The organism is Spirillospora sp. NPDC000708 (genome assembly GCF_040299565.1).
Taxonomy (GTDB): Bacteria; Actinomycetota; Actinomycetes; order Streptosporangiales; family Streptosporangiaceae; genus Spirillospora.
Window position 1 is genome coordinate 1 of sequence record NZ_JBEPCJ010000056.1, and the last position, 57,176, is coordinate 57,176.

47 protein-coding genes and 3 tRNA genes (1 of these 50 running past the window's edge) are annotated in these 57,176 nt (G+C 74.0%); 26 read left to right on the plus strand and 24 right to left on the minus strand.

Annotated elements, in window-relative coordinates:
* On the minus strand, positions 1-2,048 hold a 2,048-nt coding region (locus ABT299_RS32405), incomplete at its 3' end, for a sensor histidine kinase (protein WP_500253054.1).
* Between the two features lie 292 nt (positions 2,049-2,340).
* Here ABT299_RS32405 and ABT299_RS32410 point away from each other — a divergent pair.
* Entirely contained in the window at positions 2,341-3,852 is a 1,512-nt protein-coding gene (locus ABT299_RS32410; RefSeq protein ID WP_500253055.1) for a M20/M25/M40 family metallo-hydrolase, read from the plus strand.
* Positions 3,853-3,931: 79 nt separating this feature from the next.
* Here ABT299_RS32410 and ABT299_RS32415 read toward each other — a convergent pair whose 3' ends face one another.
* Entirely contained in the window at positions 3,932-4,738 is an 807-nt protein-coding gene (locus ABT299_RS32415) for an SAM-dependent methyltransferase (protein ID WP_500253056.1), read from the minus strand.
* 37 nt (positions 4,739-4,775) lie between these two features.
* Positions 4,776-6,062, minus strand: a complete 1,287-nt coding sequence (locus tag ABT299_RS32420) for a PP2C family protein-serine/threonine phosphatase (protein WP_500253057.1) — start codon at positions 6,060-6,062, stop codon at positions 4,776-4,778.
* Positions 6,063-6,237: 175 nt separating this feature from the next.
* On the opposite strand from ABT299_RS32420, the gene polA reads away from it, so the two are divergent.
* Positions 6,238-8,868 carry a DNA polymerase I gene (gene polA / locus ABT299_RS32425; protein ID WP_500253058.1) on the plus strand — a complete coding sequence of 877 codons (2,631 nt, stop codon included), beginning with the start codon at positions 6,238-6,240 and terminating at the stop codon, positions 8,866-8,868.
* 22 nt (positions 8,869-8,890) lie between these two features.
* Here polA and ABT299_RS32430 read toward each other — a convergent pair whose 3' ends face one another.
* Positions 8,891-10,078 carry an acyl-CoA dehydrogenase family protein gene (locus tag ABT299_RS32430; protein ID WP_500253059.1) on the minus strand — a complete coding sequence of 396 codons (1,188 nt, stop codon included), beginning with the start codon at positions 10,076-10,078 and terminating at the stop codon, positions 8,891-8,893.
* Between the two features lie 65 nt (positions 10,079-10,143).
* On the opposite strand from ABT299_RS32430, the gene ABT299_RS32435 reads away from it, so the two are divergent.
* Positions 10,144-10,827, plus strand: a complete 684-nt coding sequence (locus ABT299_RS32435) for a GntR family transcriptional regulator (RefSeq protein ID WP_500253060.1) — start codon at positions 10,144-10,146, stop codon at positions 10,825-10,827.
* Between the two features lie 27 nt (positions 10,828-10,854).
* Here the strand turns inward: ABT299_RS32435 and ABT299_RS32440 are convergent, their stop codons facing one another.
* Both ABT299_RS32440 and ABT299_RS32445 read right to left on the minus strand, forming a co-directional pair.
* Positions 10,855-11,976, minus strand: coding sequence for a 5-methyltetrahydropteroyltriglutamate--homocysteine S-methyltransferase (locus tag ABT299_RS32440; protein ID WP_500253061.1), 1,122 nt, complete (start codon positions 11,974-11,976; stop codon positions 10,855-10,857).
* A 172-nt stretch (positions 11,977-12,148) separates the two neighbouring features.
* The gene (locus ABT299_RS32445; RefSeq protein WP_347257106.1) at positions 12,149-12,826 is read right to left on the minus strand and encodes a GntR family transcriptional regulator; all 678 of its coding nucleotides are present in this window, start codon (positions 12,824-12,826) and stop codon (positions 12,149-12,151) included.
* A gap of 99 nt (positions 12,827-12,925) precedes the next feature.
* Between ABT299_RS32445 and ABT299_RS32450 the strand changes: the two genes are divergently transcribed.
* A complete protein-coding gene (locus tag ABT299_RS32450; RefSeq protein WP_500253062.1) occupies positions 12,926-13,705 on the plus strand; it encodes a DUF1932 domain-containing protein in 780 nt (259 codons plus the stop codon).
* Positions 13,706-13,729: 24 nt separating this feature from the next.
* Here ABT299_RS32450 and ABT299_RS32455 read toward each other — a convergent pair whose 3' ends face one another.
* From ABT299_RS32455 to ABT299_RS32485, 7 genes are all read right to left on the minus strand, one after another.
* The gene (locus ABT299_RS32455; protein WP_500253063.1) at positions 13,730-14,671 is read right to left on the minus strand and encodes a catechol 2,3-dioxygenase; all 942 of its coding nucleotides are present in this window, start codon (positions 14,669-14,671) and stop codon (positions 13,730-13,732) included.
* Entirely contained in the window at positions 14,668-15,720 is a 1,053-nt protein-coding gene (locus ABT299_RS32460) for a 4-oxalomesaconate tautomerase (protein ID WP_500253064.1), read from the minus strand. Before ABT299_RS32460 ends, ABT299_RS32455 begins: the two co-directional genes overlap by 4 nt.
* A complete protein-coding gene (locus tag ABT299_RS32465) occupies positions 15,717-16,415 on the minus strand; it encodes a 4-carboxy-4-hydroxy-2-oxoadipate aldolase/oxaloacetate decarboxylase (protein WP_190867489.1) in 699 nt (232 codons plus the stop codon). The genes ABT299_RS32460 and ABT299_RS32465 overlap by 4 nt, the downstream gene beginning before the upstream one ends.
* Entirely contained in the window at positions 16,412-17,149 is a 738-nt protein-coding gene (locus ABT299_RS32470; RefSeq protein ID WP_387027018.1) for a PIG-L deacetylase family protein, read from the minus strand. Before ABT299_RS32470 ends, ABT299_RS32465 begins: the two co-directional genes overlap by 4 nt.
* Before the next feature lie 133 nt (positions 17,150-17,282).
* Positions 17,283-19,064 (minus strand): ABC transporter ATP-binding protein, encoded by a 1,782-nt coding sequence (locus ABT299_RS32475; RefSeq protein ID WP_500253065.1) that lies wholly within the window; start codon positions 19,062-19,064, stop codon positions 17,283-17,285.
* Between the two features lie 346 nt (positions 19,065-19,410).
* Positions 19,411-20,382 carry an ornithine cyclodeaminase family protein gene (locus ABT299_RS32480; protein ID WP_500253066.1) on the minus strand — a complete coding sequence of 324 codons (972 nt, stop codon included), beginning with the start codon at positions 20,380-20,382 and terminating at the stop codon, positions 19,411-19,413.
* The gene (locus ABT299_RS32485) at positions 20,375-21,139 is read right to left on the minus strand and encodes an IclR family transcriptional regulator (protein ID WP_500253067.1); all 765 of its coding nucleotides are present in this window, start codon (positions 21,137-21,139) and stop codon (positions 20,375-20,377) included. Before ABT299_RS32485 ends, ABT299_RS32480 begins: the two co-directional genes overlap by 8 nt.
* Before the next feature lie 155 nt (positions 21,140-21,294).
* Here ABT299_RS32485 and ABT299_RS32490 point away from each other — a divergent pair, with 155 nt between their 5' ends.
* Both ABT299_RS32490 and ABT299_RS32495 read left to right on the plus strand, forming a co-directional pair.
* Complete coding sequence (locus tag ABT299_RS32490) at positions 21,295-22,710, plus strand: amidohydrolase family protein (protein ID WP_500253068.1); 1,416 nt, start codon at positions 21,295-21,297, stop codon at positions 22,708-22,710.
* Complete coding sequence (locus tag ABT299_RS32495) at positions 22,700-23,776, plus strand: dipeptidase (protein WP_500253069.1); 1,077 nt, start codon at positions 22,700-22,702, stop codon at positions 23,774-23,776. Before ABT299_RS32490 ends, ABT299_RS32495 begins: the two co-directional genes overlap by 11 nt.
* A gap of 31 nt (positions 23,777-23,807) precedes the next feature.
* Here the strand turns inward: ABT299_RS32495 and ABT299_RS32500 are convergent, their stop codons facing one another.
* Entirely contained in the window at positions 23,808-24,425 is a 618-nt protein-coding gene (locus ABT299_RS32500) for a TetR/AcrR family transcriptional regulator (RefSeq protein WP_500253070.1), read from the minus strand.
* A gap of 95 nt (positions 24,426-24,520) precedes the next feature.
* Between ABT299_RS32500 and ABT299_RS32505 the strand changes: the two genes are divergently transcribed.
* Positions 24,521-25,525 (plus strand): oxygenase MpaB family protein, encoded by a 1,005-nt coding sequence (locus tag ABT299_RS32505; RefSeq protein ID WP_500253071.1) that lies wholly within the window; start codon positions 24,521-24,523, stop codon positions 25,523-25,525.
* A 30-nt stretch (positions 25,526-25,555) separates the two neighbouring features.
* On the opposite strand, the gene ABT299_RS32510 is transcribed toward ABT299_RS32505, so the two are convergent.
* The gene (locus tag ABT299_RS32510; RefSeq protein WP_500253072.1) at positions 25,556-27,025 is read right to left on the minus strand and encodes an MFS transporter; all 1,470 of its coding nucleotides are present in this window, start codon (positions 27,023-27,025) and stop codon (positions 25,556-25,558) included.
* 135 nt (positions 27,026-27,160) lie between these two features.
* Here ABT299_RS32510 and ABT299_RS32515 point away from each other — a divergent pair, with 135 nt between their 5' ends.
* From ABT299_RS32515 to ABT299_RS32525, 3 genes are read left to right on the plus strand one after another with little or no spacing between them, the layout of a single operon-like run.
* The gene (locus ABT299_RS32515) at positions 27,161-27,847 is read left to right on the plus strand and encodes a TetR/AcrR family transcriptional regulator (protein ID WP_500253073.1); all 687 of its coding nucleotides are present in this window, start codon (positions 27,161-27,163) and stop codon (positions 27,845-27,847) included.
* Positions 27,844-28,050, plus strand: a complete 207-nt coding sequence (locus ABT299_RS32520) for a ferredoxin (RefSeq protein WP_190867476.1) — start codon at positions 27,844-27,846, stop codon at positions 28,048-28,050. The genes ABT299_RS32515 and ABT299_RS32520 overlap by 4 nt, the downstream gene beginning before the upstream one ends.
* Entirely contained in the window at positions 28,047-29,390 is a 1,344-nt protein-coding gene (locus tag ABT299_RS32525; RefSeq protein WP_206700335.1) for a cytochrome P450, read from the plus strand. Before ABT299_RS32520 ends, ABT299_RS32525 begins: the two co-directional genes overlap by 4 nt.
* A gap of 84 nt (positions 29,391-29,474) precedes the next feature.
* Here ABT299_RS32525 and ABT299_RS32530 read toward each other — a convergent pair whose 3' ends face one another.
* The 4 genes from ABT299_RS32530 to ABT299_RS32545 all read right to left on the minus strand — a co-directional run bounded on the left by ABT299_RS32530 (position 29,475) and on the right by ABT299_RS32545 (position 34,371).
* Complete coding sequence (locus ABT299_RS32530) at positions 29,475-29,834, minus strand: STAS domain-containing protein (protein WP_190867474.1); 360 nt, start codon at positions 29,832-29,834, stop codon at positions 29,475-29,477.
* A gap of 40 nt (positions 29,835-29,874) precedes the next feature.
* On the minus strand, positions 29,875-30,903 hold the full coding sequence (locus tag ABT299_RS32535) for an SDR family oxidoreductase (RefSeq protein ID WP_190867472.1): 1,029 nt from the start codon (positions 30,901-30,903) through the stop codon (positions 29,875-29,877).
* A 133-nt stretch (positions 30,904-31,036) separates the two neighbouring features.
* Entirely contained in the window at positions 31,037-32,245 is a 1,209-nt protein-coding gene (locus ABT299_RS32540) for a PAS domain-containing sensor histidine kinase (protein ID WP_500253074.1), read from the minus strand.
* A 68-nt stretch (positions 32,246-32,313) separates the two neighbouring features.
* Positions 32,314-34,371 (minus strand): phosphatase PAP2 family protein, encoded by a 2,058-nt coding sequence (locus tag ABT299_RS32545; RefSeq protein ID WP_206700334.1) that lies wholly within the window; start codon positions 34,369-34,371, stop codon positions 32,314-32,316.
* Between the two features lie 141 nt (positions 34,372-34,512).
* Between ABT299_RS32545 and hpnC the strand changes: the two genes are divergently transcribed.
* Genes hpnC through hpnH form a run of 7 tightly spaced genes read left to right on the plus strand, consistent with a single transcriptional unit; the run spans position 34,513 to position 42,964 of the window.
* On the plus strand, positions 34,513-35,370 hold the full coding sequence (hpnC, locus tag ABT299_RS32550) for a squalene synthase HpnC (protein WP_500253075.1): 858 nt from the start codon (positions 34,513-34,515) through the stop codon (positions 35,368-35,370).
* A 1-nt stretch (position 35,371) separates the two neighbouring features.
* The gene (gene hpnD, locus ABT299_RS32555) at positions 35,372-36,232 is read left to right on the plus strand and encodes a presqualene diphosphate synthase HpnD (RefSeq protein WP_500253076.1); all 861 of its coding nucleotides are present in this window, start codon (positions 35,372-35,374) and stop codon (positions 36,230-36,232) included.
* A complete protein-coding gene (hpnE, locus tag ABT299_RS32560; protein WP_500253077.1) occupies positions 36,229-37,560 on the plus strand; it encodes a hydroxysqualene dehydroxylase HpnE in 1,332 nt (443 codons plus the stop codon). Before hpnD ends, hpnE begins: the two co-directional genes overlap by 4 nt.
* Positions 37,557-38,567: a polyprenyl synthetase family protein gene (locus ABT299_RS32565; RefSeq protein WP_500253078.1), complete on the plus strand. Its 1,011-nt coding sequence runs from the start codon at positions 37,557-37,559 to the stop codon at positions 38,565-38,567. The genes hpnE and ABT299_RS32565 overlap by 4 nt, the downstream gene beginning before the upstream one ends.
* 52 nt (positions 38,568-38,619) lie before the next feature.
* Complete coding sequence (gene shc / locus ABT299_RS32570) at positions 38,620-40,485, plus strand: squalene--hopene cyclase (protein ID WP_500253079.1); 1,866 nt, start codon at positions 38,620-38,622, stop codon at positions 40,483-40,485.
* Positions 40,482-41,960 carry a 4-hydroxy-3-methylbut-2-enyl diphosphate reductase gene (ispH, locus tag ABT299_RS32575; protein ID WP_500253080.1) on the plus strand — a complete coding sequence of 493 codons (1,479 nt, stop codon included), beginning with the start codon at positions 40,482-40,484 and terminating at the stop codon, positions 41,958-41,960. Before shc ends, ispH begins: the two co-directional genes overlap by 4 nt.
* A gap of 5 nt (positions 41,961-41,965) precedes the next feature.
* The gene (gene hpnH / locus ABT299_RS32580) at positions 41,966-42,964 is read left to right on the plus strand and encodes an adenosyl-hopene transferase HpnH (protein ID WP_241756055.1); all 999 of its coding nucleotides are present in this window, start codon (positions 41,966-41,968) and stop codon (positions 42,962-42,964) included.
* Positions 42,965-43,045: 81 nt separating this feature from the next.
* Here hpnH and ABT299_RS32585 read toward each other — a convergent pair whose 3' ends face one another.
* Positions 43,046-44,449, minus strand: a complete 1,404-nt coding sequence (locus tag ABT299_RS32585) for an MFS transporter (RefSeq protein ID WP_500253081.1) — start codon at positions 44,447-44,449, stop codon at positions 43,046-43,048.
* A gap of 115 nt (positions 44,450-44,564) precedes the next feature.
* On the opposite strand from ABT299_RS32585, the gene ABT299_RS32590 reads away from it, so the two are divergent.
* Entirely contained in the window at positions 44,565-45,194 is a 630-nt protein-coding gene (locus tag ABT299_RS32590; protein ID WP_194737300.1) for a TetR/AcrR family transcriptional regulator, read from the plus strand.
* A gap of 56 nt (positions 45,195-45,250) precedes the next feature.
* Here ABT299_RS32590 and ABT299_RS32595 read toward each other — a convergent pair whose 3' ends face one another.
* From ABT299_RS32595 to ABT299_RS32610, 4 genes are all read right to left on the minus strand, one after another.
* Complete coding sequence (locus tag ABT299_RS32595) at positions 45,251-47,809, minus strand: glycosyl hydrolase family 18 protein (protein WP_500253082.1); 2,559 nt, start codon at positions 47,807-47,809, stop codon at positions 45,251-45,253.
* 691 nt (positions 47,810-48,500) lie between these two features.
* Positions 48,501-48,572 (minus strand) — tRNA-Val (locus ABT299_RS32600).
* A 35-nt stretch (positions 48,573-48,607) separates the two neighbouring features.
* Positions 48,608-48,678: transfer RNA gene (locus ABT299_RS32605), tRNA-Cys, on the minus strand.
* A gap of 40 nt (positions 48,679-48,718) precedes the next feature.
* Positions 48,719-48,790, minus strand: a tRNA-Gly gene (locus tag ABT299_RS32610).
* Between the two features lie 146 nt (positions 48,791-48,936).
* Between ABT299_RS32610 and ABT299_RS32615 the strand changes: the two genes are divergently transcribed.
* From ABT299_RS32615 to ABT299_RS32650, 8 genes are all read left to right on the plus strand, one after another.
* Complete coding sequence (locus tag ABT299_RS32615; protein ID WP_500253083.1) at positions 48,937-49,638, plus strand: ArsR/SmtB family transcription factor; 702 nt, start codon at positions 48,937-48,939, stop codon at positions 49,636-49,638.
* Between the two features lie 385 nt (positions 49,639-50,023).
* Positions 50,024-50,824, plus strand: a complete 801-nt coding sequence (locus ABT299_RS32620) for an aminotransferase class IV (RefSeq protein ID WP_500253092.1) — start codon at positions 50,024-50,026, stop codon at positions 50,822-50,824.
* An 80-nt stretch (positions 50,825-50,904) separates the two neighbouring features.
* Positions 50,905-52,332 carry an extracellular solute-binding protein gene (locus tag ABT299_RS32625; protein ID WP_500253084.1) on the plus strand — a complete coding sequence of 476 codons (1,428 nt, stop codon included), beginning with the start codon at positions 50,905-50,907 and terminating at the stop codon, positions 52,330-52,332.
* Complete coding sequence (locus tag ABT299_RS32630; protein ID WP_190862245.1) at positions 52,304-53,269, plus strand: ABC transporter permease subunit; 966 nt, start codon at positions 52,304-52,306, stop codon at positions 53,267-53,269. The genes ABT299_RS32625 and ABT299_RS32630 overlap by 29 nt, the downstream gene beginning before the upstream one ends.
* The gene (locus tag ABT299_RS32635; protein ID WP_433152555.1) at positions 53,266-54,093 is read left to right on the plus strand and encodes a carbohydrate ABC transporter permease; all 828 of its coding nucleotides are present in this window, start codon (positions 53,266-53,268) and stop codon (positions 54,091-54,093) included. The genes ABT299_RS32630 and ABT299_RS32635 overlap by 4 nt, the downstream gene beginning before the upstream one ends.
* Complete coding sequence (locus ABT299_RS32640) at positions 54,093-55,217, plus strand: ABC transporter ATP-binding protein (RefSeq protein WP_190862241.1); 1,125 nt, start codon at positions 54,093-54,095, stop codon at positions 55,215-55,217. The genes ABT299_RS32635 and ABT299_RS32640 overlap by 1 nt, the downstream gene beginning before the upstream one ends.
* Positions 55,214-56,422 (plus strand): CehA/McbA family metallohydrolase, encoded by a 1,209-nt coding sequence (locus ABT299_RS32645; RefSeq protein WP_500253085.1) that lies wholly within the window; start codon positions 55,214-55,216, stop codon positions 56,420-56,422. The genes ABT299_RS32640 and ABT299_RS32645 overlap by 4 nt, the downstream gene beginning before the upstream one ends.
* Positions 56,413-57,176 carry the 5' portion of a glycoside hydrolase family 38 N-terminal domain-containing protein gene (locus tag ABT299_RS32650; protein WP_500253086.1) on the plus strand. 1,948 nt of this gene lie beyond the right edge of the window, so the window shows 764 of its 2,712 coding nt (coding positions 1-764); it begins with the start codon at positions 56,413-56,415; its stop codon lies beyond the right edge, outside the window. Before ABT299_RS32645 ends, ABT299_RS32650 begins: the two co-directional genes overlap by 10 nt.

Below are 57,176 nucleotides of genomic sequence, written 5' to 3' on the forward strand. Positions count from 1 at the left end.
GGGCCGGGCAGCGCGGGACGCGCCGGGCGGGCCAGGCCGCGCGGCGCCCCCGTGGCGGACCCGACCGGGTGCGCGACCAGCGGCGGCTCGGCGCCGCTCAGCAGCTCGTGCGGCTCGTCCAGCACCACCAGCGAGTGCGGGACGAGCACGATCGCGGTCGTCCCGCCGTACGGGGACGGCTGCAGCGACACGCTGATGCCGTGCCGGTCGGCGAGCCGCGCGACGACGAACAGCCCGAGCCGCTCGGTGTCGACCAGGTCGAACTCCACGGTGCTGGACAGCCGCCGGTTCAGCTCGTCGCGCTCGTCCGGGTCGAGCCCGACGCCGCGGTCGACGATCTCGACGGCCAGCCCGTTCGCCACCGTGTCGAGCTTGACGGTGACCTCGGTGGTCGGCGGGGAGAACGACGCGGCGTTCTCGATCAGCTCCGCGAGCAGGTGGATCACGTCGGCGACGACGGTGCCGGTCACCGCGGCCGACGACGCGCCGGTCACCTCGACCCGGGTGTAGTCCTCGACCTCGGCGATCGCCGCGCGGATGACGTCCTCGGCGGACACGGGGTGGTCCCAGGCGCGGACGGTCGGCGAGCCGGACAGGATGACCAGGCCCTCGGCGTGCCGGCGCATGCGGGTGGTGAGGTGGTCCAGCCGGAACAGGTCGTCCAGCTCCTCGGGGCTGGCGGCGCGGCGCTCCATCTGGTCCAGCAGCCGGAGCTGGCGGTGCAGCAGCGACTGGCTCCGCCACGACAGGTTGACGAAGACCCGGTTGATGGCGGCGCGCAGGTCGGCCTCGCCGACCGCGGTGCTCACCGCGGTCCGCTGGACGGCGCCGAACGCCTCGCCGACGAGCGCGATCTCGCGGGTGCCGCCGATGACCGGCGGCGGCACCTCGGCGTCGACGTCGACGGGGTCGCCGCGGCGCAGCCGGGCCACCACCCGCGGCAGCCGCTCGTGCGCCAGCTCCTGCGCGGTCCGCTGCAGGTGCCGCAGCTCCTCGGTGATGCGGCGGGCGAACAGCAGCGACAGGGCCACCGAGGCCGCCACGGCCAGCAGCCCGAGCCCGCCGATCAGGTAGAAGGTGAGCATGATCCGGCGGCCGGCGGGCTTGACGTCCTTGTTGCTCACCTGGTCGCCGGCCTTCGCCGCGGCCTGCAGCCAGACCGGCGACAGCGCCGCGATCGTGGTGCGCCACTCGCGCTGGGACGGGGCGAACCCGTTGTCGACCACGGCGTTCTCCAGCGCCGTGTAGGCGGTGTACTGCGACGAGTTCGCCAGGTCGTCCATGATCCTGGCGATCGGGCCGTCGCCGGCGGCGCGGCCGAGCTCGAAGAACTGGGCGCGGGTGCTCGCCCAGCCGGCGAACGTGGTCCGCTCGTCGGAGCCCAGCGCGCCGCGCTGCAGCCCGGACACGAGGTCGGCCTCGCGCAGCATGAACTCGCGCGCCCAGTAGTTGTCCAGCAGCGCGTTGGTCTGCTGGTACACCGGGACGGCGTTGACGCTGACCAGCGTGGTGAGCACCCGGATCGTGCCGTCGATGATCTTGCTGTAGCCGCCGATCGCGCCGAGCGGGGTGGTGCCGTCGACGCGGATCTGCGCGCGCAGCGACTCCAGCGCGTCGAACGCGCCGCTGAGCGTGTGGACGCGCCGCTCGACGGCGTCGTCCATGGCGCCCGCGGCGTCGGAGGAGAAGGCCGACTTGCGGAACGCCGCGACCATCGTGTCCGTCCGGGCCGCCTGCTCCTTGAACTTCGTCTCGCTCCCGGCCTTGGGGTGGGCCAGCGACGCGACGGCCGCGGAGCGCTCCTGCTGCATCGCCTCGATGACGGTGGTGGCGGGCAGCCCGACCTTGTCGTAGACCGTCGCGAAGTCGTACCGCTCGAACGCGTTCGACAGCGTGACGCCGGTCGGGACGAGCCACAGGACCAGCAGCGAGGCCAGCGGGACCGACAGCAGCAGCGCGATCCGGCGCCTGATGCTGCGGGTGCGCGGCCGGCCGGTCCGGATGCGCGGACGCCGCGGCGTCGCGGGCGCCTGGTCGGGTCGCGTCACCGGTTCACTCCCTGTGTCGTGCGTCGTGGAGCTCGCTCCGTCGCCGAGCTGCAAAGGCCCGCAGCATACTGAGTCGGATTTATCGCTGACCAGGGGTATCAACTGCTATTTATCGGATGCGTACGCGCAGTGACCTCGACATCGGCATGGAAATGGGCGGAAACGGGAGGGCGCGGGCGGAGCTGGCCGCTTCCGGCAACGGCCGCGGATTGGCAACTCTAGATCTTGTTGGGTGTAAGCCCACATGTCACGCTTCGTGAAATTTGTCCCCCCATGCAACGGAGCCACGGTCATGCGCAGAGCCGCGCTCGCCTCCCTCCTGGGGCTCTCGCTCGCCGCCACCGCGCTGGCGGCGACCGACGCCCAGGCCGCCGGACCGGACAGGTCCAAGCTGGCCGCCCTCGTCACCCTCAAGGCCGTCCGCCAGCACCAGCTCGACCTGCAGAAGATCGCGGACGCCAACGGCGGCAACCGCGCCGCCGGCCTGGACGGCAACAAGATCACCATCAAGTACATCGCCGACCAGCTGAAGCGCTACGGCTACCACCCGACGGTCCAGGACTTCACCTTCGACTTCTGGCAGGAGAACGCGCCCGCGACGTTCGCCGAGACCGCGCCGACCCCGAAGACCTTCACTCCCGACACCGACTTCGCGACGCTCCAGTACTCCGGGTCCGGCGACGTCACCGCCGCCGCGACGCCCGTCGACCCGGAGGCCACCGGCAACGGCAGCGGCTGCGAGGCCGGCGACTTCGCCGGCTTCCCGAAGGGGAGCATCGCGCTGATCCAGCGCGGCGGCTGCTTCTTCTCCGTGAAGGCCGGCAACGCCGTCGCCGCCGGCGCGAGCGCCGTCGTCATCTACCAGCTGCCCGGCCAGCCGGGACCGGTGGCGGGCACCCTCACCACGCCGTACTCGATCCCCGTCGTCGGGCCGACCAACGCGGTCGGCACCGACCTCGTCAAGCAGGCGCAGAACGGCGGCGTGACGCTGCACGTCAAGACCGACACCACCAACCAGAAGCGCGCGGCGGCCAACGTCATCGCCGACACCCCGCGCGGCCGCGCCGACAACGTCGTGGTGGTCGGCGCGCACAACGACAGCGTCACCGCCGGGCCCGGCATCAACGACGACGGCTCCGGCACCGCGACGCTGCTGGAGATGGCCAAGCAGATCCACAAGCTCGGCTCCAAGGTCCGCAACCAGGTGCGGTTCGCCTTCTGGGGCGCCGAGGAGGAGGGCCTGCTCGGCTCGCAGTACTACGTCGACAACCTGCCGCAGGCCGAGCGGGACAAGGTCGCGCTGATGCTCGACTTCGACATGCTCGCCTCGCCGAACTACGTCCGGTTCGTCTACGACGGCGACAACAGCGAGGGCGGCAACAACGTCGACACCCCGCCCGGCACCGGCGCGATCGAGAAGGCGTTCACCGACCACTTCGCTGCACGCCGCCTCGCCACCGACCCGACCGCGTTCGACGGGCGTTCCGACTACAACGCCTTCATCACCGCGGGCATCCCGGCGGGCGGCATCTTCACCGGCGCCGAGAAGATCAAGACCGAGGAGCAGGCGAAGGTGTACGGCGGCACCGCCGGCGTCGCCTACGACCCCTGCTACCACTCCGCCTGCGACCGCTACGACAACGTGAACCTGCAGGGCTTCGACCAGATGATCGACGCCACCGCGGCGGTCACCGAGCTGTTCGCCCACAGCACGCTCACCGTCAACGGCAACGCGCTCGCCCGCAAGCAGGCGGCGGCGAAGCCGGCCGCGCCGACCCGGGTGGGCTCCTACCTCACCCGCTGACCGCGCGTTGAGCCGCGGCGGGTCGCCGTTATGGCGCGTTCATGACGGCGACCCGCCGCAGGCGAACGGACCGGCGGGGTCAGGGCTTGCGGCCGACGCCCACCAGGAACCAGAAGCGGGACGGGTCGTCCGGCACCTCCTCCGGCGAGTCGGGGCGCCAGAGCGGGCCGTGCACGAGACCGGGCTCGACCAGGTCGAAGCCGGTGAAGAAGGCGCCGATCTCCTCGGCGGTGCGCAGCGTCGGCTCGCCCTGCACCACGGCCCGCCGGTACACCGTCGCGACCGCCTCGCCGGTCTCCCGCTTGTGCGTGCCGTGGCTGACGGCCAGGTGGCTGCCCGGCGCGAGCGGCGCGGTGAGCTCGGCCAGGATGCCGCCCGGGTCCTGCGCGTCGGTGACGAAGTGCAGGACGGCGACCAGCAGCAGCCCCACCGGCTCGTCGAAGTCGATCATCTTCCGCACGGTCGGGTGGCCGAGGACGTCCGCCGGGCGGGTCAGGTCCGCCCGGATCACGGCGGCGTTCGGGTCGCCGTCCAGCAGCGCGGTGCTGTGCGCGACCGCCACCGGGTCGCGGTCGACGTAGACGACCCGCGCCGCCGGGTCCACCCGGCGGACGATCTCGTGCACGTTGCCCTGCGTCGGGATGCCCGAGCCGATGTCGAGGAACTGCCGGACGCCGGCCTCGGCGGCGAGGTACCGGACGGCCCGCACGAGGAACGCCCGGTTCGCCGCCGCGATCGCGCGGGCCTGCGGCTCGATGGCCTCCAGCGTCCGGGCGATGTCGCGGTCCGCGGAGAAGTTGTGCGCGCCGCCCAGCAGGTAGTCGTAGACGCGCGCGACGCTCGCCTGGTTCGGGTCGATGCCGGTCGCCCAGTCCGGGTCGTTCAACGGATCCCCTCTCGTTGTGCGGTCGCGCCCCGGCCGGTCAGGTGCCGGTGCGGACGAGCATCACGGTGACGTCGTCGTGGTTCGGCGGGACGACGAGCTTCGCGACGATGTCGGCGCACGCGTCCTCCAGCGGGCCCGCCCGGCCCGCGAGCGCGGACCGCAGCGCCGCGATCCCCGCCTCCAGGTCGCGGGTGCGGGTCTCGATCAGCCCGTCGGTGTAGAGCACGAGGGTGGACCCGTCCGGGACGGCCACCCGGGTGTTCTCGTAGTCGGCGCCGTCCAGGCCGAGCGGCAGCCCGGGAGGCAGGTCGAGGACGTCGCAGTCGCCGTCCGGGCGCAGCAGGATCGGCGGCGGGTGCCCGGCGCGGCAGATCTCGGCGGTGCCGGCGGCGGGGTCCAGGACGGCGCACGCGCAGGTCGCGAACTGGACGGGGCCGATGTCGGGCGAGATGCGGTCGAGCCAGGTGAGGATCTCCGCCGGGTCCTTGCCGAGCATCGCCAGTGTGCGCGCGGCGGCGCGCAGTTGCACCATGGCCGCGGCGGCGGCCGAACCGTGGCCCATGGCGTCGCCGATGACGAGCGCGAGCCGCCCTCCGGGCAGCGGGACGACGTCGCACCAGTCGCCGCCGACGAGATTGGCCCGGCCTGCGGGCACCGACCGGTGCGCCACCCGCACTCCGGGGACGGCGCCCGGCGGCAGCGGCAGCAGCCCCGCCTGCAGCGCCCGCGCCGCCGCGTGCTCGCGCTGGTAGCGGCGCGCGCCGTCCAGGCAGCGGGCGGTCAGGGCGGCCAGTTCGGCGGCCAATGCGGCGTCCGCGTCGGTGAACGGTCCCGCCGCCTTCCCGCGCGCGAACGCGGCGAGCCCGAGCACGGCCTCGCCCGTCCGCAGCGGGACGAGCAGGAAGTCCACCAGGTCGGCGAGCCGCTCGCGGGCCGGGCGCGGCGGCGGCACCCGCGGCTCCAGGACGAGGTGCCGGTCCAGCTCGCCGAACCGCTGCGGCGCCCCGTCGGCGATGCACGCGGCGTAGGCGCTGCCGGCCGCGAACACCACCATCTCCCCGGCCGGGAACAGCGGCTCCAGGTCGGCGCCGGTCGCGCCGACCGCGATCCGGCGCGTCTCCACGGCCCGGACGCCGGGCGGGCGGGGCGGCTCGTCCCCGACGATCAGCTGCTCGGCGACGTACACCCCGACCGTGTCGGCGAACCCGCCGAGCGCGACCGCGACCAGGTGCCGCGCGACCCGCTCCATGTCCAGGACGCCGGCCATCCCGGTGCTCGCCGCGCTCAGCAGCCGGAGCCGGTCGGGCTCGGATTCGGCGTTCACGTCGTACGCCTCCCGCGGGCGCTCGGTGAATCGTGACGAGGGGCGCTGAATCGTGCAGACATGATCATTTCGTGCGCCCGGCGGCCGCCGCAAGGGCTTCGCGGAAGCAGCCTCCGCTTTCCGCCGCCCGGCCCGGCCGCGCCGCCGGCGCCCGCGCGGCTGCGAGGATGGGGACATGACCGACCGGCCCCGCCTGCTGCTCCTGGACGGCCACTCGCTGGCCTACCGGGCGTTCTACGCCCTGCCGGTCGAGAACTTCAGCACGACGGCGGGCCAGCCCACCAACGCCGTCTACGGGTTCGCGAACATGCTGGCCAACGCGCTGCGCGACGAGCGCCCGACGCATCTCGCGGTCGCGTTCGACGTCTCGCGCCGCTCGTTCCGCACCGAGGCGTTCCCCGGGTACAAGGCGACGCGGGCGCGCTCGCCCGAGGAGTTCGGCGGGCAGCTCGCCGTCCTCGACGAGCTGCTCGGCGCGATGAACGTCCCCGTGCTGCGGGCGCCCGGCTACGAGGCGGACGACGTCATCGCGACCCTCGCGACGAAGGCCGCGGCGGACGGCCTGGACGTGCTGGTCGTCACCGGCGACCGCGACGCGCTCCAGCTCGTCAGCGAGGACGTGACCGTCCTGTACTTCTACCGGACGGCGTCGGAGATGATCCGGTACACGCCGGAGGCGGTCGAGGCGAAGTACGGGCTGACGCCCGCGCAGTACCCCGACTTCGCGGCGCTGCGCGGCGACCCCTCCGACAACCTGCCGAGCATCCCCGGCATCGGCGAGAAGACCGCCGCGAAGTGGATCCGCGAGTACGGGTCGCTCGCCGGGCTGCTGGAGCGGGCGGACGAGGTGAAGGGCAAGGCGGGGGAGCGGCTGCGCGCCGCGCTCGACACCGTCCGGCTGAACCGGCGGCTCACCGAGCTGGTCCGCGACGTCGAGCTCCCCGTGGACGTCGGCGACCTGCGGCGCCGGCCCTACGACATCGCCGCCTTCACCTCGCTGCTGGACGACCTGGAGTTCCGCAACGCGAGCCTGCGGCAGCGCCTGTTCGCCGCCGACCCCGGCGGCGGCCGTCCCGCGGAACCCGCCGGGCCCGTGCTGCGCGGCCGCGAACTCGGGCCGGACGAGCTGGCGCCATGGCTCGCCGAGAGGGCGACCGGACTGGTCGGGCTCGCCGCCGACCACGTATGGGCGCGCGGCTCCGGCGACGTCCACCGGATCGCGCTGGCCACCGCCGACGGGTTCGCCGCCGCGTTCGAGCCGTCCGCCCTCACCGCCGCCGACGAGGCCGCGTTCGCGGGGTGGCTCGCCGACCCGGACCGCCCCAAGGCGGTGCACGACGCCAAGGCGCTGCTGCGCGTGCTGCCCGAGCGCGGGTGGCGGCTCGGCGGCGCCACCGTGGACACGGCCATGGCCGCCTACCTGCTGCTGCCCGGCCTCGCCGCCTACGGGGTCGCCGACGTCGCGGCCCGCTATCTCGGCCGCCGCCCGCCCGAGGACGGCCCGGAGGGACTGATGCTGCGGGCCGGCGCCGTCCTCGACCTGGCCGGACGGCTCGCCCCCGACCTCGCGTCCACCGGGATGGACGAGCTGCTCGGCGACGTCGAGCTGCCGCTGTCCGGCCTGCTGGCCCGCGCCGAGCGCACCGGCGTCGCCGTGGACGCCGGGCTCCTGCGCGAGCTGGAGCGGCACTTCGCCGACGGCATGGAGCGCGCCGCCGACGACGCCGCCGAGATCGCCGGGCACCGCTTCAACCCCGGTTCCACCAAGCAGCTCCAGGAGGTGCTGTTCGGCGAGCTGGGGCTGCCGAAGACCAAGAAGATCAAGTCCGGGCACTCCACCGACCTGGACGCGCTGACCTGGCTGGCGACGCAGACCGACAACGGCCTCCCGCGGATCCTGCTGCGCCACCGCGACCAGGCCCGGCTGCGCGCCACGGTCGCGGGGCTCGTCCGGGAGATCGGCGCGGACGGCCGCATCCACACCACCTTCCAGCAGACCGTCGCGGCGACCGGGCGGCTCACCTCCACCGAGCCGAACCTGCAGGTCATCCCCGTCCGCACCGAGGAGGGGCTGCGGATCCGCCGCGCGTTCAGGCCCGGCGACGGCTTCGACGCGCTGCTGACCGCCGACTACGGGCAGCTGGAGCTGCGCGTCATGGCGCACCTGTCCGAGGACCCCACCCTGCTCGCCGCGTTCGCGTCAGGGGAGGACCTGCACAGCACGATGGCGGCGCGGGTCTTCCAGGTCGCCCCGGAGGCGGTGACGCCGGACATGCGCCGCAAGATCAAGGCGATGTCGTACGGGCTGGCCTACGGGCTGTCGGCGTTCGGGCTGGCCAAGCAGCTCGGCATCGCGATGGCGGAGGCGCGGCCGCTGATGGACGCCTACTTCGCGCGGCTCGGCGGCGTCCGCGACTACCTGGAGGAGGTCGTCGCGGAGGCCCGGGTGACCGGCTACACCCGCACGCTCCTCGGCCGCCGCCGCTACCTGCCGCACCTGACCAGCGACGACAGGCAGCGGCGCGAGACCGCCGAGCGGATGGCGCTGAACGCGCCGGTGCAGGGCTCGGCCGCCGACATCGTCAAGATCGCGATGCTGCGGGTGGACGCGGCGCTCACCGAGGCCGGGGCGCGCAGCCGGCTGCTGCTGCAGGTCCACGACGAGATCGTCCTGGAGGTCGCGCCGGGGGAGCACGACGCCGTCCGCGACCTCGTGCGCGCGCGGATGAGCACCGCGTACCCGCTCGCGGTCGGCCTGGACGTGGCGATCGGCATCGGCGCCGACTGGGCCGCCGCCGCCCACTGACGCCCGTCCGCCCGGCCCGCCGCTACTGGAAGGCGGACTGGCCGGTGAGCGCGCGGCCGATGACGAGCGAGTGCACCTCGGAGGTGCCCTCGTAGGTCAGCACCGACTCCAGATTGGCGGCGTGCCGGATGACGGGGTACTCCAGCGTGATGCCGTTGGCGCCGAGCAGCGTCCGGCAGGTGCGGGCGATGTCGATGGCCTCGCGGACGTTGTTGAGCTTGCCGACGCTGACCTGCTCGGGCGTGATCGTCCCGGCCTCCTTCAGGCGGCCGAGGTGGATCGCCAGCAGCAGCCCCTTGCCCGCCTCCAGCGTCATGTCGGCCAGCTTCTGCTGCGTGAGCTGGTACGAGGCGAGGGGGCGGTCGAACACCCGCCGCTCGCCGACGTAGTCGAGGGTGGTCTCCAGGCAGTCGAGGGCGGCGCCGACCGCGCCGAACACGATCCCGAAACGCGCCTCGTTCAGGCAGCTCAGCGGCCCGGACAGGCCGCGCGCCTCCGGCAGCACCGCGTCCGCGGGCAGCCGCACCTCGTCCAGCACCAGCTCGCTGGTCACGCTGGCGCGCAGCGACAGCTTGCGCTCGATGTCGCGGGCCTCGAAGCCGGGGGTGCCGGCGGGGACGAGGAAGCCGCGGATGCCGTCGTCGGTGCGGGCCCACACGACCGCCACGTCCGCGACCGACCCGTTGGTGATCCACATCTTGGTGCCGGACAGGATCCAGTCGGCGCCGTCGCGGCGGGCCCGGGTGCGCATGCCGGCGGGATCGGAGCCGAAGTCGGGCTCGGTGAGGCCGAAGCAGCCGATCGCCTCGCCGCGCGCCATCGCGGGCAGCCACTGCCGCTTCTGCTCCTCGCTGCCGTGCTTCCAGATCGCGAACATCGCGAGAGAGCCCTGCACCGACACCAGGCTGCGCAGGCCCGAGTCGGCGGCCTCCAGCTCCAGGCAGGCCAGGCCGTAGGAGACGGCGCCCATCCCGGCGCAGCCGTAGCCCTCCAGGTGCATGCCCAGCACGCCGATGGAGCCGAACTGCCTGGCCAGCTCCCGCGCCGGGATGCCGCCCTTGTCGAACCACTCGGGCAGGTGCGGGCGCAGCTCCTTGTCGCAGAGCTTGCGGACGGTGGCGCGGATCTCGCGCTCCTCCTCGCTGAGGAGCCCGTCGATGCCGAACAGGGCGGTGGGGTGGACGGTCCTGGCGCGCGGTGAGGTCGTCATGCGCGGGAGTCTAGTATTGGATCCAATATCCGTGATCCAGTGACCCCGCGTGAGATGGTGGCCCGATGACCGTGCAGCGCACCCGGCCGCCGACGGCCCAGCAGTTCGTCCTCGACGAGCTGCGGCGCGCCATCACCAGCGGCCGGCTCCGCCCGGGCGCGCCGATCCGGCAGGACGTGGTGGCCGAGGAGTTCGGCGTCAGCCGCGTCCCGCTGCGCGAGGCGCTCAAGACCCTGCAGGGCGAGGGCCTGGTCACCTACCGCGCGCACCGCGGCTACTACGTCGAGGAGCTGTCCCTCGGCGACCTGCGCGAGGTGTACCGCATCCGGACCCTCCTCGAGGAGGAGGCGGTGCGCCGCGCGGCCGCGCTGATGACGCCCGCCGACCTCGCCGCCCTCGACCGCGCCGAGGACGAGGTGGAGACCGCGGCGCGGGCCGGCGACGTGCTCGCGATGGCGGCGGCGAACCGGGCGTTCCACATGGCGCTCTACGAGTACGCGGCGATGCCGCGCCTCGTCCGGCTCATCCGCACGCTGTGGGACGCCACCGACGCCTACCGCTCCATCTACTACGGCGAGGGCGTCAACCGGGAACGCGTCGTCGGCGAGCACCGCGCGGCCCTCGCCGCGCTGCGCGCCGGGGACGCCGACGAGGCCGTCCGCGTCCTCGACGTGCACCGGGCGCACGCGGTCACCGCCCTCGAACACCTCATGGCCGAGCCCGTCCAGCAGCCCGCCGAGACCGGCTAGCCCGCCCCGGGGGCGTCCGGGCGGAGGTCAGCCCCAGACCTCCTCGGCGGTCTCGGCGATGAGCCGCAGCTTGGCGAACTGCTCGCTCGCCGTGAGCACGTTCCCCTCGACGGTGGAGGAGAACCCGCACTGCGGCGACAGGCAGATCTGCTCCAGCGGGACGAACCGGGCGGCCTCGTCGATGCGGCGCTTCAGCTCGTCCTTCGACTCCAGCTCGCCGCGCTTGGTCGTGACCAGGCCGAGCACGACCGTCTTGCCGGGCGGGACGAACCGCAGCGGCTCGAAGCCCCCGGAGCGCTGGTCGTCGTACTCCAGGAAGAACCCGTCCACGTCCAGCTCAGAGAACAGCGCCTCGGCGACGAAGTCGTAGCCGCCCTCCGCCGTCCACGACGAGCGGAAGTTGCCGCGGCACATGTGCGTGGTGACGGCGAGGTCGGCGGGACGTCCCGCCAGTGCCGCGTTGATCTGCCGGATGTAGCGCAGGTGCAGGTGGTCCGGGTCGTCGCCGCGCTCGGCGATCATCGCGCGCTGCTTCGGGTCGTTGAGGTAGGCGAGGCTGGTGTCGTCGAGCTGCAGGTACCGGCAGCCGAGGTCGGCGATCCGCCGCACCTGCTCGGCGTACGCGGCGGCCAGGTCGGACCAGAACTCCTCGACGTCCGGGTACACCTCCGGGTCGATCGCCGCGGGCCCGCCCCGGTAGTGGACCATGTTCGGCGACGGGATCGTCAGCTTCGGCGTGACGCCCTCGCCCGCCGCGTCCCGCAGGAAGCGGAAGTGGTCGGCGAAGATCGTCTCCTCGAGGCGGACCCGGTCGTGCACGCGCAGCGCGGCCGTGCTGAACTCCAGGTCGCCCGACTCGTTGCGGAACCTGACCTTGATCTGCTCGTCCGCCGGGCTGATCCCGCCGAGCCGGTAGATGAAGTCCATGTGCCAGGACGTGCGGCGGAACTCGCCGTCGGTGGCGGTCCGCAGCCCGGCCTGGCGCTGCATCGCGACGGCGTCGCGGATCGCGGCGTCCTCCACCTCGGCGAGGCGCCGGCCGTCGATGCGGCCGCGGGCGTGGTCGTCGCGCGCGGCCAGCAGGTCGGGCGGGCGCAGCAGGCTCCCGACGTGGTCGGCGCGGAAGGGCGGGCGTGTGCGCGGGGACATGGCGGCTCCCTGACCGAGACGGTGCTGCCGGAACGGGCTCCACCGCCAAATCTAGGCACTCCGGCGACGGCGATCAATCCGCCGCCCAGGATCGCCCTGACCGGCCGCGAGAGCAGCCGGCCGGGACCGCCGCCCGCGCAGGGGCCGCGCGAGGGCGACGGCGGAGCCGTCGTCAGGGCGCCAGGCCGTTGCCGTGCGGCCGGGTGCGGTCCGCCTCGGGCAGGGTGCGGATGACGCTGCGCAGGTGCTCGCGGGCGGCCCGCTCGGCGGCCTCGGGGTCGCGGGCGCGGATCGCCTCGATGATCGCCAGGTGCTCGGGCAGCGACACCGCCGGGCGGCCGGGGTGCATCGCCAGCTTGAACTGGTGCCGGACGCTCTGCGCGCGCAGCCGCTCCAGCACCTCGGCGGCGGTGCGCTGGCCGCTGATCGCGCGGATCTCGCGGTGCAGCCGCTCGTTGAGCCGGGAGTAGCCGAACACGTCGCCGGACGCGACCGCGGCGCGCATGTCCTCGGCGATCCCGGTCAGCAGCCGGACGCCGTCCTCGGTGACCCGCTCGGCGGCCTTGGCGGCGCACAGCCCCTCGATCACCATGCGCAGCTCGCTGATCTCGATGGCCTCCTCCAGGGAGATCGCCCGGACCCGGGCGCCCCGGTTCTGGACCCGCTCGATCAGGCCCTCGTTGGCCAGCTCCAGCAGCGCGGCGCGGACGGCGGCGCGGCTGGCGCCGAAGCGCTCGGCGAGGTCCGCCTCGACCAGCCGCTGGTTGGGCACGAACTCGCCGGAGAGGATCGCCTCCCGGATCCCGGTCGCCACCGGGCGGCCGGTGTCCTGGTCGTCGGCAGTCGGCACTGTCCCTCCCGTGGAACCCGTGCGAAGATATTGTCGCCAATTTTGGCGCGACCCTCAGTCTAGCGGCGGGGCCGCGCCACCGTGGTCGAGGAGGCTCGAATGTCGCAGGGTACCGGGCGGCCGCCCGTCGTCGCCGTGCTCGGGCTGGGGGAGGCCGGCGGGGCGATCGCGCGCGACCTGGTCGCCGCCGGCGCCGCCGTCCGGGCCTACGATCCCGCCGTCGCGGCACCGGACGGGACGGTCGCCGCCGCCGGCGAGGCGGACGCGGCCGAAGGCGCCGACCTGGTGCTCAGCGTGAACAGCGCGCACGACGCCGCGGCCGCGCTGCGCGCCGGGATCCCGGGTGCGGGCGGCGCCGTCTGGGCCGAGATGAACACCGCCTCGCCCGGCCTGAAGCGGGAGCTGGCGGCGGCCGCGAAGGCGGGCGGCGTGCGGTTCGCCGACATCGCGATCATGGCGCCGGTGCCCGGCCGCGGGCTGTTCACCCCCATGCTGGCCAGCGGCGACGCGGCCGCGGACGCCGCCGCGATCCTCACCGGGCTGGGCGCCTCCGTCGAGGTGATGGACGCCGAGGCGGGCGCCGCCGCGACCCGCAAGCTGCTGCGCAGCGTCTTCTTCAAGGGCCTCGCCGCGTCGGTCGTGGAGGCGCTGGAGGCGGCGCGCGCGGCGGGCTGCGAGGACTGGCTGCGCGGCAACATCGTCGAGGAGCTGGTCGCGGCGGGCGAGCCGACGGTGGACCGCCTCGTCGCCGGGACGCACCGGCACGCCGTCCGCCGCGCCGCCGAGATGGCCGCCGCGGCGGACATGCTGGTCGAACTGGACGTCCCGCCCACGATGGCCGCCGCCAGCCGCGACCTCCTCCGCCGCCTCTCCTCCTGACCCTCCCCGCCGGCGTGCCGCGGGTCAGAGGGGCGGGGTGCCGTGGGTGTGGAAGGACTCGATGGTCTTCAGGCCCCACGCCTGGCCCTTGGCGCGCTCCGCCTCCGTCCAGGTGATCGGCTTCCAGTCGGGCGCCAGGACCAGCCGCGCGCACGGGTTGCACAGCTCGATCCGGTTGCCGCCCGGCTCGTAGACGTACAGGAAGAACGTCTGCTGGATCGCGTGCTTGTGCGGCCCCGTCTCGATGAAGACGCCGTGGTCGAGGAAGATGTCGGCGGCGCGGAGGATGTCCTCGCGGGTGTCGGTGGCGAAGGCGATGTGGTGCAGCCGCCCGTTGGCGCCCGTCCGGTCGCGGGTGTAGACGATGTCGTAGGACTTGTTGGTGAAGTGCAGCCAGCGCCCGGCGATGTCCCCGCTGTCGAGCCGGATCTGCTCGGTGGTGCGCCCGCCGAGCGTCTCCATCAGGAACTCGGTGCTCGGCTCGACCTCGGCGGACAGGAAGTTCACGTGGTCGAGGCGGCGGACGCACACGCCGCGCGCCGGGTACGCCTGCGCCTGGTTCTTCAGCGACGGCCGCAGCTCCGGCGGCGCCTCGTACCACTCGCTCTCCCAGTACAGCTCCAGCTCGTGGCCGTCGGGGTCGCGGAACACGTACGTCGGGCCGAGGCCGGGGTCGCCGTCGCGCCAGCCGACCCCGAGCCCCGCCTCCTCGATCGCCTTGACGCGCCGTTCGAGGGCCTCCTGCGACCAGGTCCGCAGCGCGGTCCGGCGGATGCCGGACGTGCTGTGCGCGGTGAGCTTGACGGTGTGGTGCTCGTAGTCGTCCCACGTGCGCAGGTACACCGAGTCGCCTTCGGAGCCGACCTCCGTCAGGCCCATGACGCGGGTGAAGAACCGCAGGCTCTCGTCCGGGACGGGCGTCAGCAGCTCGACGCTCCCGACGTGCGCGATCTCATGCGTGATCAAAGGGACCTCCGGGGGAAGACGGTTCCGTCGAAGAGCTTGCGGGCGGTGCGGACGACGCTGGAGCGGCGCACGGACGCGCCGTCGAGCTCGACCGCGACGTCCAGCCGGCCGGTGGGGTGCTCGATGCCCATCGGCGCGCCCGGCGCCGGGAGGTCGGCGAGGTCGTGGCCGACCGCGCCGTCCATCAGCAGCGCGGTCGCCACGGAGACGGCGCCCAGCACGCCGATCGAGGCGTGCACGCGCAGCGGGATGAAGGTCCGGGTGCAGACGGCGCCGCCGTCGCGGGGCGGCGCGACGAGCGTGGTCTTCGGGACGGACGCGTCCGAGACGTCGCCGAGCCCCATCAGCCTCCCGGCGGCCAGCCGCAGCGACTGGATCCGGTCGCGCAGCCGGGCGAGGTCGGCGGGGTCCTCGTAGCCGGTGACCCCGAGATCGGACGCGGCGGCGACCACGACCGGCATCCCGTTGTCGACGCACGTGACCTCGACGCCGTCGACGACGTCCCGGACGTTCCCGGTCGGCAGCAGCGCCCCGCACGCCGACCCCTCGGTGTCCTCGAAGTCCAGGACGACCGGGGCGGCGGTGCCGGGCACCCCCGAGATCGCGGTGTCCCCGTCGTAGTCGACGGCGCCGCCGGGCGTCGCGAACGTCGCGGTCGCGACGCTGTCGGAGTTGACCATCCGGATCCGCACGCCGCTGCGGTCGGGGCCGGCCGCGACGAGGCCGCGCTCGACCGCGAACGGGCCGATCCCGGCGAGCAGGTTGCCGCAGTTCTGCCGGTCGGAGACGGTCGGCTCCCCGACGCCGAGCTGCAGGAACAGGTAGTCGACGTCGACGTCCGGCCGCCGCGAGGGGGAGACCACCGCGACCTTGCTGGTCAGCGGGTGCGCGCCGCCGATCCCGTCGATCTGCCGGGGGTCGGGCGTGCCCATGACCCGCAGTAGCAGCTCGTCGCGCTCGGCGGGGTCGGCGGGCAGATCGCCGGCGAGGAAGTAGGCGCCCTTGGACGTCCCGCCCCGCATCATCATGCAGCGGATCCCGGTGCTCATGACTCGCCGTACTCGCTGTAGGGGACGTACTCGACGCCCATCCCGGGCAGCCGGTCGCGCAGCCCGTAGCGGTCGAGCCCGAGTTCGCCCTTCTGGAACGCCGCGCGGGTCGCCTGCTCCTTCTCCTCACGCGCGCGCGCCGCCTCCACCGCGCCGGCGACCTGCTCGCGCGGGACGCGCACCACGCCGTCGTCGTCGGCGAGGATCGCGTCCCCCGCCCTGACGACCTGCCCGCCGATGGTCACCGGCACGTTGACCGCGCCCGGCGTCGCCTTCACCGTGCCCTGCGCGCTGACCGCCGCCGACCACACTGGGAAGCCCATCGCGTGCAGGGCGGCGACATCCCGCACCCCGGCGCCGATCACCAGCCCGCGCACGCCGCGGAACTGCAGCGCCGTCGCGAACAGCTCGCCGAACATCCCGTCGGTGGACGGCGACGTCGTCGCCACCACCAGCACGTCGCCGGGACGGCACTGCTCGACCGCGACATGGATCATCAGGTTGTCGCCCGGCCATGACAGCACCGTGACGGCCGTCCCCGCGATCCGCGACCCGAGGTGCACCGGGCGGATCGCGGGGCCGAGGTAGCCGGTCCGCCCCATCGCCTCGTGCACGGTCGCGACGCCGAAGCCGCCCAGCGCGTCGACCGCCGCGGCGTCCGCGCGCGGCGGGTCCGTCACCACCACGGTCCTCACGCCAGCACCCCCGTCGTCTGCGGGTACACGCGCACGTACGCCTCGGCCATCGTCTCGTGGGGCAGGCCCAGGTTCGGGCCCGCGTTCCGCTTCAGCTGGACGCCGCGCCGCTTCGCCAGGTCGGTGTAGTACTCCCACATGTGCACCTGCGCGGGCAGGCACTCCATCGCCTTGCGCTTGCGCTCGAAGACCGGCGTGATGTCGAGCAGGACGTCCGGCTTGAAGTCGCACTGCTCCGGCTGGTGCGGCTCGAAGAGGAACACCGGCGGCGCGCCCAGCGGCTCGCCCGGCGCGTCGTACCCGATGGCCTGCGCGAGGACGCGCGCCTGCATCGCCATCCGCGCCGCCGCCGGGTGGTCGCCGTTGTACGGGTCGGCGAGCGTGTGCGTCAGCACCACCGCGGGCTCGACCTCCCGGTACACCCGGACGAGGCGGTCCACCAGCTCGGGTGTCTCCCGCAGCGGGTAGTCGCCGGCGTCCAGGAACTCGATCTCGGCGCCCAGCTCGGCCGCGGCGGCCTCCGCCTCGCCCCGCCGCAGCGCCTTGATCTCGTCGAGGCCCTTGCCCTCGCGCCACGCCCGCGCGGACTCGCCGCGCTCGCCGTAGCTCAGGCACACGACCTTCGCCCGGTCCCCGCGCTCGGCGGCCAGCGCGATCGCCCCGGCCGCCCGCCAGACGAAGTCACCGGCGTGCGCGCTGACGACGAGCAGCGGGCCGCCGGTATCGGTGCTCATTCGGATTTCCTCCATCGACATGCGGGACCGACCCCCGGACCAGGGCCGGCCACCACGATCCTGGAACCTGTCGCCGAAATTGTCAACAATTCTGGCGCTTATCGTGGCGAGGCGCCGGGGGGACGGCGCCCGGTCAGGCGGGACGGCGGTCGAGCGCCTCGGCGCCGGCGTCGTCGTCGGTGAGGAATCCGCCGGACTGGTGGTGCCACAGCCGGGCGTACGCGCCGTCCGCCTGGAGCAGCTCCCGGTGCGAGCCCTGCTCCAGGACGCGGCCCCGGTCGAGGACGACCAGCCGGTCCATCCGGACGACCGTGCTCAGGCGGTGCGCGACGACCAGGGCGGTGCGGTCGCGCATCAGGTGCCACAGGGCCTCCTGGACGAGGATCTCGCTCTCGGAGTCGAGGGCGCTGGTGGCCTCGTCCAGCAGCAGAATCGGCGCGTCCCGGAGGATGGCGCGGGCGAGCGCGACGCGCTGCCGCTGCCCGCCGGAGAGCTTGACGCCGCGCTCGCCGACCAGGGTGCCGAGCCCGTCCGGCAGGCCGTCGGTGAACTCGGTGACGTGCGCCGCCCGCGCGGCCCGCAGGATCTCGTCCTCGGTGGCGCCCGGCCGGGCGAAGGCGATGTTGTCGCGCACCGACCGGTGGAACATCGCGGGCTCCTGCGGCACGTACGCGATCAGGGCGCGCAGGTCGCTCTGGCGCAGCCGCGCGATGTCCTGGCCGCCGACCAGGATGCGTCCCCCGTCGACGTCCATCAGGCGCAGCAGCAGCCGGGTCAGGGTGGTCTTGCCGCCGCCGGACCGTCCGACGAGCCCGATCCTGGAGCCTCCCGGGATCTCCAGGTCCAGCCCGTCGAACAGGGGCGGGCCGTCGCCGTGCGCGAAGCGCACCCGCTCGAAGCGGACCGAGGCGTCGGCCAGCGCCGGCGGCTCCGGATCGGGCGGGTCGACGACGGCCGGCGGCGCCAGGAGCAGCTCGGTGAACTGCGCGGCCTCGGTGAGCGTGCTCTCGATCCGCCGGTAGACCTGGTTGAACTCGAACATGATCCGGGTGGCGTTGGTGTAGTAGGTGAACGTCACCACGACGGCCTCCACCCCGAGCCCGCCGCGCAGCGCGACCGCGGCCAGCAGGCCGAGGACGCCGGTCAGGATCGACATCGGCGCGACGATCATGTCCACCCGCAGGTTGGCGTAGTCCCACGAGCGCAGCGACAGCCGGCGCTGCTCGACGACGCGGGTCCGGTACTCCGCGGCCTCCCGCTCCTCGGCGGCGAACGCGCGGACCGTCTCCATGTTCGTCACCACGTCGGCGACATGGCCCGACACCCGCACCTTGGCGGCCTCGCGCGCGTCCACCAGCGCCTGCCGGCGGCGGATGAGCGGCGCGACGAGCAGGCCGGTCAGGACGATCATGCCGAGGAGCACGACGACCAGCAGCGGGTGGTACCGCCACAGGACCACCGAGGCGAACGACAGCGGGATCACGTTGGCCATGATCGAGAACGCGAGCGTGTCGGCGAAGTCCTCGAACCCGCTGGAGAAGTTGAGGATCCGCTTGGTGAGCGCGCCGGCGAAGTTGTCGTGGAAGAAGGCGGTCTCCTTGGCGAGCAGCTCGTCCATGCCGACGATGCCGAGCCATTCGATGCCCCGCCCGTCCGTCCGGTTGAGGCAGTGCAGGCCGGCCCGCCAGAACGCCTCGCCCGCCGCCATCAGGCCGGTGAAACCGAGCAGGTAGGGGAGCATCGCGCCGAGCGTGCCGTCCCCGCCGCCCGCCAGGTGTCCGATCAGGGCGGCCACCACCAGCGGCGTGAGGTAGTACAGGCAGGTGTTCCCGAGGGCGGGGAAGACCATCGCCGGTATCGAGACCCGCCAGTTCCGGCGCAGGACGGCGGTGTAGTACCGCAACGCCAGCAGCACCGCCCGCCTGCGAGGTGCCCGTCCGTCCTGAAGACCATCCCGTGCATCCGCCAGAACCACGCGCCCTCCCCACGCCGCCGCGGACTTCATGCTGCCCCGAACCCTCCGGGACGGGCCATCGCATTTCCGGGTGCGGCGTGCGCCGTGGGGAGCCGCGTTCCGAAAACGAGGAGGAGCGCGTCCGGCGCACGTCGAAAGCGGGGGAGAGGGGCGCCGCGCCGTCCTTCCGCGCGGCGCCGGTGGCGGACGAGCGACCCCGAAACGGGACGACTGTTTTCCGCCGGCCGCACATCCGAATGTGGCCGAGCAGGCGGCGCCGCGCCTGAGGCGGGCGGCCTGCGCCCCGCTAGAGGTCGACGGCGATGCCCAGCCCGCGCTCGCGGGCCGCGCGGTACACCACGGAGGCCGCCGCGACGTCGAGGGCGGCGTGGCCGGTCGACTTGAAGAGCGTCAGCTCCGACGCCGAACGGCGGCCGGGACGCCTCCCCGCGAGGACGTCGCCGATGAGCCGGGCGCGCGCCGGATCGATGCCCTGCAGCTCCCAGGCTCCGGCCGGAGGCGGCTCGGTCACGGCGCCGGGCCACTCGACGAACAGCGACGCGTCCTCCAGCGTCCCGGCGTCGAACTCCGGGCCGTCGGAGCCGCCGACCGAGCTGAGGTGGGCCCCGTCGCGCAGCCACGAGCGCCGGAGGACCGGTTCCCGGGTGGACGTGCAGCAGAAGACGACGTCCGCCGACCGGACCGCCGCCTCGACGCCGGCCGCCGCCGCTCCCGCGGCCGGCCGCTCGGGCAGCTGCGCGACGAGCCGCTCGGCCTTGGCCGGGTCGCACGCGCCGACCACGAGCTCCACGCCGTCCATCGCCGCGATCAGCGCGATCTGCGCGCGCGCCTGCGTCCCGGTGCCGATCACGGCGATCCGGGACGCGCCGGGGCGGGCGAGCGCGCGCATGGCGACCGTCGCGGCGGCCGCCGTCCGCACGGCGGTGACCGCCTCGGCGTCCATGACGGCGAGCGGCCGCCCGGTCTCGGCGTCGAAGTGCGCGACGATGCCGAGGTGGGAGCCGTGCTCGCCCGGCGCGGCGCCGGGGAAGACCGACACGAGCTTCGCCGACAGCCCCAGCCCGGGCACGTGGCCCGGCATCGCGCCCAGCAGGCCGCGCCCCGAGCGGGCGGCGACGCGCGGCGGCGCGGAGACCTCGCCGGCCGCGACGGCGATGAGGGCGGTGCGCACCGCCTCCGCCACCGCCTCCGGACGCGCGGCCTCCCGGGTCCGGCCCCGGTCGAGGATCAGGACGCCGACGCCCGCGGGGTCACTCACGGCCGGCCCCGGAGCCCGGACCGGCCAGCGCGCGCCCCAGCTCCGCCGCGGCCGCGGACAGGTGCTCCCGCAGCACGGCCTGCGTCGGATCGTCGAACTCGCCGTCCAGGCCGACGACCGTGATCGCGCACAGCGGCCGGCCGTTGCCGGCGAGGACCGCGCGGCTCAGCGACGCGATCACCTCCTCGTTGCGCCCGCGCTGCAGCGCGAAGCCGGTGCGCCGGGTCCGCTCGATGTCCTCCAGCAGCGCGGCGAGGCCCTCCGGCGGGTGCCCCTGCCGCTCGGCGGCGCGCAGGTACGGGAGCCGGGCCGCCTCGTCGAGCGCGGAGACGAGGGCCAGGGGCCCGGCGAACGTGTGGACCGGCAGCAGCTCGCCGAGCAGGTCGGTGAACATCGCCAGCCGCGGCGGGCGGACGGCGTCGATCACGCGGCCGCCCTCCGGTTCTAGCACCTGGAGGTTCACCATCATCCCCGTCCGGTCCGACAGCGCCTGGAGCACGGGGCGGCCGAGCACGGCCAGCGAGCCCGCGGCGGCGGCCTGGGAGAACCGCAGGACGGCCGGGCCCGGCAGGTAGCGGTCCTCGCTGCGCAGGACCCAGCCGCGCCTCACCAGGTCCACCAGGATGCGGTAGGCGGTGGCGCGGTGCATCCCCGTCTCGCTCGCCAGCTCGCTCAGGCGGAGCGGGCGGTCGGCCCGCACGGTGGACTCGATGAGGTCCAGGGCCTTGTCGACGGCGGAGCCGCCCGGTCTGGACAACGTCCCTCCACGGTTCGCTGGACGGATGACCGATCTTCGGGCACCCTAACAGACGTTGCCAGCTTCACAACAGTTGTTACGGTGTATGTAACATCCCTGGTCAAGGGCGGATTTTCCGGCCCTCCAGGATCGAGAACGGAGACCGCGCGATCGCCATGACGGACCAGGACGAGCCCCCGGTCGCGGAGAACGACCCGGCCCCCACCCCCTTCGCCGCGCCCGGGCCGGGCCGCGTGACGGCCTACCGGGGCGTGTCGCTGATCGACGGGACCGGCGCCCCCGTCCGGCACGGCATGGCGGTGGTGACGGACGGCCCGGTGATCGAGGCGGTGGTCCCCGACGCCGACCTCGGCCCGTCGGGCCCGCCCGGCGCCGAGACGGTCGACGCGCGGGGAAGGTTCCTGCTCCCCGGCCTGGTCGACGCCCACCAGCACCTGTCGACCCCGCCGAACCGCGCCCAGGCCGAGGCGATGATGCGGCGGCAGGTCTACGGCGGCGTCACCGCGATCCGCGAGATGGCCGGCGACCTGCGGCAGATGGCCGACCTCGCGCGCGCCGCGCTCGTCGGCGAGATCCCCGGCCCGGACGTCCACTGCGCGGCGCTGATGGCGGGCCCGGGGTTCTTCGACGACCCCCGCACCCACCAGGTGACGCAGGGGGCGGCGCCCGGCGCCGTGCCCTGGATGCGGGCGGTCGACGAGGGGACCGACCTGCGGCTCGCCGTCGCCGCCGCGCGCGGCACCGGCGCCGTCGCGATCAAGATCTACGCCGACCTCGACGCCTCGCTGGTCCGCCGGATCGCCGCGGAGGCGCACCATCAGGGGATGCTGGTGTGGGCGCACGCGGCCGTGTTCCCCGCGATGCCCGGCGAGGTCGTCGCGGCGGGCGTGGACGTGGTGTCCCACGTCCACATGCTCGTCCACGAACTCTCCGGTGACCGGCCCGTGTCGTACCGGCGGCAGCGCGAGCACCTCGCGGACGCCTACCGGCGCTTCCTCGACGCGCCCGAGGACGCCCTGGACCCGCTGTTCGAGGACATGCGGCGCCGCGGGACGGTCCTCGACGCGACCGCGAGCCTCGTGGCCCGGATGCCGTCGAGCGCCCCCGGCGCGGCCGAACTCGCCCCGCGCGTGCTGCGGCGGCTGATCGGCCGGGCGCGCCGCGCGGGCGTCACGATCTGCGCCGGCACCGACTACGAGACGTCGCCCCGCGACCGGTTCCCGTCGCTCCACGACGAGCTCCGCTACCTCGTCCGCTCGATGGGGATGGCGCCGCACGAGGCGATCCGCGCGGCCACCGCCGCGGGCGCCGCCGCGATCGGGCTCCAGGACACGGTCGGCACCGTCGAGCCGGGCAAGCGGGCCGACTTCGTCATCGTCGACGCGGACCCGTACGAGGACATCGACCACCTCCGCCGCATCGTCACCACGGTCAAGCGCGGCCGGCGCCACGACCGTGCCGACTACGACCGTGCCGACTACCACCGTGCCGACTACGACCGCTCGGACCACGACGCCCAGGCGGCCGGCACCGGCGCCGGCACCGGGAAGGGAGCGCCCGATGGGCGTTGACATCGAGGACTTCGTCGTCATCAACGCGCTCGGCGAGCTGGACGACCCCAACGCGCCCACGTCGGCAGCCGCCTCCGGACAGCTCGCCCCGACCAGCGCCCAGCTGACGATCAACGAGCGCGCCCTGGCCGACGCGCGCGCCTCCGGCGTCACCGCGATCAACGTGACGCTGGGCTACACGCTCGGCGACTTCCCGCCCTACCGGCACACCCTCGACGAGATCCGGACGTGGGACGCGATCATCGCCGCCCGTCCGGGCGACCTGATGCGGATCGGCACCGCCGCCGACATCGCCGAGGCCAAGCGGTCCGGCAGGATCGGCATCATCTACGGGTTCCAGAACGCCGCAGCCGTGGAGGACCGCCCCGAGCGGGTGGCCGAGTTCGCCCGCCTGGGCGTGCGGGTCGTCCAGCTGACCTACAACCAGGCGAACCGGATCGGCGACGGCTCGATGGCGCCCGGGAACCGCGGCCTCACGCCGCTCGGGCGCGAGGTCGTCGAGGCCCTCAACGAGCGGCGCGTCATGGTGGACCTCTCGCACAGCGGCGAGCGGACGTGCCTGGAGGCCGCGCGCGTGTCCGCCCAGCCCGTCTCGATCAACCACACGGGCTGCCGCGCCCTCGTCGACCTGCCCCGCAACAAGACCGATGAGGAGCTGCGGCTCGTCGCCTCGCGGGGCGGGTTCGTCGGCGTCTACTTCATGCCGTTCGTCAACGCCTCCGGCCACGCCACGGCCGCGGACGTGGTCGAGCACATCGCGCACGCGGTCGACGTCTGCGGCGAGGACCACGTCGGCATCGGCACCGACGGCGCGATCACCGCGATCGACGACCTGGACGCCTACCGGGAGCGGCTCGCCGAGCAGGTGGCGCGGCGGCGGGCGGCCGGCGCGTCCGCGGCGGGCGAGCGCGCCGACACCCTCCCGTTCGTCGCCGACCTGCGCGGCGTCGACCAGTTCCGCGAGCTGGCGCGGCTGCTGGAGCGGCGCGGCTACTCCTCGACCCGGATCGAGAAGATCCTCGGCCTGAACTTCCTGAACTACGCGAAGGCGGTCTGGGGGGCCTGACGCCCGCCGGGCCGCGCGCGGCGCGGCCCGGCTAGACGGCGCCGTGCAGGGCGAGGGAGAGCGTCACGGCGCCGTCGACGACGGCGTCGAGGTCGGTGCCGAGCCGGCCGTCGGCCCACTGCTGGGCGAGCTCGGTCATGGCGCCGGTGAACATGGTGGCGGCGATGACGACGGGGAGCGGCGGGTCCTGGTCGCGGGTCATCGCGAGGACGCCCTCCAGCAGCGCGGTCTGCGCGGCGCGGCGGCGGGCGGCGAGGATCTCGTTGCCGCGCGCCTCGGCGAACAGCACGCGCCCGCGGCCCGGGTCGTCGCTGATGAACCGCAGGACGGCGCGGATGCCGGCGCGGGTGCGCGCGTCGGGGCGCGGGCCGGCGTCCTCGACCGCGCGGGCGAGGACGTCGCCGAGCGCGGTGGCCTGCTGGTCGTACACGGCCGCGAGCAGCTCGGCGGTGTCGGCGAAGTTCTCGTAGAAGTAGCGCGTGTGCAGCTCCGCCTCGCGGCACACCGCGCGGACGGCCAGGGCGGCCTCGCCGCCCGCGGTGAACAGCCGGTACGCGGCCCGGACGAGCATGTCGCGCCGCTCGTCCCGGCGCCGGGCGGCGGGGACCCCGGCCCACCGGGTGTTCGCGGCCGTCCGGGCGTTCGCCATGGCGGTCACGATACCAAGTCTGGACACGCATGTACCCAGACACTTACGCTGGAGTCTGGACACAGTTGTATCCAGACTCTGACGGGAGCGCCGGGATGGCACCCAGGACGAACATCCTCGCGGCACGATTCGAGCGGGCCTTCGACACCGAGATCCGGTCCCGGTTCTTCCGGGGCCTGGAGTTCGCCGGACCCGAGGGCGACCCGGGCTGGTTCGGCCCGGACAGCGCGGTCTGGTACGTCCACTCGCACCTGCCGACCCTGGTCCTCGGCCTGGTCGGCGCCGCCTACATCGAGGGCCTCGACCCCAGCATCAGCTGGATGGCCTACGACCACTCCCGCATCCCCGAGCGGGTGGACGGCGTCCCGACCGGCGGCATCGACCCGGAGGGCGCCGCCGTCCGGCTCGGCCACTCGCTGTCGTTCTTCATCGGCACCGCCTACGGCTCCACCAAGACCGCCGAGCGGCTCGCGCGCACGGTCCGCGCGATGCACCACACCGTGAAGGGCACCCGCCCGGACGGCCTGCCGTACGACGCCGACGACCCCGACTGGCTGCGCTGGAACTACGCCACCGTCGTGTGGGGCCTCGCGACGGCCCACGAGCGCTACCACCGCAAGCCGCTGCGCGGCGCCGACCTGGAGCGCTACTACGGCGAGTTCGTTCGGGTGGGGGAGGCGCTGGGCGGCACCGACCTGCCCGCCACGAAGGCGGACGTCGCCGAGTGCCTGGAGTCCTACCTGCCGCGCCTGGCCATCACGCCGATCAAGGCGTTCGGGACCGGCCCGAACCTGCGTGGCAACGGCACAAAGCCGTGGGAGCCCGGCAGCCCCTTCATGGACTGGGCTGCCCGCGACATGCTCCCCGAATGGGCGCAGAAGCTGGCCCTCTACCAGCGGCCGAACCCGCTGGTGCTGCGCATGCGGCGCGGCGCCCTCTGGCTCGCGCTCAACGGGCTGTACGACGCGACCGGCCCGCTGCCGGAGTTCCGGCAGGCCGAGGCGCGGGTCGCCGGCGGCGCCTCCGCGCCCGTCGCGGTGACGGCGCCGTCCGCGCCCGACCCCGAGCTGACCCGCGAGGAGGTGGAGGCCATCGCCTAGCGGGAGCGCTCGCCTAGGGGGAGCGCTCGCCTAGCGGGAGCGCTCCGCGCGGCGGGTGCCGAGGCAGGCCAGCACGGCGAGCGCGGACAGCGCCGCCATGCAGGCCAGCGCGTACCGGTAGCCGAGGACGAGCTGCTGGACGCCCTGCCCCGACACCCGCGACAGGTCCCCGGCGAAGACGTGCGCGCGCAGCGCGGCCGGCACCGGGCCCGCGATGATCGAGAAGGCCAGGGCGGTGCTCACCACGATGCCGGTGTTCTGCACCATCAGCCGCATCGCGTTGACCACGCCGAGCCGGTGCGACGGCAGGCCGCTCAGCAGTGCCGTCGCGTTGGAGGGCAGGAACGCGCCCGACCCGGCGCCCAGCAGCATCAGGCCCGCCGCGACCGGCGCGTACGGGACGTCCCGCCCGATCGCCGCCAGCAGTTCGAGCAGCCCGAGCGTCGTCAGCGCGGCGGCGAGCACCGTCATGGTCCGGGCGCCGACGCGGTTCTCGAGGAAGCCCGCGCCGGTGGACGCCAGGACCGCGACCGCCGACATCGGCAGCACCTTGAGCCCGGCCGTGACGGGGTCGTCGCCCTGCACGGACTGGAAGAACAGCGCGAGCAGCACGACCGCGCCCATCCGCGCGGTCGCGTTGAGGAACGTGGCGAGCAGGCCGAGCGCGAACGGCGCGTCCCGGAACAGGGCGATGTCGACGACCGGGCGGGAGGAGCGGCGCTCGACGGTGAGGAAGACGGGCAGCAGCACCGCGAACACGGCGACGCCGCCGATGACGACCGGGCTGCCCCATCCCCGCTCGTTGACCTGCGACAGCCCGAACAGCAGGCCGCCGAGCCCGGCGAGGACGAGCACGTTGCCGGGCACGTCGACGCCGCGCTCGCGCGAGGCCGCCTCCACGGGCCGCAGCGCGACGGCGCCCCAGACCAGGCACAGCACGCCGAACGGGACGTTGTACCAGAACACCCAGCGCCAGCCGAAGGCGTCGGTGAGGTAGCCGCCGAGTGTGGGCCCGGCCAGCTGCGCGATGGAGAACGAGGCGGTGTAGACGCCCATGGCGCGGCCGAGCCGCTCGCGCGGGAACGCGTCGGTGACGATGGCGGCGCTGTTGGCCAGCAGCATCGCGCCGCCCGCGGCCTGCAGGACGCGCAGGCCCACGACCGTCCAGGCGGTCGGGGCGAAGCCGAGCAGCAGGCTCGCGAGGGTGTAGGCGCCGAGGCCGGACAGGTACATCGCGCGGCGGCCGAACATGTCGGCGAACCGTCCGAACACCACGATGAGGACGGTGTTGGCCAGCAGGAACGCCAGCAGCATCCAGTTCGCGGCGAGCGGCCCGGCGTGGAAGTGCCGCACGACCGAGGGGAGCGCGACGTTGAGGGTGTTGCCGCCGAGCCCGGTCAGCACGCTCGCCATGCTCACCGCGGACAGCGTCCACCAGGGGTCGCCGGGCCGCCCGGCGGCGGGCTCCGGGCACCGGACGGCGGGCGTCGTCCCGGTCACGCGGGCGCGCCGGCATCGCCCATGCGGGCCTCCCGACCGACGAGAGAACGACCTCTTTCTAGATGTTGATACTAGAACTCGATTCGAGAATCCAGCCCTTGACGGTACTGAATGAACGGTCTTTTAATTCCGTCCATGGGCCGGATCGCGGGCGTCACGGCGGCCGAGACGCGGGACCGGCTGCTGCGCGCGGCGGCCGGCGTCTTCGCCGAGCGCGGCTACGACGGCACGCGCGTCGCCGACATCGCGGCCGCCGCCGGGGTCAGCAACGGCGCGCTGTACGCCCACTTCGGCTCGAAGGGCGAGCTCCTGGTGGCGGCGCTGCGCGCGCACGGCCGGCAGATGCTGGCCGAGCTCGTCGCCGCCGACCCCGAACGCCCGATCACCGAGTCGCTGCTGATCATCGGCCGGTGGCTGCCGCGCCGCCGGGACGCGCGCGGCCACCTCGTCGTCGAGGCGCTCGTGGCGGCCCGCCGCGACGCCGACGTGGCCCGGCCGATGCACGACTACATGGGCGAGCGCGCCGCCGTGCTGGAGGAACTGGTGCGCGCGGCGCAGGCCGGCGGGGAGATGGACGGCGCGCTCTCGCCCGAGGCCGTCGCGCACTTCTGCCTGCTGCTGGCGATGGGCAGCGTGCTGGTCCCGCCGGAGATGCACGGGGTCGGCGACGAGGAGTGGTCCGCGCTGCTGACCCGCGTCGTGGCGGCCTTCGCACCGGCCGGTCCCGCACCGGCCGGTCCCGCGCCGGCCCGTCCCGCGCAGGCCCGCCCCGAGCCGGGGGAGCCGGCCGGTCCCGAAGCGGAGACAGGAGGAACGCGATGAAGGTGCGGATCGATCCCGGGCGCTGCCAGGGGCACGGCCGCTGCTACGACCTGGCCCCCGGCCTGTTCGGCGAGGACGACGAGGGCTACGGCACCGTCCTCGCCGACGGGACCGTCCCGGCGGACGGGGAGCAGGACGCGCGCCGCGCGGCGGCCAACTGCCCCGAGCGCGCGATCACCGTCGTGAAGGAGGCGGAGGCATGACCACCGACCGCGAGCCGGTCATCGACCGAGAGCCGGCCACCGGCGGCGCGCCGGCGACCGGCGCACCGGCGACCGAGGACGACCGCTTCACCCAGGGCTTCGAGGAGATGCGCGAGAGCCGGCCGCTCGGCACGCGCAACGAGGTCGTCACCGGTCCGGTGGCGGACTGGGCGACCGACTTCTCCCACATGGAGCCCGAATGGGCGGCCGACCCCTACCCGATCCAGGACGACCTGCGGCGGCGCTGCCCGATCGCGCACACCGGCCGGTTCGGCGGCGGCTGGCTGCCGACCCGCTACGAGGACGTCAGCGCGATCGCCTACGACACCGAGCGCTTCTCGTCCCGGTCGATCGTGATGAGCAACTTCCGGCCACCGCTGGAGGCGGCGCCGGTGGGCGGGGTGCCGCCGATCTCGTCCGACCCGCCGTTCCACCACGACGCGCGCAAGCTGCTGCTGCCGGCCTTCACCAAGACGGCCGTCTCCCGGCTGGAACCGGCGACCCGCGCGTTCTGCCACGCGCTCCTCGACGGCCTGGAGGGGGACGGCGTCGTCGACGCGGCCCGCGACTACGCCCAGCACATCCCGATGCGGGTGATCGCGGACATGCTCGGGTTCCCGCCGGAGGACGGCCCGAAGTTCCGCGAGTTCGTCGAGAACGCGCTGGAGGGCGTCAACCGGCCGCCCGACGAGCGCATCGCGCGGATGGAGAAGCTGTTCGACTACCTCCTCGACCAGATCCGCGACCACGTCGACCGCCCGCGCGACGACCTCACCACGTACCTGATCAACGCCGAGCTGTACGGCCGCAAGCTCGACCCGTCGCACGTCTCGGGGACGATGGCGCTGCTGCTGATCGCGGGCATCGACACCACGTGGAGCGCGATCGGCGCGTCGCTGTGGCATCTGGCGAAGACTCCGGCGGACCGGGAGCGGCTGGTCGCCGAGCCGGAGCTGCTGCCGACGGCGATGGAGGAGTTCCTGCGCGCCTACGCGCCGGTGACGATGGCGCGGCTGGTGAAGCAGGACATGCACTGGCGCGGCGCCGACATGAAGGCCGAGGACTGGATCCTGCTGTCGTTCCCCGCCGCCAACCGCGACCCCGAGCAGTTCGACCGCGCCGGGGAGGTCGTCATCGACCGCGAGGTCAACCGGCACGCCGCGTTCGGCCTCGGCATCCACCGCTGCGTCGGCTCGCACCTGGCCCGCATGGAGCTGCGCGTCGCCCTGGAGGTCTGGCTCGAACGGTTCCCGCGCTTCACCCTCGACGATCCGTCGGCGGTGACGTGGTCCGCCGGGCAGGTCCGCGGCCCCCGCACCCTGCCCCTCCGCATCGGCTGACCGTCCCGCCGCCCGGGCGCGGCCGCCCGCCGCGCCCGGTCACGGTCACCGGGGCCCGCCCGCCCGGCCGGGTCGCCCGCCCGGTCACACGGGTTCGGGCGGCTCGTCGCGGATGTCGAAGACGCGCTCCAGCCCGGTGACCCGCAGCACGTTGCGGACGCGCTCGGTCGGGCGCACCAGCACGAACCGGCCCTGCAGGGCGGCGATCCGCTTGCTCGCCCGGATCAGGACGTTCAGCCCCGACGAGTCGCAGAACGTCATGCGGGTGACGTCCACGACGATCCGCGGCCGCTCCTCCGCGCCGATCGCCTTCGACAGATGCTCGTCCAGCGTCCCGGCGGTGCCGAGGTCCAGCTCGCCCTCGACCGTCACCACCGTCCAGCCCTCGTGCTCGGCGACGTCGAAACTCGCGCCGCCGCGCTGCGCGCCTTCAGCGGCCCCCATGCGCTCAACCTCCGATCCCTTCCCCCGGCACCCTAGGGGATCAGCGGCGCAGCAGCCTGGCGGCGCCCACGGCCGCCCCTGTGGCGGCCGCGCCCGCCGTCGCCGCGCCGACCAGGTACTTGTGCTTCGCAGCCCACAGCTGAGGGCTGCGCGGATGGGCCTCCTCATCGAACCGGCCGTGCGCGCCGAAGTCGCGGCCTCCGGTGCCGTCGACGGGCTCCCACAGGTTCGCGGGCTGGTCCGGCGGGCGCCGCTGCCCGGTCTGCTGCGACGAGAACGCGGTCCTCGCCAGGTAGCGGTCGAGCACCCCCGCCGCGAACTTGTTCGCGATCAGCGTGCCGACCGTGCTCCCGCCGACCCAGTACTCCCGGCGCCGCGGATGCTCCGCCGCGTACAGCAGGGCGTCCGCCGCGATCTCCGGCTGGTAGATGGGCGGGACCGGCTGCGCGCGGCGCGGCAGCCGCGACAGCACCCAGCTGAACTGCGGGGTGTTGACGCCCGGCATCTCCACCATGGTCACCTTCACGCCGGGGCACGCGTGCAGCAGCTCGGCCCGCAGCGAGTCGTGGAGGCCCTGGACGGCGTGCTTGGCGCCGCAGTACCCGCTCTGCAGCGGGATCCCGCGGTAGGCGAGCGCCGACCCGCACTGGACGATCACGCCGCGCCCGCGCGGCATCATCCGCTTGAGCGCCGCCCGGGTGCCGTTGGCGTAGCCGAGGTAGGTGACCTCGGTGATGCGCTTGAACTCGTCGGGCTCGATCTCCCAGAACGGCGCGAACACCGAGGAGAACGCCACGTTCACCCACACGTCGATGGGCCCGAGCTCCTCCTCGACGCGCCGGGCCGCCGCCTCCACCCGGCCGTCGTCGGCGACGTCCACGCTGATCGGCAGCGCGCGCCCGCCGGCCTTCACGACGTCCTCGGCGGCGCCGTCCAGGCCCTCCTCGCCGCGCGCCAGCAGCGCGACCCCGGCGCCGCGCCCGCCGAACGCCCGGGCGGCCGCGCGGCCGATGCCCCCGCTGGCGCCGGTGATCACCACGACGCTGCCCTCGTCGATCCCGTACTTCATCGCCGTCCTCCCACCGGCTCGGTCAAGGAGGAGTGCCCGCACAGACGCGTCCGTAACGCGGCATGATCCCGCGTTCGTCCCGACCCGTACTCTCGCGGGCGCGGGGCTCGCGGGCCGCCGCTGCGGGCCGCCACTACGAGCCGCACAAGGGGAGGCGCAGGACCATGCAGGTGCCGGACGGCCGGTCGGCGACGGCCAGGGTCCCCCGGTGGGCGACGGCGACCTGACGGGCGATCGCGAGCCCCAGGCCGGTGCCCTCCGGCTCGCCGGCGCGCGCGTCCGGGCGGCGGTAGAACCGGCGGAAGATCGCCTCCCGCTCCTCCGGCGGGATGCCCGGCCCGTCGTCGACGACCCGGAGGACCGCCTGGCCGCCCTCCCGGGCGAGCAGCACCTCGACCCGGCTCGCCGCGTGCCGCTCGGCGTTGGACACCAGGTTGCGCAGCAGCCGCGCCAGCCGGACGGCCGACCCCTCCACCTCCACGCCGGACTCCAAGCGCGCCGTGAGGGCGACACCGGGCTCGCGGCCGGCCAGCTCGTCCTCCACGAGCCGGGTCAGGTCCACGGTGCCGGTCCTGATCGGCACGCCCGCCTCCAGCCGGGCCAGCTCCAGCAGGTCCGAGACGATGTCGCCGAGCCGCTCGGCGTCGTCCAGCGCGGCGTGCAGGATCGCGCGCGAGTCGGACTCCGGGTCCGCGAGCGCGAGCTGCAGCCGGGTCTGCAGCCCGGTGAGCGGCCCGCGCAGGTCGTGCGAGGTGTCCGCGACGGCCTGCTGCTGCCGCCGCAGGGCGTCGCGCATCGCCGCCGCGGCCCGGTGCTCGTCCTGCCGGGCCCGGTGCAGCCGGTCGTTGACCTCCTGCAGTTCGCGCGTCCGGGCGAACAGCTCCGCCTCGACGCCCTCCACCTGGGCCTCGGGCGACGGCGCCTCCCCCGACCGCGCGGCGCGCAGCTGCATGATGTAGGAGGTCACCTCCTCCACCCGGTGCAGGAGGGCGGTGACCGTGCCGTCCGGACCGAGCAGCGGCGCGTTCCGGATGCTCCAGTACCGCTCCTGGTACAGCCCCGGCCGGTCGGCGGCCTCGACGTCGTAACGCTGCAGCGGCATGATGTCGGTCTCGCGCTCCGCCACCACCCGTTCCAGGGACGCCCGCACCTGGGCCACGCCCTGCCCGGCCGGGCCGCCGGGGAACACCTCGTAGAAGGGACGGCCGATCAGCTGCTCGCGGGAACGCCCCGCGAGCCGCTCGTAGGCGCAGTTGACCATCACGTACCGCAGATCGGGCGTGAACACCGCGCAGCCGACGGGCAACGCGTCGAAGACCGCCGACAGGTCGATCTCGGCCATCCCCCATACCTATCCATTCAGGGCAAACGGCCGGGAAGCCCCGGGCATCCCGGCCGCAAAACCCCGTCTCAGCCGGGGACGGACGGCCCGCGGCCGCGGCGGGCCGCCGGGGCGTCGGCGGCCTCCGGCTCCGGCGCCTCCGCGGCGCCCAGCTCCTCGATCACGTCGCGCATGGCCCCGCACAGCGCGTCCATGTCGGCCACCAGCGTCGCCTCCGCGCTGACGCCCATGTTCAGCATCCCGGTCCAGCCGAGGGCACCGACCGCGAGCGGCGCGCCCGGCCCGGTCGGGACGATCGGGTGCGCCACGATCAGCGGGGCGCCGGCCAGCCGCGCCGGCGTGTTCGCGCCGGGGAGGTTCGTGGCGATCGCCTGGAACGTCCGGCCGCCGTACACGGCCCGCGCGAACGCGTCGTGCAGCACCGGCGGCAGCGCCCGGGACGCCCGCTGCATCACGAAGGCCGACGCCAGCGCCCGGGTGCCGGACCGCAGCCGCCGCGTCGCCGCGGCCAGCGTGCGCAGCCGCTCCACCTCCGGCATCGGCCCGTACGGCAGGTCCACCATGACCGCCGAGGTGTGGTTGCCCTCGGGCGGCACCACGGGCCCGCCCGTCATCAGCGGCACCGCGACCCGCAGGACGCGCCCGCCCTCCGGCCCGCCCACGGGCGGCCCGACCCGGCGCAGGCCGCCGGCCAGCGCGCACAGCACCACGTCCGTCACCCGCACGCGGTGCTTGCGGGCGAGGTCGCGGACCGCCGGCATCGGCAGGCGGAACGTGCCGAACGCCCGCTCCGCGGTGCCGGTCGAGGGCAGCCGCGTCCGCTGCCGCGACTCCGTCGCCAGCTGGGCGATCCCGGCGGCCGTGCCCAGCGCGCGGCGCGTCGCCGACGGCCCGGCGCCCGCGGCCGGCAGCGCGTCCGGGGGCGTCAGCATCCGCAGCACGTGCGTGATCACGCCCATGCCGTCGGCGACGACATGGTGCATCAGGAAGATCACCGCCGACCGGTCGGGGGCGTAGCCGCGCACCAGGATCATCCGCCACATCGGCCGGTCGCGCGGCAGCGGCTCGCTCTGCAGCGCGCCGACGAGCGCGTTGAGCCCCGCGTCGCCGTCCTCCGCGAGCACCGCCTCGCGCACGTGCCAGTCCCAGTCGATCACCGGGTGCTCGACCCAGCGGCGCCGCCGCAGCCGCGACGGCGGGGACAGCCGCTGGCCCAGCCGGGGCAGCTCGTCCAGCCTCCCGCGCAGCGTCGCGATCATGTCCTCGCGGCTCGGCGACCCGTCCGGCGCGTCGAGCAGGATCAGCCCGCCGACGTGCTGCGGCGTCCGGTCCGACTCCACCGCCAGGAAGAACGCGTCCTCGGGCGGGACGATCGGGGCCCGCGGCCGGCCGGTGTCCCGGTCGGTGACGAGGTAGGCGACCCAGACGACGGCCAGCGCGCCCGCCGCGTCCAGCAGGTAGTGGTTGGCGGTCGCCATGATGACGTAGAGCGTCACGAAGACGTGCAGGACGCTGGCCGCCTGCAGCCACCGCCGCACCGACAGCCGCGCCAGCTCGACGCTCACCCACAGCGCCCACGCGACGTGCAGCGACGGCATGGCCGCGAGCCGGTCGGCGTGGTCGACGACCGGGCTGCCCCACGACCCCCACGTGCCGTGCGTCAGGACGGTGTCCACGTACCCGAGGCCGGGCAGCAGGCGCGGCGGCGCCACCGGCCACAGCGCGAAGCAGAGCGCGCCGATCACGTTGATCAGCGCGAAGGCGTTGCGGGCGACGCGGTACCGGCCCGGCCGGCGGCGGTACAGCCAGGCCAGCACCCACAAGGTGGTGATCAGGTAGACGGTGGCGTACTCGTAGTTCGCGACGACGGCGACGGAGCGGTGCGCGGCGAGCCAGTCGTTGAGCGGCCGCTCTGCGGCGATGTGCAGCGTCCGTTCGAGGTCGTGGATCCGCCGGCCGTGGTCGGCGGCGGCGGCGTGCCGGTCGCCGACGGGGACGGCCGCGGCGACGGCGTAGAGAGCGAAGAGCGACAGCCCGTACGCGAGTTCGCGGGCGAGCGGAGGGCGGCGGCCCGATGGCCCGGAGGGGAGCGCGGAGGAGACGGAGGGGTCGGTCTCAGGTGTCACCAACCTCTTCTAACCCAAAAACTTGGTTTATACACATATATATGATCGGTTTCGCGTTTACCCGTCGATCAACAGGGTTATGGGGACCATTGCGACCGGCAGAGCGCCGCCCCGCCCCGCGCGCCGCCCCCGAAGGAAACGATGTCCATCAGCGAGCGCTTATGGAACGAGACCCACGAACGCCAGATCAGGAACCGGCTGCAGGCCAGGGAGAACTTCCCGGTGGCCGCCCGTTTCCTTCCCGCCCGGCACCGGGCCCACCTCCTCGACGTCTACGGCTACGCCCGGCTCGTCGACGACATCGGCGACGAGGCCCCGCCGGATGAGCGCGCCGGCCTGCTCGACCTCGTCGACCGCGACCTCGACCGGATCTACGCGGGCGCCGTCCCCGAGATCCCCCTCATGCGCGCGCTGGCCCGCACCGTCCACGAATGCCGGATCCCCGAGGAGCCTTTCCGGCGACTAGTGCGGGCAAACCGCCAAGACCAGGTCGTCACCCGCTACGGGACGTTCGACGAGCTGCTCGACTACTGCACCCTGTCGGCGGACCCCGTCGGGCACATCGTCCTGCACGTGTTCGGAGCCGCCACCCCGGCGCGGCTCCGCCTCTCCGACCGGATCTGCTCCGCGCTGCAGGTCATCGAGCACTGCCAGGACGTCGGCGAGGACCACCGCAACGGCCGGGTCTACCTGCCGGCGGACGACCTGCGCCGGTTCGGCTGCACCGGGGACGACTTCCGCGCCGCGGTCACTCCGACGCGCCTGCGCGGTGTCATCGCACTTCAGGCGGGAAGGGCAGGACGACTGCTCGCCGAAGGCGCGCCTCTCGTCCGGACCCTGCCGGGGTTCGCGCGCGCCGCCGTGGCCGGGTACGCGGCGGGCGGGCTCGCCGCCCTCGCCGCGCTGGACCGCCGCGCCTACGACGTCCTGGCCGGCCCGCCACGCCCGGGGAAGACGCGGCTGCTCGCCGAGTGGTCGCGGATGTTGGGAAGGAGATGAGATGGACGCAGCCGGCGCCTACCGGCACTGCGAACAGGTCGTCCGCTCGCAGGCACGCAACTTCTCGTACGGGATCCGCCTCCTGCCCCCGCCGAAACGCCGGGCGCTCAGCGCCGTCTACGCCTTCGCGCGGAGGATCGACGACATCGGCGACGACAACGACGCCCCTCCCGATGCGCGGCTGGCCGCGCTGGCCGCGGAGCGCGACCGGCTCGCCGACCCCGGCGCCCACCCGGACGACCCCGTCCTGGTCGCCCTCGCGGACGCGGCGCGCCGCATGCCGATCCCGCTGGAGGCGTTCGGCGAGCTCATCGACGGCTGCGAGGCCGACGTGCGGGGCGCCTCCTACGACACCTTCGACGACCTGCTCTGGTACTGCCGGTGCGTCGCCGGCTCGATCGGCCGCCTGTCGCTCGGCGTGTTCGGCACCGGCGACCCCCGGGTCGCCCGGACCCGCGCGGACGCGCTCGGCGTCGCGCTGCAGCTGACGAACATCCTGCGGGACGTCCGCGAGGACTGGCTCGGCGGCCGCGTCTACCTGCCGGCCAAGGACCTCGCCAGGTTCGGCTGCACGCTGGACCAGGACGCGTCCGGCCGGTTCACCGACCCGCCGGAGCAGCTCGCCGCCCTGGTCCGCTTCCAGGCGGAGCGCGCGGGGGAGTGGTACGCGACGGGGCTGCGGCTGCTGCCGATGCTCGACCGGCGCAGCGCCGCGTGCACGGGGACGATGGCCGGCATCTACCGGCGGCTGCTGCGGCGCATCACCGCCGACCCGGCGGCCGCGCTGGCGGGCCGCATGTCCCTGCCCGCGTGGGAGAAGGCGGCCGTCGCCGCGACGGCGCTCACCGGGATCCGGCGGTGAGCGCCCGGGGGAACGTCGCCGTCGTCGGCGGCGGGCTCGCCGGGATCAGCGCCGCGCTCGCCCTCCTGGAGGCGGGCGTGCGCACCACCCTCTACGAAGCGCGTCCCCGGCTCGGGGGCGCCACCCACTCGTTCGACCGCGACGGCCTCACCGTCGACAACGGGCAGCACGTCTTCCTGAAGTGCTGCACCGCCTACCGGGGGCTGCTGGACCGGCTGGACGCGCGGGACCTCGTCCGCGTCCAGGACCGCCTCGACATCCGCGTCCTCACCCCGGACGGGCCGGCCGGGAGGCTGCGCCGCGCGAAGGCGCCGGGGCCGCTGCACCTGCTGCCCGCGCTCGCCCGGTACCGGCTGCTGTCGCCCGGCGACCGGCTGCGGGCCGTCCGCGCGTCGCTGGCCCTGCAGCGCCTCGACCCGCAGGACCCGGACCTGGACGGGCAGGCGATGGGCGGCTGGCTCGCCGCCCACGGCCAGCGCGAGCGGGCCCGCACCGCGCTGTGGGAGCTGTTCCTGATCTCGGCGCTGAACATCGGCGTCGACGACGCCGCGATGGGCCCCGCGACGATGGTGTGCCGGCAGGGCCTGCTCGGCCGCTCCGACGCCGCCGACATCGGCGTCCCGACCGTCCCGCTCGGCGAACTGCACGGCTCGGTCGCGGCGAAGCGGATCGAGGGGCTCGGCGGGCGCGTCCGCCTGAAGGCGAAGGTGTCGGCGGTCCACGCCGGTCCGAAGCTCGTGGTGGACGGCGAGCCGGTCGCCGCGGACGCCGTCGTCGTCGCGGTGCCGCACCGCGCGGCGGCCCCGCTCGTCCCGGCGCAGGCGTGCCCGGACCGGGACCGCTGGGCCGGCCTCGGCTCCAGCCCGATCATCAACGTGCACGTCGTCTACGACCGGCCGGTCATGGACGTGCCGTTCGCCGCCGCCGTCGGCTCGCCCGTGCAGTGGGTCTTCGACCGCACGCCGACCAGCGGCCTCGCCCGCGGCCAGTACCTCGCGGTGTCGGTGTCGGCCGCCGACGGCTGGATCGACACGCCCGCCGCCGACGTCCGCGCCGCGTTCCTGCCCGCCCTGGAACGGCTCTTCCCGGCCGCCCGGCGGGCCCGCGTCACCGACTTCTTCGTCACCCGGGAACGCCATGCGACGTTCCGCCAGAGCCCCGGCAGCGGCGCGCTGCGGCCCGCGTCCGCGACCCGCCTGCCCGGGCTCTTCCTCGCCGGCGCGTGGACCGACACGGGCTGGCCCGACACCATGGAGGGGGCAGTGCGCAGTGGACTGACCGCCGCCCGGCTGGTCCGGCGGCACCTGGACGGGGTGAGCGGCCGATGACCGCCGTCCCCGGCTCGATCACCGACGGGCGCGCGCTCGTCGACGAGGCGATGCGCGCCTGCGTGGACCGTCTCGACCCGGCCAACCGCCGCGTCATCGCCTACCACCTCGGCTGGACCGACGCCGAGGGCCGGCCCGCCGCGGCGGGCGGCAAGGCGCTGCGCCCCGCGCTGGCGCTGCTGTCGGGGCGCGCGGCCGGCGCGCCGCCGGAGCACGCCCTGCCCGGCGCCGTCGCCGTGGAGTTCGTGCACGCGTTCTCGCTGCTGCACGACGACATCATGGACGGCGACCGGACCCGCCGGCACCGCCCCGCCGCGTGGACGGTCTTCGGCGCGGCGGCCGCGATCCTCGCCGGCGACGCGCTGCTGGCGCTGTCGGAGGAGCTGCTGCTGGAGCACCACACCCGCGGCGCGCACTGGGCGGCGGAGGCGCTGACCGCCGCCACCCAGCGGCTCATCTCCGGCCAGGCCCTCGACATGGGGTTCGAGAAGCGCGCCGACGTCACGCTCGACGAGTGCCTGACGATGGCGTCCGACAAGACGGGCGCGCTGCTGGCCTGCGCCAGCTCCATCGGCGCGATGCTCGGCGAGGCGCCCGCCGAGCTGGTCACCGCCCTCACCGGCTACGGGACGGAGATGGGCCTGGCGTTCCAGCTCGTCGACGACCTGCTCGGCATCTGGGGGAGCCCGGAGACGACCGGCAAGCCGGTGCTGTCGGACCTGCGGGCCCGCAAGAAGTCGCTGCCGGTGGTCGCCGCGCTGACCGCCGGGACCCCCGACTCCGCGCGGCTGGCCGAGCTGTACGCCGCGCCCGGCGACCCCGCCGAGGCCGACCTGCGGGAGATGGCGGAGCTGGTCGAGGCCGCGGGCGGCCGCGCCTGGGCCGAGGCCGAGGCGGACCGCCGCGTCGCGCTGGCCGCCAAGTACGTGGGCGACGTGGAGATGGACGACGCGGTCCGCGCGGAGTTCCGCGACATCGCGCTCTTCGTCACCACCCGGGACCACTGAGCGGCGGGACCCGCACCGGGACGCGGACACCCGTCAGAAAGCAGGATGCCGAATGACCACGACGGAAGCCCCCGGACTCACCGAAGCGGCCGCGGCCGCCGTCGAGGCGGCCCGCGACCACCTGCTCGGCCTGCAGTCGGCCGAGGGCTGGTGGAAGGCCGAGCTGGAGACCAACGTCACGATGGACGCCGAGGACCTGCTGCTGCGCCAGTTCCTCGGCATCCGCACCGAGGCCGAGACCGCCGGGGCGGCGCGCTGGATCCGCTCGCAGCAGCGCGCCGACGGAACGTGGGCGAACTTCTACGGTGGACCGCCGGACCCGTCCACCACCATCGAGGCGTACGTCGCGCTGCGGCTGGCCGGCGACGCCCCCGAGGACGAGCACATGCGCAAGGCCGCCGCTTACGCGCGCGAGGCCGGCGGCATCGAGGGCAGCCGCGTGTTCACCCGCATCTGGCTCGCGCTGTTCGGCCAGTGGTCCTGGGACGACCTGCCGGTGATGCCGCCGGAGCTGATGTTCCTGCCCAGCCGCGTCCCGCTGAACGTCTACAGCTGGGCGTGCTGGGCGCGGCAGACGATCGTGCCGCTGACCGTCCTCGGGTCGCTGCGGCCCGTCCGGTCGCTGCCGTTCGACCTGCCGGAGCTGCGCGCGGGCCGGCGCCCGGTGCGGAAGGCGACCGGCTGGGGCCGGGCGTTCAACACCCTGGACCGGTTCCTGCACGTCTACGAGAAGCGGCCGGTGGCGCCGCTGCGGAAGGCCGCGCTGCGGCGCGCGGCCGAGTGGATCGTCGCGCGGCAGGAGGCGGACGGCTGCTGGGGCGGCATCCAGCCGCCGTGGGTGTACTCGCTGATGGCGCTGAGCCTGCTCGGCTACGACCTCGACCATCCGGTGATGAAGCGCGGCCTCGCCGGGCTCGACCGGTTCACGATCGAGGACGAGAAGGGCCGCCGCCTCGAGGCGTGCCAGTCGCCGGTGTGGGACACCGTCCTCGCGATGAACGCGCTGTCGGACGCGGGCGCGCCCGCCGGCGACCCGGCGCTGCTGCGCGCGGCCCGCTGGGTCGTGGGCGAGGAGATCCGCGGCCCGGGGGACTGGTCGGTGCGGCGGCCGGACCTGCCGCCGGGCGGGTGGGCGTTCGAGTTCGACAACGACCTGTACCCCGACACCGACGACACCGCCGAGGCGATCCTCGCGCTGCGCCGCTCCGGGCTGCCCGAGGCCCGCGGGCCGATCGACCGGGCCGTCCGCTGGATGTCCGGGATGGCGTCGAAGGACGGCGGGTTCGCCGCGTTCGACGCCGACAACACCCAGGAGCTGTGCACCAAGCTGCCGTTCTGCGACTTCGGCGCCGTCATCGACCCGCCGTCGGCGGACGTCACCGCGCACGTCGTCGAGGCCCTCGCCAAGGAGGGGCACGCGGAGTCGCCCATCACCAAGCGGGCGGTGGTGTGGCTGCTGAAGGCGCAGGAGCCGGACGGGTCGTGGTTCGGCCGGTGGGGCGCCAACCACGTCTACGGCACGGGCGGCGTGGTGCCCGCGCTGATCGCCGCGGGCGTCCGCCCGGACAAGCCGCCGATCCGCCGCGCCGTCGCCTGGCTGGAGCACCACCAGAACCCCGACGGCGGCTGGGGCGAGGACCTGCGCTCCTACGACGACCCCGCCTGGATCGGGCGCGGCACGTCCACCCCGTCGCAGACGGCCTGGGCGCTGCTGGCGCTGCTCGCCGCGGGCGAGCGGTCACCGGCGGTCGAGGCCGGGGTCCGCTGGCTCGTCGAGAACCAGCGCCCGGACGGCACCTGGGACGAGGACCAGTTCACCGGCACCGGCTTCCCCGGCGACTTCTACATCAACTACCACCTGTACCGGCTGGTGTTCCCGATCAGCGCCCTCGGCCGCTACCTGGGGCGGGACCGGTGACGAGGCCCGTGGTGTGCGCGGCGCTCGGCCTCGAGGCGCGGGCGCTCGCGCACGCCGGCCCGCCGGTCGTCCGGACCGGCGCCGGCCCCGCGCGGGCGCGGCGGGCCGCCGCGCGGCTGCGCGACGCCGACGGGCTCGCCGTGGCCGGGTTCGGCGGCGCGCTGGACGGGCGGCTGCGGCCCGGCGACCTGTTCGTCGCGACCGAGGTGCGGGGCGCCGGCCCGCCCGTGCCCTGCCCCTCGGCGGAGCCCCTCGCCGGGCTCCTGGAGCGGACGACCAGCGCGACCGTGCACCGCGGCCCGCTGGTCACCACCGACCACGTCGTCACCGGCCGCGAGCGCGCCGAGCTGGCCGCGACCGGGGCGATGGCCGTCGACATGGAGTCGGCGCCGCTCGCCGCCGCCGGGGACCGCCCGGTGGCGGTGGTCCGCGCCATCGTCGACACCCCGGACCGCCCGCTGCTCAGCCCGGCCACCCTCACCGGCGGCGCGGCCGCCCTGCGGCGGCTGCGGACGATCGGGCCCGCCCTGCGCGCATGGGCGGACGCGATCGGGCCGCGCCGGATCCTCCTGGCCTCGCCGCGCTCCTTCTGCGCCGGCGTCGAGCGGGCCATCGAGATCGTCGAACGGGCCCTGGAGATGCACGGCCCGCCCGTGTACGTGCGCAAGCAGATCGTCCACAACACCCACGTCGTGAACGACCTCGCCCGGCGCGGCGCCGTGTTCGTCGACGAGCTGGACGAGGTGCCGCCGGGCGCGGTCACCGTCTTCTCCGCGCACGGCGTCGCGCCCGCCGTCCGCGACGAGGCCGGGCGGCTCGGGCTGCGCGTCATCGACGCGACGTGCCCGCTCGTCGCGAAGGTGCACGCCGAGGCCCGCCGGTACGCCGCGCGGGGCGACCTCGTCGCGCTGATCGGGCACGCCGGGCACGAGGAGGTCGAGGGCACGCTCGGCGAGGCGCCGGAGTCCACGGTCCTCGTGCAGACGCCCGCCGACGTCGCGGCGCTGCCCGCGGACCGCCCCGTCGCCTACCTCACCCAGACCACGCTCGCCGCCGACGAGGCGGACGCGCTGGCCGCGCAGATCATCCGGCGGTTCCCGGACGCGCGGGGCCCGCACACCGACGACATCTGCTACGCCACCACCAACCGCCAGCGCGCCGTGGCCCGCGTCGCGCGCGAGGCCGACCTCGTGCTCGTCGTCGGGTCGGCCAACTCCTCCAACTCCCGCCGCCTCGTCGAGGTGGCCGAGCAGGCCGGCGCGCCCGCCCTGCTGATCGACGGCCCGGCCGACGTCCCGCTCGGCCGGCTCCGCGGCGCCCGCGCCGTCGGCGTCACCGCCGGCGCGTCCGCGCCGCCCGCCGAGCTCGACGCGGTCGTCGCCGCGCTGCGCGGCCTCGGCCCCGCCGACCTCGTCGAACGCGAGGTCACGGTGGAGACCACCGAGTTCACCTTGCCGAAGGAGGTCCGACCCTAATGCCGATGCCACTGCGCCAGAGCGTCCGCGTCGCGTCGCACATCATGACCAACAAGGTGCGCGGCAAGGACAAGTTCCCGCTCATCATGGAGCTCGAACCGCTGTTCGCGTGCAACCTCAAGTGCGCGGGCTGCGGGAAGATCCAGCATCCCGCCGACGTGCTGAAGCGGCGCATGCCGGTCGAGCAGGCCGTCGCCGCGGTCAAGGAGTGCGGCGCCCCGATGGTGTCGATCGCGGGCGGCGAGCCGCTGATGCACCCGCAGATCGGCGAGCTGGTCGACGAGCTGGTCAGGATGAAGAAGTTCGTCTTCCTGTGCACGAACGCGCTGCTCATCCCGAAGAAGCTCGACAAGTTCACGCCGTCGCCCTACTTCGCCTTCACCGTGCACATCGACGGCCTGCAGGAACGGCACGACGAGTCGGTCTGCAAGGAGGGCGTGTTCGAGGAGGCCGTCGCCGCGGTCAAGCTGATCAAGGAGCGCGGCTTCCGGGTCACCACCAACACCACGTTCTTCAACACCGACACCCCGCAGACCGTCATCGACGTGCTGAACTACCTCAACGACGACCTGCAGGTGGACGAGATGATGCTCTCGCCCGGCTACGCCTACGACAAGGCGCCCGACCAGGAGCACTTCCTCGGCGTCCAGGAGACCCGCGAGCTGTTCAAGAAGGCGTTCGCCGGCGGCAACCGCAAGCGGTGGCGGCTGAACCACTCGCCGCTCTTCCTCGACTTCCTCGAAGGCAAGGCCGACTTCGGCTGCACCGCCTGGGCGATCCCGTCCTACTCCCTCTTCGGCTGGCAGCGGCCCTGCTACCTGATGTCGGACGGCTACGCGCAGACCTATCAGGAACTGCTCGACGAGACCGACTGGGAGTCCTACGGCCGGGGCCGGGACCCGCGCTGCGCGAACTGCATGGCGCACTGCGGCTACGAGCCGACCGCGGTCTTCAAGACGCTCGGCTCCCTGAAAGAGTCCCTGCGCGCCCTGCGCGAGAACTAGCCGCGCGCGACGCCCGGCAGGCCGTCCCGCTGCGGGGCGGCCCGTCGGGCGCCGCCTCACGCGGTGCGGAGCGTGTCCGGGTCAGCGTTGCCGGGCGGGGGCGGTGTCGTGGCGGAGGGCGAGCGTGATCGGCACGGTGGCGGCCACCGCGGCGACGGCGATCCCCAGGGAGATCCGGAAGCCCGTGGCGAACGCCGCGCCGGCCAGGAGCGGGCCGAACACCGCGACGCCCGCCGACGAGCCGACCTGGCGGCCGGCGTTGTACGCGGCGGTCGCGGCCCCGGTGAGCGCGGCGGGGACCGACTCGACCAGCCGCGTCGTCATCGCGGCGACGACGATGCCCCCGCCGAGGCCCGCCGGGGTCATGGCCAGCAGCATCGGCCACTCCTGCGGCAGCGGCCCCACGGCCAGGAGCGCCGCGACGGCGCCGCCGAACAGCAGTTCCCCGAGCAGCAGCGCGGCGGTGGTGCCGAAGCGGGCGAGCAGCCACGGCGTCACCAGGTTGCCGAGCGCGATCAGGCCGGTGAACGGCAGGAACGACAGCCCGGCCAGCAGCGGCGGCTCCCCCTTCACGTCCTGGAGCAGCAGGCTCAACGCGAACATCACGCCGTAGAAGGTGAAGTTGAACAGAATGCCGAGCACGCTCGTCCCGGAGAAGCCCGCGCGCCGGAAGAGCCCGAGCGGCAGCAACGGTTCGGCGGCCCTGCGCTCCGCGAGGACGAAGGCCGCGAGCCCCGCCGCGAACACTCCGCCCGCCGCCAGCACCGCCGGGTGCGTCCAGCCCAGGTGCGGGCCTTCGATCATGCCGAAGACCAGGCCCGCGATCGCCGCGCCCGCGGTGAGCTGGCCGCCGAGGTCCAGCCGGCGCGGACGAGCCGGGACCGCGCCGACCCGGGCCAGCGTCACCGCGGCCGCCGCCGTGCCGAGCACCGCGTTCACGACGAACACCGCCCGCCATCCCGCCGCCGCGATCAGCACCCCGCCGACCAGCGGCCCTGCCGCCAGGCCGACACCGCCGGTCGCGCCCCAGACGGCCACCGCGCGGGCCCGTCCGGCGGCGCCCCGCGCTCCGGACGTCGCCAGCGTCAGCGAGCTGGGCAGCAGCAGCGCGGCGCCCGCGCCCATCGCGAGCTGCGCGGCGATCAGCACCGGGACGGCGCCTGCGGCGGCCGCGACGGCGGACGCGGGCGCGACGACGGCCAGGCCCGCGAGGAAGATCCGGCGGGCGCCGAGGGCGTCCGCCAGCGCCCCCGCGCTGATCAGCCCGGCGGCCAGCGTGAGCGTGTAGGCGTTGACGATCCATTCCCCGGCCGCCGGCCCCCCGTGCAGCGCGCGCAGCATCGTCGGCAGCGCGAGCGTCACGATCGTGGTGCCGAGGAACACCATGAACGACGCCGCCGAGCCCGCCGCGAGCGCGGCCCGGTCACCTCCCCCCGCTTCCCGTTCGGTGTCCTTTTGCGGCCTCACCTGCATCTTCGTCTTCATGAGCACCCCTCCAGCAAGCGGACGCGCCTCGTCCGGTTGCAGACGCTAACACAAGCGGACGGCGCTCGTCCATTTAACTGGAGGGTACCCGTCCGCTTGCTGGTAGATTGGTGCCATGGACGTGACCTGGCCCGCCGTGGACCGGCTGCTGGACGACGGGACCGGGCACCGGCCCCGCGCCGATGCCCGCCGCAACGTGGAACGCCTGGTGGCCGCGGCCCACGAGGCCGCCCGCGAGGCCGGATCGGAGATCACCGCGCACGACATCGCGCGCCGCGCCGGCGTCGGGATCGGCACCTTCTACCGCCGCGTCGGCTCGCTGGAGGACCTGCTGAAGGCCGTCCTGGACGAGCTGATCGGCGAGATCATCGCGTCCGCCGACGCCTGCCTGGCCGCCGACGACCCGTGGGAGGGCTTCCGCGCGTTCGCCGCGTCCTACATCCGCCGCCGCAACGAGCTGTGCGACATCAACGAGGCGCTCGGCGACGTCCTCGACCACTCCCGCGCCGACCTGCGCGACCGCATCCGCAGGCTGGTCGAGCGGGCGCAGGAGGCGGGCGCCGTGCGCGCCGACGTCATGTGGACCGACGTGGCGTTCCTGCTGGTCTCCGCGGGGACCGGGCCGCACACGCTCGGCCTGCGGGCCGGCGAGGAGCAGTGGGACCGCAACCTGCACGTCATCCTGGACGGCCTGCGCGCCCCCGGCTCCGGTGACCTGCCGGGCGAGCCTCCGCAGGCGCCCTGACGGGGGTCAGGGCCGGCACCGCGCGGGGGAGACGGTGCCGGCCCTGAGTCCGGTGGTCAGGCCAGCCCGTCGTCGAGCGCCTTGGTGAGCACGCCCGGGTCGCCGGACATCTCCCAGATCATGGCGCCCAGCAGATGCCTGCTCTTCAGCCAGGCGGTCTTCTTCCCGATCGACCAGGCGTCGTCGAACGACCACCACTGGCCGCCGTCACCGGTGAAGCAGGACGTCGCGACGGCCTGCTCGTCGTGCGCGACCGTGCAGTTCGGCAGGCTGGAGACCAGGTTGGCGTAGCCGCGCGTCCCCGCCTCCTCCTGGAACTGGCCGGGCGCCGCGCCCTTCGCGGCCTGCCATTGGCCGCCCTTGCCGCCGTCAGTGACGCCCTGCCAGCCCCGGCCGTAGTAGGCGAGCCCGATCGTCAGCTTGCGCGGGTTCACACCGGCGTCGAGGTAGGTGTTCACCGCGTTCTCGACGCTGAAGTGGAACGGGTACGGGTCGTCGGTGTCGGTGTACAGGTTGGCCTGGTGGCCGGTCCGGTTCGGCTCCCAGGAGTTGTCGCTGCCCGAGCCGTGGAAGTCGTAGCCCTGGACGTTGAAGATGTCGAGGGACTTGGCGACCTGCGGCAGGTCCCATCCGGCGGCGATCTTCGCCGGGTCCGCGGGGGTGAACGCGGTGAGCTCGTAGCGCTTGCCGGTCTGCGCGGTCAGCGCGTCCAGCTGGCGGCGGAACTCGGCGATCAGCAGCGCGTTGTTCTGCTTGTCGGCGGCGCCGACGTGGTTGCCCGGGTGCCCGTCGGAGCCGGGCCACTCCCAGTCGAGGTCGATGCCGTCGAAGATCCCGGCCGCCGCGCCCGGCCCGCCCGCGCTCTCGTACTCGGGCAGGTCGCCCTTGATGTAGGTGTCGATGCAGGAGCCGACGAACTTCTTCCGGGAGGCGTCCGTCGCCGCGACATCGGAGAAGTACTTGGAGTACGTCCAGCCGCCGATCGAGATGAGGATCTTCAGCTTCGGGTACTTCGCCTTCAGCTTCTTGAGCTGGTTGAAGTTGCCGCGCAGCTTCTCCCAGCCGGTGTCGGCGACGCCGTCGACGGACTGCGCCGCGCTGAACGGGCGGCCGTAGTCGGCCTCGGCGTCGCCCGCGCCGTCGCCCTGGTTCGGGTCCTCGGGGTCGGACGTGGTGCCCTTCGTGACGCCCTGCAAGCACGTCAGGTTCTTCGGGTCGATGTTCGCGAACGCGTAGTTCAGGTGCGTCAGGCGCGCCGCGTTGCCCGTCGTGTCCAGGTTCTTCACGAAGTACTGCCGCCCGTAGATGCCCCACTGGACGAAGTAGCCGACCTTCGCGTAGCCGCTCACGACGTCGTCCGTGGTCACCTTCACCGCCGCGCTCTCCGCCGACACGTTGTCGTACAGGTCGCGGGACCGGACGGTGAACGAGTACGCGGTGGACGGCGACAGCCCGGCGACGGTCGCGGACGTCCCGGTCACCGTCGTGGCGACCTTCCCGTCCACCAGCACGTCGTAGTTCGCGATGCCGGTGTTGTCCGACGAGGCGGACCACGCCAGCTCGACGTTCGCAGAATCCTTGCCCGTGCTGTGCAGCCCCGACGGCACGGACGGCGCCTGTGTGTCGTCGCCGGGGTCGTTGGTCTTCACGGTGACCGGCGTGCTCGCTGGGGACAGGTTCCCCTTCCGGTCGCGGGCCTTCACGGTGAACGTGTACTGGGTGTTCGGTGTCAGCCCGGTGACCGTCGCGGCGGTGCCGGGCACCGTCGTCGCGAGCGTCGCCCCGTTGTACACCTCGTAGGCGGTGACCGGCAGGCTCCCCGCCTTCGCCGCGTCCCAGCTCAGCGACACGGTCTTGGTCGTCTTCACGGTGGTCTTCAGCCCGCCCGGCGCGCTCGGCGGGACGTCCGCGGACCCGTCGCAGTTGGCGTCGTTGACCCGGCAGCTCGCCGGTTCCGCCCCGGACCTGCTGACGGTGAAGGTCGGGCTGTACGGCTCCGTCGTCTTGCCCGCCGCGATCGAGGAGTTGTAGTAGACGGACGACAGGGTGACGGTCGTGCCGCTCTGGCTGATCGTCCCGTTCTGGGCGCCGCTCGCGGTCACGCCGCTCGGCAGGTCGAAGACGATCGTCCAGCCGTCGACGGCCGTGGAGGTGCTGTTCGCGACGACGAACTTCGCCTGCGTCCCGCTCACCGAGTACTCGGCGGTGACCGCCGCGACCGTGGGCGGCGGCTCGCCCGAACCGTCGCAGTTCGCGCCGTCGAGCAGGCAGTTCGTCGGCTGCGCGGCGGAGCTCAGCGTGAACGTCGGGCTGTAAGGCTCGGTGCTCCCGCCCGCCTTCACGGTGGCGATGTAGAACGCGGGTGTGAGCGTTACCTTCGTCCCATTCTGGGACACCGTGGCGTTCTGCGGGTTGCTCACCGTGACGCCCGCCGGCAGCTCGAACGTCAGCTTCCAGCCGCTCACGTCGGACGTTCCGGGGTTGGCGACCACGTACTTCCCGGTCGTCCCGGACAAGCTGAACGCGGCCGTCAACCGCGCCGCCGCCCGCGCGGGAGCGGCCGCCAGCGCCGCGACGACCAGGAACGACACCAGGATGGCGAGGAATCTTCGCATGCCGAACACCTGCTTCCGGGGTGGTGGTGCTGCACGACCGGCCGCCCTCCCCGAACCGGTAATTGATAGGAAGGTTTCCTATCAATTCCCGAGCAAGGTAACCCTCCGAACCCCAACCGACAACCCCCGCCGACCCACCCCCGCGCCAACCACCCCAGCTAGCGCACCGAACCAGCCGCACCCCACAAGAATCTCGGCACAAACAGCCCGAACGATGACCCCACCCCGGTCAACACCTGACAACCAACACCACGCCAAGTGGGCCAGAGCCCAAGGCGACAGATGATCAGCAACCCCAACCACGAGGGGCAAGGGGCGGAGCCCCAAAATCACCCGCAGAGCGGAGGAGGACCAGCAACCTCAGCCACAAGGGGGCCAGGGGCGGAGCCCCAGAACCACTCGCCAAGCAGAGGAGGATCAGCAACCTCAACCACCAGGGGGCAAGGGGCGAAGCCCCAAACCACTCACCGGCCAGCACGGGACCGCCGACCTGAACCACAAGGGGGCAAGGGGCGAAGCCCCAAACAACAGAAGCGGTGAGAAGGGAAAGGTCCCCACGGACCGCAACCACAAGGGGGGCGTGGGGGGCGCGCCCCCCCCCAACCCGGGGCCCGGGGGGGCCCCCCCGGGGCACCCGAAGACGGTGAGACGGCCCGCGCTCTCCGCGGGCACACCACTCCCAACTCCATCGTGGGCGATACTGGGATTGAACCAGTGACCTCTACCGTGTCAAGGTAGCGCTCTCCCACTGAGCTAATCGCCCGTGCACGTGGTCTCCGGGGGGAGTCACGGCGGTTGAGGTGGAGACGGGATTTGAACCCGTGTACACGGCTTTGCAGGCCGTTGCCTCGCCTCTCGGCCACTCCACCAGAAGAGACCTTCTGGGTCACAGCCTGAAAGGCCCCTCAGAGCGGAAGACGGGATTTGAACCCGCGACCCTCACCTTGGCAAGGTGATGCTCTACCCCTGAGCCACTTCCGCGTGTGCTGCCCGGTGCCTTGCGGCCCCTTGCGGCGACGGGGAAAACATTAGCGCGTCCGGGGCCGTTCCCCAAACCGGGTTTCCCGGCGAGGCGCGCCGCGGACGCTTCGATGCGGGTCGAAGGATGCGGCGCCTAGGGTCGAGGTATGGCGGAACTTGCTGTTTCTTCGGACATCGCCCCGGTGGCGGCGCTGCTGGCGGATCGGGCGCGGGCGGCGATGCTGACGGCTCTGCTGGACGGGCGTCCGCTGGCGGCGGGGGAGCTGGCGCGGACGGCGGGGGTGAGCGCGCAGACGGCGAGCGCGCATCTGGCGCGGCTGCTGGAGGCCGGGTTCGTCACGGCGCTGAAGCAGGGGCGGCACCGGTACTACCGGCTGCAGAACGCGGAGGTGGCGCAGGTGATCGAGGCGCTGTCGCGGATCGGCCCGCCGGTGGAGGTGCGGAGCCTGCGGCAGTCGCGGGACGCGCGGCGGCTGCACGAGGCGCGGACGTGTTACGACCATCTGGCGGGCGAGGCGGGGGTGGCGCTGTTCGCGGCGCTGGTGGACGGCGGCCTGCTCGAGCGGGACGGCGAGGAGTCGTACGAGGTCACGGAGAAGGGCGAGGACCGGCTGGGCGCGCTGGGGCTGGACGTGCCGGCGCTGCGGCGGGCGCGCCGCAGGTTCGCGTGGCACTGCCTGGACTGGACGGAGCGGCGGCCGCATCTGAACGGGGCGCTGGGCGCGGCGCTGACGGACCGGATGATCGAGCTGGGCTGGTTCGAGCGGGGGGCGACGCGGCGGGCGCTGAAGGTGACGGACGAGGGGCTGAGGGGCTTGGCGGACTCGTTCGGCTGCGTGCTGGTCTGATCCCGAGCGCGCGAGAGGCGCGAGGCCCGGCCTCGTCTGGAGCCGTTCGCCATACAGGTTCGTCCGGCTTCGGCAAGATCTGCGGTGCGGCCCGGGACGCTGACTCGGCCCGGATGAACTCGAAACCCGGCCCCCTGGGGTCGTACTGTGGGGCCATCGGCTGGGTGGACGCGGACTCCCGGCGCGGCGCTCCCGCAGCGGGCGTCCGGAGCCCCAGGGCGGACGGCGGCCTGCCGCGTTCCGGTATTGGCGCCGGCGCCGCCCGGAGTCCGGTCCGCACCGCGAACGGCGCGAGGCCGGGCTGAAGGCGCCCGGCCATGGGAGGTGGCTTCGGGTGACGGCGCAGGCCCACGACGGGCGGGCCAGGATCTGGCTGAACGGCGAGATGGTCGATCCCGAGCGGGCCGTGGTGTCGGTGTTCGACCACGGCATGCTGGTCGGCGACGGCGTCTTCGAGACGGTGAAGGCCTCGCACGGCGAGCCGTTCGCGCTGACCCGGCACCTGCGGCGGCTGGCGGCGTCGGCGGCGGGCCTCGGGCTGCCGGCGCCCGATCACGACGCGCTCGCGCAGGGGGTGCTGGAGGTGCTGGCGGCGGCGCCGAGGTGGCCGCTGGCGCGGATCCGGATCACGTACACGAGCGGTCCGGGGCCGCTGGGGTCGGCCCGCGGCGACGCGGGCCCGACGGTGTCGATCATCGTGGACGAGCAGGCGCCGTTCCCGGCGACGGGCGACGTCACGGTGGTGCCGTGGCCGCGCAACGAGCGGGGCGCGCTGGCGGGCCTGAAGACGACGTCGTACGCCGACAACGCGCTGGCGCTCGCGTACGCCAAGGAGCGCGGCGGCGGCGAGGCGATCTTCGGGAACCTCGCGGGGAACCTGTGCGAGGGGACCGGCAGCAACGTGTTCCTCGTCCGGGGCGGGCGGCTGCTGACGCCGCCGCTGTCGTCGGGCTGCCTGGCCGGGGTCACGCGCGCGTTGGTGCTGGAGTGGTGCGGCGGCGAGGAGGAGGACGTCCCGCTGGAGGAGTTCTACCGGGCGGAGGAGGCGTTCCTGACGTCGACGACCCGGGACGTCCAGCCGATCCGGGCGGTGGACGGCACCGTCCTGCCCGAGGCCCCGGGGCCGATCACCGCGAAGGCGATGGAGGCGTTCGCGGCTCGGTCGGCCGAGCTCATGGACCCCTGATCAAGAAACCGATCGCCTGGGTCTTTACGTGATCGCCTTCTTCGGTGACGTTAAGTGGTGACGCTTGTAGGAGGTCACCCATGGTCGGCTCCCGCAGGGACATCTCCAGAAGGCGGATCGGCGCGGCGGCCGCGCTCGTGCTGGCGGGCGCGGTGCTCGCCGGCTGCGGCGGCGGCGGATCCTCGACCGATCCGAATCGCGGCAAGGACGCCAAGAGCTTCACCCTCACCATCACCCGGAACGCCATCGCGGGCGGCAAGAACGCCGGCGAGGCCGAGTGGCTCACCAAGACCGTCATCCCGAGGTTCGTGGCCGCCGAGAAGGCGAAGGGGATCACCGCGAAGGTGACCTTCCGCGGCCAGGGCGTGGACGACGAGGCCTACAAGACCAAGCTCGCGCTGGACCTGAAGTCGCGGTCGGGCGCCGACGTCATGGACATCGACGGCATCTGGGTGGGGGAGTTCGCCCAGGCCGGGTACATCAGGCCGCTGAGCGAGGTCGTGGGCGCCCCGGCGGACGCCTGGGACGGCTGGACGCAGATCCCTGGATCGGTCCAGCAGCTGGCGCTGTTCGACGGCAGGAAGTACGGCATACCGTCCGGTACCGACGGGCGCCTCCTCTACTTCAACAAGAGGCTGTTCGCGCGGGCGGGCCTGCCGGCGGACTGGCAGCCGAAGAGCTGGCAGGACGTCGTCGCGGCCGGCCGCGCGCTCAAGCGGCTCCCCGGCGTGACCCCGATCCAGCTGGACGCGGGCACCGCGATGGGCGAGGCGACGAGCATGCAGGGGGTGCTGCCGCTGCTGGCGGGCGCGGGCGCCCAGATCTACCAGGACGGCACGTGGACCGGCGGCGGGCCGGCGCTCAAGAGCGTCCTCGGCCTGTACGCCCAGATCTACGGGTCCGAGAGGCTCGGCGATCCGAAGCTCCAGGAGGAGGCGAAGGGCCGCGACAAGTCGTTCGAGGAGTTCGCCGCGGGGAAGATCGGCGTGCTGGCGGAGGGCGACTACCTCTGGCGGGACGTGCTGAACCCCAAGGACGGCGTCGCGAAGATGAGGACCCGCGACACCGACGTCGGGTTCGCGCTGATCCCGGCGGTCTCCCCGGGCAAGGGCGTGCGCGGGCAGTCGTTCGTGAGCATGTCCGGCGGGCCGCTGACCGTGATGAACCCGAACACCAAGTACCCGCAGCAGGCCTTCGAGTTCATGGAGTTCATGAACTCCGCGGACATGGTCAAGGCGCGCACCGCGGGGACCCCCGAGATCACGTCCCGGACGGACGTCAACAAGCAGATCCTCGCGGGCGACCCGCTGCTGTCGTTCGTGTCCGAGAAGGTCCTGCCGGTCACGTCCTACCGGCCGGGCCTGGCGGTCTACCCGCAGGTGTCGACGGCGCTGCAGGAGGCCACGGCGGCGATCGTGGCGGGCAAGAGCCCGGACCAGGCCGCCGCGCAGTACGCCAAGAAGCTGGAAGGGATCGTCGGTGGCCCCTCTCACGTCTCCCCCCGGTGAGGCGGCGCGCCGCGGCGGCACCGCCGCGGCGTCCGCCGGCGGGGACGCGGCGGGGCTCGGACGCGGGCGCGCGGCGGCGTTCGTCGCGCCCGCGCTGGTCCTCATCGCCGTGTTCCTGGTGTTCCCGGCCATCTGGACGCTCTACCTCGGCACGACCGACTACCGGCTGACGGGGATCGCGGCCAGCGAGCCGAAGTTCGTCGGCGCGCACAACTACGGCGACGTGCTCGGCGACGGCGACTTCCACCGTTCGCTGTGGCTGACCCTGCAGTTCGTGCTCGGCTCGGCGGTGGTCGGGCAGACGCTGCTCGGGTTCGCGATCGCCTGGGTGATGCGCGACCGGACGGGGTTCGTCCGGCGGGTCGTGGAGGCGCTGGTGCTGCTGGCGTGGATCCTGCCGGGATCGGTGATCGCGTTCCTGTGGATCGCGCTGCTGGACCGCGACGGCGGCACGCTGAACGCGCTGCTCGGCACGCCCGGCACGGCCTGGCTGATCGACCATCCGATGGCGTGCGTGACCGTGTTCAACGTCTGGCACGGCACCGCGTTCTCGATGATGCTGTACGGCGCCGCGCTCGGGAACGTTCCACCCTCGCATCTGGAGACGGCGCGGCTGGCCGGGGCGTCCACGTTCCAGACGCTGCGGGACGCGGTGCTGCCGCGCATCCGCGGGCACGTCCTCACCAGCCTGCTGCTGATCAGCCTGTGGACGTTCAACGACTTCACCCCGTTCCTCATCACGGCCGGCGGGCCGGACCACCGCTCGGAGATCATGTCGGTGTACGTCTACCGGACCGCGCTCGGCGACGGCCGGCTCGGCTTCGGCGCCGCCATCTCGCTGATCATGATCCTGATCAACCTGGTGATCGCGCTGGTCTACCTGCGGGCGCTCCGCGACCGCGGGAAGCGCGCGTCCGGTCGGGCGGTGGCCGCATGAACGCCCTGGTCAGAGAGGTGCTGCGCAGGATCGGGCTGGCCACGTTCGTGTCGGCCGTCCTCGGGTTCTTCGCGCTGCCGCTGCTGTGGCTCGCGTTCACCCCCTTCGACGCCGACCCCGGCATCGCGGCGTCCCTGCCCGACTTCACCCTGCACAACTTCAAGGTCCTCATGGACAACCCGTACGCGCTGGAGTCGCTGCGGAACTCGGTGCTGCTCGCCGCCGGGACGGCCCTGCTCGTGGTCGTGTGCGCGGCGCTCGCCGCGTACGCGCTGAGCCGCGTCCGGGTGCCGGGACGGGACGCGCTGCTGTACGTCCTGCTCCTGCTGTCGTCCATCATCACCGGGACGGCGGCGATGGTGCCGATCTTCCTGCTGGCCTTCAACCTGCACCTGATCGACTCGCGGCTCGGGGTGATCCTGGTGCTGACCGGCGGGCTCCTCCCCGCGGCGATCTTCCTGCTGAAGGACTTCACCGACGCGACGCCGACGTCCTACGAGGAGGCCGCGCGGGTGTTCGGCGCGTCGCCGCTGCAGATCCTGCGGCACGTGGTCGTCCCGGTGATCCGCCCCGGCCTCGCCACGGTCGGGGTGTGGACGGTCGCGCAGGTGTGGGGCGACTTCCTGATGCCGTTCCTGCTGCTGCGCAACCCGGACAAGGCCCCCGCGTCCGTGATCATGTACACGTTCTACACCGAGGGCGGCCAGCCCGACCTGCCCCTGATCTCCACGTTCTCGCTGCTGTACTCCCTGCCGGTCGTGGCCATGTACCTGTTCGTGAGCCGCCGGTACGGGTTCCGCTTCCACGGAGGGATCAAGCGCTGATGGCGGCCATCACCATTCGGGAGCTGACGAAGGTCTATCCGGGCGGCGTGCGGGCCCTGGACGCGCTGGACCTCGACGTCGCGGACGGCGAGTTCTTCGCGCTGCTCGGCCCGTCCGGCTGCGGCAAGACCACGCTGCTGCGGACCGTCGCGGGGCTGGAGTCCGCGACGTCCGGGACGGTCGCGCTCGGCGGCGCCGACGTCACGCGGCTGCCGCCGGGCCGCCGCGACGTCGGCATGGTGTTCCAGGACTACGCGCTCTTCCCGCACATGAGCGTCCTGGACAACATCGCCTACCCGCTGAGGATCAAGAAGCGGGCCAAGGCCGACCGGCACGCCCGCGCCGCCGAGGCCGCCGAGTACCTCGGCCTGGAGGGGCTCGGGGGCCGGCGTCCCGGCGAGCTGTCGGGCGGCCAGCAGCAGCGGGTCGCGCTGGCCCGCGCGCTGGTCGCCGAACCCCGGATCTTCCTGCTGGACGAGCCGCTGTCCAACCTCGACGCCCGCCTGCGCCTGGAGGCCCGCACGTTCCTCAAGCGGCTGCAGAAGGAACTGGCCGTGACCACCGTGTTCGTCACCCACGACCAGGCGGAGGCGCTCGCGCTCGCCGACCGCATCGCGGTCATGGAGAAGGGGCGGATCCGGCAGCTCGGCACCCCCACCGAGGTGTTCCGGCGCCCCGCGAACCTGTTCGTCGCGTCGTTCATCGGCTCCACACCCATGAACCTGCTCCCCGGGCGCGTCGAGGACGGGCACGTCGTCGCGGCCGGCGCCGTCCTGCCCCTGCCGGACGAGGCGCGGGCGATCCCGGCGGGGGAGGAGATCGTGTGCGGGGTACGACCGGAGTACCTCGACTACGCCGACCGGCCCGCCGGCGGGGCGTTCGCCGGGCGCGTGTCCGTGGTCGAGCACCTGGGCGGCAGCGCCCTGGTGACGCTGGACGTGGCGGGCGAGCCGGTGCACGTCGTCGTCGGGGAGGGGCGCGAGCCCGCGCCCGGCGACGAGGGCTGGGCGCTGCCCCGCCCCGGCCGCGTCCTGCTGTACCGCGACGGCGAGCTGGTGGCCGCGGCGGACCCGTCCGATGTGCCCGAACCGAGGATGGCCCCGACCGGGAAGGAGAACGGATGACCGTTCATCGGGGGAGATGGACCCTGGAAGACCGCCTCGAGCAGGGGCTGCGGGAACTGCCGTTCGACGTCCCGGCCGGGACGGCGGCGGTCACGGTGGAGCTGTCGTTCGACGGCGGCGTCATCGACCTCGGCTGCGGCGGGCCCGGCGGGTTCCGCGGCTGGTCGGGCGGCGCCCGCCTCACGTACACGGTCGCCGCGGACTGGGCGACGCCCGGCTACCTGCCGGGCGAGCTCGAACCGGGCACCTGGCACGTGTGGCTCGGCCTGCACCGGATCCCGCCGGACGGCGTCCCGTACGAGGTCACGGTGACCACCTCGTCGTCGCCGCCACCGCGCCCGGAGGCCCCCGCGCCGCCGCCCCGCCCCGAACGCCCGCCGCGCCGCGACCTGCCCGCCCCGCCCGCCCCGTCCGGCATGCGGTGGCTCGCGGGGGACCTGCACTCGCACACCGTGCACAGCGACGGGACGCTCACCGTCCACGAACTGGCCTGCCTCGCCGCGTCGCGCGGGCTGGACTACCTCGCGGTGACCGACCACAACACCGTCAGCCACCATCCCGAGCTGCCCGCCGCCGGCGCCCACGCGGGCGTCCTGCTGCTGCCCGGCCAGGAGGTCACCACCGACCTCGGGCACGCGAACGTGTTCGGCGACACCGGCTGGGTCGACTTCCGCCGCCCGAGCGCCGACTGGGCCGCGTTCGCGGAGGCGCGCGGCGGCCTGATGTCGATCAACCATCCGCTCAGCGGCGACTGCGCGTGGCGCCGGCCGCTGCCGCCCGAGTCGCGGCCGAGGTTCGCCGAGATCTGGCACCCGTCCTGGTGGGACCGGCGCTGGGGCGCCCCGCTGGCCTGGGCGGACGTGTGGCGGCCCACCGGGGTCGTCCCGCTCGGCGGCAGCGACTTCCACGACCCCGCCCAGTTCAAGAACCTCGGCGAGCCCGTCACCTGGGCGCTCGCCGAGGAGGACCGGGTGCTCGACGCGCTCGCCGCCGGGCGGGTGGCGATCTCCGCGGGCCCGGACGCGCCGGTCCTGCTGCGCGTCGAGGACGACCTGATCGCGCTGGACGCCGACGGCACCGTCCTCGTCCGGCCGGACGGGCGGCGCCTCGCCGTCCGGGGCGACAAGGTCCGGGTCCCGGCGGAGGGACCGGGCATGCACCGGCTGGAATCCCACGAGAACGAGGTGATCGCACTGTGCGGCTGAACGCCCCCGAGATCGTCGTCGTGCCCCACACCCACTGGGACCGCGAGTGGTACCTGCCGTTCCAGCGGTTCCGGCTGCGGCTGGTGTCGCTGATGGACGGCGTCGTCGACCGGATGGAGGCCGACCCGCGCTGGCGCTTCACCCTCGACGGCCAGATGGCCGCCGTCGACGACTACCTGGAGATCCGCCCCGAGCGGCGCGAGCGGGTCGCCGCGCTGGTCCGGGACGGGCGCCTCGCCGTCGGCCCCTGGCAGATCCTGCACGACGAGTTCCTGTGCTCGGGAGAGAACATCGTCCGCAACCTCGAACTCGGGATGCGCCGCGCCGAGGAGCTGGGCGCGGCGATGATGGTCGGCTACCTGCCCGACCAGTTCGGGCACTGCGCGCAGACCCCGCAGATCCTCCGGCTCGCGGGGATCGAGCACGCGTGCGTGTGGCGCGGCGTCCCCGACCGGGTCCGGGCCAGGTCGTTCGCGTGGGAGGCGCCGGACGGCACCGCGGTCCGCACCCAGTACCTGCCCGAGGGCGGCTACGGCAACGCCGCGTCGATGTTCGAGGACTTCGCGGACGGCGCGTCGCTGCTGCCCGGCCGCGCCGCCGGGTTCGCCGAGGCGATGGGCCCCTGGTACCCCGACGGCGGCCCGCTGCTGGCGATGTACGGCGCCGACCACACCGCGCCCGCCGCCGACCTCGCCGACCGCGTCGGCGGCGCCGGCGTCCCCATGCGGCTGGACACCCTCGCCGGGTACTTCGC

What these genes read in the sequence shown, in the direction of transcription:
- ABT299_RS32410 (WP_500253055.1), top strand. Translation starts at nt 2,341, where the DNA reads ATGCGCAGAGCCGCGCTCGCCTCCCTCCTGGGGCTCTCGCTCGCCGCC.
- polA (WP_500253058.1), top strand. Translation starts at nt 6,238, where the DNA reads ATGACCGACCGGCCCCGCCTGCTGCTCCTGGACGGCCACTCGCTGGCC.
- ABT299_RS32430 (WP_500253059.1), bottom strand. Translation starts at nt 10,078, where the DNA reads ATGACGACCTCACCGCGCGCCAGGACCGTCCACCCCACCGCCCTGTTC.
- ABT299_RS32435 (WP_500253060.1), top strand. Translation starts at nt 10,144, where the DNA reads ATGACCGTGCAGCGCACCCGGCCGCCGACGGCCCAGCAGTTCGTCCTC.
- ABT299_RS32440 (WP_500253061.1), bottom strand. Translation starts at nt 11,976, where the DNA reads ATGTCCCCGCGCACACGCCCGCCCTTCCGCGCCGACCACGTCGGGAGC.
- ABT299_RS32450 (WP_500253062.1), top strand. Translation starts at nt 12,926, where the DNA reads ATGTCGCAGGGTACCGGGCGGCCGCCCGTCGTCGCCGTGCTCGGGCTG.
- ABT299_RS32460 (WP_500253064.1), bottom strand. Translation starts at nt 15,720, where the DNA reads ATGAGCACCGGGATCCGCTGCATGATGATGCGGGGCGGGACGTCCAAG.
- ABT299_RS32470 (WP_387027018.1), bottom strand. Translation starts at nt 17,149, where the DNA reads ATGAGCACCGATACCGGCGGCCCGCTGCTCGTCGTCAGCGCGCACGCC.
- ABT299_RS32490 (WP_500253068.1), top strand. Translation starts at nt 21,295, where the DNA reads ATGACGGACCAGGACGAGCCCCCGGTCGCGGAGAACGACCCGGCCCCC.
- ABT299_RS32495 (WP_500253069.1), top strand. Translation starts at nt 22,700, where the DNA reads ATGGGCGTTGACATCGAGGACTTCGTCGTCATCAACGCGCTCGGCGAG.
- ABT299_RS32500 (WP_500253070.1), bottom strand. Translation starts at nt 24,425, where the DNA reads ATGGCGAACGCCCGGACGGCCGCGAACACCCGGTGGGCCGGGGTCCCC.
- ABT299_RS32505 (WP_500253071.1), top strand. Translation starts at nt 24,521, where the DNA reads ATGGCACCCAGGACGAACATCCTCGCGGCACGATTCGAGCGGGCCTTC.
- ABT299_RS32515 (WP_500253073.1), top strand. Translation starts at nt 27,161, where the DNA reads ATGGGCCGGATCGCGGGCGTCACGGCGGCCGAGACGCGGGACCGGCTG.
- ABT299_RS32520 (WP_190867476.1), top strand. Translation starts at nt 27,844, where the DNA reads ATGAAGGTGCGGATCGATCCCGGGCGCTGCCAGGGGCACGGCCGCTGC.
- ABT299_RS32525 (WP_206700335.1), top strand. Translation starts at nt 28,047, where the DNA reads ATGACCACCGACCGCGAGCCGGTCATCGACCGAGAGCCGGCCACCGGC.
- ABT299_RS32530 (WP_190867474.1), bottom strand. Translation starts at nt 29,834, where the DNA reads ATGGGGGCCGCTGAAGGCGCGCAGCGCGGCGGCGCGAGTTTCGACGTC.
- ABT299_RS32535 (WP_190867472.1), bottom strand. Translation starts at nt 30,903, where the DNA reads ATGAAGTACGGGATCGACGAGGGCAGCGTCGTGGTGATCACCGGCGCC.
- ABT299_RS32540 (WP_500253074.1), bottom strand. Translation starts at nt 32,245, where the DNA reads ATGGCCGAGATCGACCTGTCGGCGGTCTTCGACGCGTTGCCCGTCGGC.
- hpnC (WP_500253075.1), top strand. Translation starts at nt 34,513, where the DNA reads ATGTCCATCAGCGAGCGCTTATGGAACGAGACCCACGAACGCCAGATC.
- hpnD (WP_500253076.1), top strand. Translation starts at nt 35,372, where the DNA reads ATGGACGCAGCCGGCGCCTACCGGCACTGCGAACAGGTCGTCCGCTCG.
- ABT299_RS32565 (WP_500253078.1), top strand. Translation starts at nt 37,557, where the DNA reads ATGACCGCCGTCCCCGGCTCGATCACCGACGGGCGCGCGCTCGTCGAC.
- shc (WP_500253079.1), top strand. Translation starts at nt 38,620, where the DNA reads ATGACCACGACGGAAGCCCCCGGACTCACCGAAGCGGCCGCGGCCGCC.
- hpnH (WP_241756055.1), top strand. Translation starts at nt 41,966, where the DNA reads ATGCCACTGCGCCAGAGCGTCCGCGTCGCGTCGCACATCATGACCAAC.
- ABT299_RS32585 (WP_500253081.1), bottom strand. Translation starts at nt 44,449, where the DNA reads ATGAAGACGAAGATGCAGGTGAGGCCGCAAAAGGACACCGAACGGGAA.
- ABT299_RS32590 (WP_194737300.1), top strand. Translation starts at nt 44,565, where the DNA reads ATGGACGTGACCTGGCCCGCCGTGGACCGGCTGCTGGACGACGGGACC.
- ABT299_RS32595 (WP_500253082.1), bottom strand. Translation starts at nt 47,809, where the DNA reads ATGCGAAGATTCCTCGCCATCCTGGTGTCGTTCCTGGTCGTCGCGGCG.
- ABT299_RS32615 (WP_500253083.1), top strand. Translation starts at nt 48,937, where the DNA reads ATGGCGGAACTTGCTGTTTCTTCGGACATCGCCCCGGTGGCGGCGCTG.
- ABT299_RS32620 (WP_500253092.1), top strand. Translation starts at nt 50,024, where the DNA reads ATGGTCGATCCCGAGCGGGCCGTGGTGTCGGTGTTCGACCACGGCATG.
- ABT299_RS32625 (WP_500253084.1), top strand. Translation starts at nt 50,905, where the DNA reads ATGGTCGGCTCCCGCAGGGACATCTCCAGAAGGCGGATCGGCGCGGCG.
- ABT299_RS32635 (WP_433152555.1), top strand. Translation starts at nt 53,266, where the DNA reads ATGAACGCCCTGGTCAGAGAGGTGCTGCGCAGGATCGGGCTGGCCACG.
- ABT299_RS32640 (WP_190862241.1), top strand. Translation starts at nt 54,093, where the DNA reads ATGGCGGCCATCACCATTCGGGAGCTGACGAAGGTCTATCCGGGCGGC.
- ABT299_RS32645 (WP_500253085.1), top strand. Translation starts at nt 55,214, where the DNA reads ATGACCGTTCATCGGGGGAGATGGACCCTGGAAGACCGCCTCGAGCAG.